The 57,671-nt window shown below is 35.1% G+C and carries 55 protein-coding genes (1 of these 55 running past the window's edge); 29 read left to right on the top strand and 26 right to left on the bottom strand.

Annotated elements, in window-relative coordinates; genetic code table 11:
* Positions 1-519, bottom strand: partial view of a LytR/AlgR family response regulator transcription factor gene (locus E0W73_RS20480; RefSeq protein ID WP_135223909.1) — the 5' portion only. Its footprint begins 231 nt before the window's first position; the window shows 519 of its 750 coding nt (coding positions 1-519); the start codon lies at positions 517-519; its stop codon lies off the left edge, out of view.
* Positions 516-2,339: a tetratricopeptide repeat-containing sensor histidine kinase gene (locus tag E0W73_RS20475; RefSeq protein ID WP_135223908.1), complete on the bottom strand. Its 1,824-nt coding sequence runs from the start codon at positions 2,337-2,339 to the stop codon at positions 516-518. Before E0W73_RS20475 ends, E0W73_RS20480 begins: the two co-directional genes overlap by 4 nt.
* 145 nt (positions 2,340-2,484) lie before the next feature.
* On the opposite strand from E0W73_RS20475, the gene E0W73_RS20470 reads away from it, so the two are divergent.
* The 3 genes from E0W73_RS20470 (at position 2,485) to E0W73_RS20460 (ending at position 5,623) form a co-directional block, all read left to right on the top strand.
* Complete coding sequence (locus tag E0W73_RS20470) at positions 2,485-3,444, top strand: SIMPL domain-containing protein (RefSeq protein ID WP_135223907.1); 960 nt, start codon at positions 2,485-2,487, stop codon at positions 3,442-3,444.
* A 284-nt stretch (positions 3,445-3,728) separates the two neighbouring features.
* On the top strand, positions 3,729-4,892 hold the full coding sequence (locus E0W73_RS20465) for a vWA domain-containing protein (RefSeq protein WP_135223906.1): 1,164 nt from the start codon (positions 3,729-3,731) through the stop codon (positions 4,890-4,892).
* 107 nt (positions 4,893-4,999) lie between these two features.
* Positions 5,000-5,623 carry a murein L,D-transpeptidase catalytic domain-containing protein gene (locus tag E0W73_RS20460; RefSeq protein WP_135223905.1) on the top strand — a complete coding sequence of 208 codons (624 nt, stop codon included), beginning with the start codon at positions 5,000-5,002 and terminating at the stop codon, positions 5,621-5,623.
* A gap of 318 nt (positions 5,624-5,941) precedes the next feature.
* Here the strand turns inward: E0W73_RS20460 and E0W73_RS20455 are convergent, their stop codons facing one another.
* The 3 genes from E0W73_RS20455 to E0W73_RS20445 all read right to left on the bottom strand — a co-directional run bounded on the left by E0W73_RS20455 (position 5,942) and on the right by E0W73_RS20445 (position 9,189).
* A complete protein-coding gene (locus E0W73_RS20455; protein ID WP_135223904.1) occupies positions 5,942-6,979 on the bottom strand; it encodes an aldo/keto reductase in 1,038 nt (345 codons plus the stop codon).
* A gap of 367 nt (positions 6,980-7,346) precedes the next feature.
* Complete coding sequence (locus E0W73_RS20450) at positions 7,347-8,291, bottom strand: OmpA/MotB family protein (RefSeq protein ID WP_135223903.1); 945 nt, start codon at positions 8,289-8,291, stop codon at positions 7,347-7,349.
* Positions 8,292-8,427: 136 nt separating this feature from the next.
* On the bottom strand, positions 8,428-9,189 hold the full coding sequence (locus tag E0W73_RS20445; protein WP_135223902.1) for an exodeoxyribonuclease III: 762 nt from the start codon (positions 9,187-9,189) through the stop codon (positions 8,428-8,430).
* A 119-nt stretch (positions 9,190-9,308) separates the two neighbouring features.
* On the opposite strand from E0W73_RS20445, the gene E0W73_RS20440 reads away from it, so the two are divergent.
* Positions 9,309-11,111: a GNAT family N-acyltransferase gene (locus E0W73_RS20440; RefSeq protein WP_135223901.1), complete on the top strand. Its 1,803-nt coding sequence runs from the start codon at positions 9,309-9,311 to the stop codon at positions 11,109-11,111.
* Positions 11,112-11,185: 74 nt separating this feature from the next.
* Here E0W73_RS20440 and E0W73_RS20435 read toward each other — a convergent pair whose 3' ends face one another.
* The 6 genes from E0W73_RS20435 to E0W73_RS20410 form a co-directional block, all read right to left on the bottom strand.
* Complete coding sequence (locus E0W73_RS20435; protein WP_135223900.1) at positions 11,186-11,524, bottom strand: DUF805 domain-containing protein; 339 nt, start codon at positions 11,522-11,524, stop codon at positions 11,186-11,188.
* Between the two features lie 218 nt (positions 11,525-11,742).
* A complete protein-coding gene (locus E0W73_RS20430; protein ID WP_135223899.1) occupies positions 11,743-12,207 on the bottom strand; it encodes a DUF2752 domain-containing protein in 465 nt (154 codons plus the stop codon).
* Positions 12,182-12,550 (bottom strand): DUF4234 domain-containing protein, encoded by a 369-nt coding sequence (locus E0W73_RS20425; protein WP_135223898.1) that lies wholly within the window; start codon positions 12,548-12,550, stop codon positions 12,182-12,184. Before E0W73_RS20425 ends, E0W73_RS20430 begins: the two co-directional genes overlap by 26 nt.
* An 83-nt stretch (positions 12,551-12,633) precedes the next feature.
* Positions 12,634-12,909, bottom strand: a complete 276-nt coding sequence (locus E0W73_RS20420) for a TM2 domain-containing protein (protein WP_135223897.1) — start codon at positions 12,907-12,909, stop codon at positions 12,634-12,636.
* A gap of 20 nt (positions 12,910-12,929) precedes the next feature.
* Positions 12,930-13,355, bottom strand: a complete 426-nt coding sequence (locus E0W73_RS20415; protein WP_135223896.1) for a DUF805 domain-containing protein — start codon at positions 13,353-13,355, stop codon at positions 12,930-12,932.
* 190 nt (positions 13,356-13,545) lie between these two features.
* Positions 13,546-14,508, bottom strand: coding sequence for a 2-hydroxyacid dehydrogenase (locus tag E0W73_RS20410; RefSeq protein ID WP_135223895.1), 963 nt, complete (start codon positions 14,506-14,508; stop codon positions 13,546-13,548).
* 190 nt (positions 14,509-14,698) lie between these two features.
* Between E0W73_RS20410 and nhaA the strand changes: the two genes are divergently transcribed.
* From nhaA to E0W73_RS21630, 3 genes are all read left to right on the top strand, one after another.
* Positions 14,699-15,841: a Na+/H+ antiporter NhaA gene (gene nhaA / locus E0W73_RS20405; protein WP_135223894.1), complete on the top strand. Its 1,143-nt coding sequence runs from the start codon at positions 14,699-14,701 to the stop codon at positions 15,839-15,841.
* Between the two features lies 1 nt (position 15,842).
* Positions 15,843-16,085 carry a hypothetical protein gene (locus E0W73_RS21635; RefSeq protein WP_244248530.1) on the top strand — a complete coding sequence of 81 codons (243 nt, stop codon included), beginning with the start codon at positions 15,843-15,845 and terminating at the stop codon, positions 16,083-16,085.
* A 61-nt stretch (positions 16,086-16,146) separates the two neighbouring features.
* Positions 16,147-16,377: a hypothetical protein gene (locus tag E0W73_RS21630; protein ID WP_244248529.1), complete on the top strand. Its 231-nt coding sequence runs from the start codon at positions 16,147-16,149 to the stop codon at positions 16,375-16,377.
* A gap of 163 nt (positions 16,378-16,540) precedes the next feature.
* On the opposite strand, the gene proC is transcribed toward E0W73_RS21630, so the two are convergent.
* From proC to E0W73_RS20350, 10 genes are all read right to left on the bottom strand, one after another.
* Complete coding sequence (proC, locus tag E0W73_RS20395) at positions 16,541-17,317, bottom strand: pyrroline-5-carboxylate reductase (protein ID WP_135223893.1); 777 nt, start codon at positions 17,315-17,317, stop codon at positions 16,541-16,543.
* 112 nt (positions 17,318-17,429) lie between these two features.
* Positions 17,430-18,779: a magnesium transporter gene (mgtE, locus tag E0W73_RS20390; protein ID WP_135223892.1), complete on the bottom strand. Its 1,350-nt coding sequence runs from the start codon at positions 18,777-18,779 to the stop codon at positions 17,430-17,432.
* Positions 18,763-19,548: a 16S rRNA (adenine(1518)-N(6)/adenine(1519)-N(6))-dimethyltransferase RsmA gene (gene rsmA / locus E0W73_RS20385; RefSeq protein ID WP_135223891.1), complete on the bottom strand. Its 786-nt coding sequence runs from the start codon at positions 19,546-19,548 to the stop codon at positions 18,763-18,765. Before rsmA ends, mgtE begins: the two co-directional genes overlap by 17 nt.
* A 103-nt stretch (positions 19,549-19,651) precedes the next feature.
* Positions 19,652-20,128 carry a nucleotidyl transferase AbiEii/AbiGii toxin family protein gene (locus tag E0W73_RS20380; RefSeq protein WP_135223890.1) on the bottom strand — a complete coding sequence of 159 codons (477 nt, stop codon included), beginning with the start codon at positions 20,126-20,128 and terminating at the stop codon, positions 19,652-19,654.
* Position 20,129: 1 nt separating this feature from the next.
* Positions 20,130-20,315 carry a hypothetical protein gene (locus tag E0W73_RS20375; protein WP_135223889.1) on the bottom strand — a complete coding sequence of 62 codons (186 nt, stop codon included), beginning with the start codon at positions 20,313-20,315 and terminating at the stop codon, positions 20,130-20,132.
* Positions 20,316-20,346: 31 nt separating this feature from the next.
* A complete protein-coding gene (locus tag E0W73_RS20370; RefSeq protein WP_135223888.1) occupies positions 20,347-20,658 on the bottom strand; it encodes a DUF4286 family protein in 312 nt (103 codons plus the stop codon).
* Positions 20,659-20,782: 124 nt separating this feature from the next.
* Entirely contained in the window at positions 20,783-22,564 is a 1,782-nt protein-coding gene (locus E0W73_RS20365; protein WP_135223887.1) for a tetratricopeptide repeat protein, read from the bottom strand.
* A 37-nt stretch (positions 22,565-22,601) separates the two neighbouring features.
* Positions 22,602-23,453 carry a prolipoprotein diacylglyceryl transferase gene (lgt, locus tag E0W73_RS20360; RefSeq protein ID WP_135223886.1) on the bottom strand — a complete coding sequence of 284 codons (852 nt, stop codon included), beginning with the start codon at positions 23,451-23,453 and terminating at the stop codon, positions 22,602-22,604.
* Positions 23,454-23,540: 87 nt separating this feature from the next.
* On the bottom strand, positions 23,541-24,812 hold the full coding sequence (serS, locus tag E0W73_RS20355) for a serine--tRNA ligase (RefSeq protein ID WP_135223885.1): 1,272 nt from the start codon (positions 24,810-24,812) through the stop codon (positions 23,541-23,543).
* Positions 24,813-24,972: 160 nt separating this feature from the next.
* The gene (locus E0W73_RS20350; protein WP_135223884.1) at positions 24,973-25,875 is read right to left on the bottom strand and encodes a hypothetical protein; all 903 of its coding nucleotides are present in this window, start codon (positions 25,873-25,875) and stop codon (positions 24,973-24,975) included.
* A gap of 375 nt (positions 25,876-26,250) precedes the next feature.
* Here E0W73_RS20350 and E0W73_RS20345 point away from each other — a divergent pair, with 375 nt between their 5' ends.
* A complete protein-coding gene (locus tag E0W73_RS20345; protein WP_135223883.1) occupies positions 26,251-26,727 on the top strand; it encodes a hypothetical protein in 477 nt (158 codons plus the stop codon).
* A 61-nt stretch (positions 26,728-26,788) separates the two neighbouring features.
* Here the strand turns inward: E0W73_RS20345 and E0W73_RS20340 are convergent, their stop codons facing one another.
* The gene (locus tag E0W73_RS20340) at positions 26,789-27,328 is read right to left on the bottom strand and encodes a DMP19 family protein (RefSeq protein WP_135223882.1); all 540 of its coding nucleotides are present in this window, start codon (positions 27,326-27,328) and stop codon (positions 26,789-26,791) included.
* A gap of 299 nt (positions 27,329-27,627) precedes the next feature.
* On the opposite strand from E0W73_RS20340, the gene E0W73_RS20335 reads away from it, so the two are divergent.
* Positions 27,628-28,071 carry a protease complex subunit PrcB family protein gene (locus E0W73_RS20335; RefSeq protein WP_135223881.1) on the top strand — a complete coding sequence of 148 codons (444 nt, stop codon included), beginning with the start codon at positions 27,628-27,630 and terminating at the stop codon, positions 28,069-28,071.
* A 32-nt stretch (positions 28,072-28,103) separates the two neighbouring features.
* On the opposite strand, the gene E0W73_RS20330 is transcribed toward E0W73_RS20335, so the two are convergent.
* The 3 genes from E0W73_RS20330 to E0W73_RS20320 all read right to left on the bottom strand — a co-directional run bounded on the left by E0W73_RS20330 (position 28,104) and on the right by E0W73_RS20320 (position 31,417).
* The gene (locus E0W73_RS20330) at positions 28,104-29,234 is read right to left on the bottom strand and encodes a DinB family protein (RefSeq protein ID WP_135223880.1); all 1,131 of its coding nucleotides are present in this window, start codon (positions 29,232-29,234) and stop codon (positions 28,104-28,106) included.
* Between the two features lie 135 nt (positions 29,235-29,369).
* On the bottom strand, positions 29,370-29,597 hold the full coding sequence (locus E0W73_RS20325) for a CDGSH iron-sulfur domain-containing protein (RefSeq protein ID WP_135223879.1): 228 nt from the start codon (positions 29,595-29,597) through the stop codon (positions 29,370-29,372).
* Positions 29,598-29,917: 320 nt separating this feature from the next.
* Positions 29,918-31,417, bottom strand: coding sequence for a family 43 glycosylhydrolase (locus tag E0W73_RS20320; RefSeq protein ID WP_135223878.1), 1,500 nt, complete (start codon positions 31,415-31,417; stop codon positions 29,918-29,920).
* 526 nt (positions 31,418-31,943) lie between these two features.
* Between E0W73_RS20320 and metG the strand changes: the two genes are divergently transcribed.
* From metG to E0W73_RS20255, 12 genes are all read left to right on the top strand, one after another.
* Positions 31,944-34,079 carry a methionine--tRNA ligase gene (gene metG, locus E0W73_RS20315; protein WP_135223877.1) on the top strand — a complete coding sequence of 712 codons (2,136 nt, stop codon included), beginning with the start codon at positions 31,944-31,946 and terminating at the stop codon, positions 34,077-34,079.
* A gap of 743 nt (positions 34,080-34,822) precedes the next feature.
* A complete protein-coding gene (locus tag E0W73_RS20305; RefSeq protein WP_162847738.1) occupies positions 34,823-36,187 on the top strand; it encodes a T9SS type A sorting domain-containing protein in 1,365 nt (454 codons plus the stop codon).
* Between the two features lie 168 nt (positions 36,188-36,355).
* A complete protein-coding gene (locus tag E0W73_RS20300) occupies positions 36,356-36,919 on the top strand; it encodes an NfeD family protein (RefSeq protein WP_208730554.1) in 564 nt (187 codons plus the stop codon).
* Between the two features lie 10 nt (positions 36,920-36,929).
* On the top strand, positions 36,930-38,450 hold the full coding sequence (locus tag E0W73_RS20295; RefSeq protein ID WP_135223874.1) for a flotillin family protein: 1,521 nt from the start codon (positions 36,930-36,932) through the stop codon (positions 38,448-38,450).
* Between the two features lie 129 nt (positions 38,451-38,579).
* Positions 38,580-39,467 carry a DMT family transporter gene (locus E0W73_RS20290; RefSeq protein ID WP_135223873.1) on the top strand — a complete coding sequence of 296 codons (888 nt, stop codon included), beginning with the start codon at positions 38,580-38,582 and terminating at the stop codon, positions 39,465-39,467.
* Positions 39,468-40,232: 765 nt separating this feature from the next.
* Positions 40,233-40,940: an HAD family hydrolase gene (locus E0W73_RS20285; protein ID WP_135223872.1), complete on the top strand. Its 708-nt coding sequence runs from the start codon at positions 40,233-40,235 to the stop codon at positions 40,938-40,940.
* On the top strand, positions 40,940-41,569 hold the full coding sequence (locus E0W73_RS20280; protein WP_135223871.1) for a chloramphenicol acetyltransferase: 630 nt from the start codon (positions 40,940-40,942) through the stop codon (positions 41,567-41,569). Before E0W73_RS20285 ends, E0W73_RS20280 begins: the two co-directional genes overlap by 1 nt.
* 94 nt (positions 41,570-41,663) lie before the next feature.
* Positions 41,664-42,800 carry an OmpA family protein gene (locus E0W73_RS20275; RefSeq protein WP_135223870.1) on the top strand — a complete coding sequence of 379 codons (1,137 nt, stop codon included), beginning with the start codon at positions 41,664-41,666 and terminating at the stop codon, positions 42,798-42,800.
* Positions 42,801-42,949: 149 nt separating this feature from the next.
* Positions 42,950-44,404 (top strand): hypothetical protein, encoded by a 1,455-nt coding sequence (locus tag E0W73_RS20270; RefSeq protein WP_135223869.1) that lies wholly within the window; start codon positions 42,950-42,952, stop codon positions 44,402-44,404.
* 97 nt (positions 44,405-44,501) lie between these two features.
* A complete protein-coding gene (locus tag E0W73_RS20265; RefSeq protein ID WP_135223868.1) occupies positions 44,502-45,020 on the top strand; it encodes a ferritin in 519 nt (172 codons plus the stop codon).
* A gap of 80 nt (positions 45,021-45,100) precedes the next feature.
* Positions 45,101-45,286 carry a hypothetical protein gene (locus E0W73_RS20260; protein WP_029271150.1) on the top strand — a complete coding sequence of 62 codons (186 nt, stop codon included), beginning with the start codon at positions 45,101-45,103 and terminating at the stop codon, positions 45,284-45,286.
* A gap of 372 nt (positions 45,287-45,658) precedes the next feature.
* Positions 45,659-46,351, top strand: a complete 693-nt coding sequence (locus tag E0W73_RS20255; RefSeq protein WP_135223867.1) for a DUF2461 domain-containing protein — start codon at positions 45,659-45,661, stop codon at positions 46,349-46,351.
* An 87-nt stretch (positions 46,352-46,438) separates the two neighbouring features.
* Here the strand turns inward: E0W73_RS20255 and E0W73_RS20250 are convergent, their stop codons facing one another.
* The gene (locus tag E0W73_RS20250; RefSeq protein ID WP_135223866.1) at positions 46,439-46,765 is read right to left on the bottom strand and encodes a single-stranded DNA-binding protein; all 327 of its coding nucleotides are present in this window, start codon (positions 46,763-46,765) and stop codon (positions 46,439-46,441) included.
* Positions 46,766-47,507: 742 nt separating this feature from the next.
* Here E0W73_RS20250 and E0W73_RS20245 point away from each other — a divergent pair.
* The 8 genes from E0W73_RS20245 (at position 47,508) to E0W73_RS20210 (ending at position 57,373) form a co-directional block, all read left to right on the top strand.
* Positions 47,508-49,037: a bifunctional GNAT family N-acetyltransferase/carbon-nitrogen hydrolase family protein gene (locus tag E0W73_RS20245; RefSeq protein WP_135223865.1), complete on the top strand. Its 1,530-nt coding sequence runs from the start codon at positions 47,508-47,510 to the stop codon at positions 49,035-49,037.
* Positions 49,034-49,381, top strand: coding sequence for a hypothetical protein (locus E0W73_RS20240; RefSeq protein ID WP_135223864.1), 348 nt, complete (start codon positions 49,034-49,036; stop codon positions 49,379-49,381). The genes E0W73_RS20245 and E0W73_RS20240 overlap by 4 nt, the downstream gene beginning before the upstream one ends.
* 13 nt (positions 49,382-49,394) lie before the next feature.
* Entirely contained in the window at positions 49,395-51,788 is a 2,394-nt protein-coding gene (locus tag E0W73_RS20235) for a M28 family peptidase (RefSeq protein ID WP_135223863.1), read from the top strand.
* A 219-nt stretch (positions 51,789-52,007) separates the two neighbouring features.
* Positions 52,008-52,820 carry an NAD(P)H-binding protein gene (locus E0W73_RS20230; protein WP_135223862.1) on the top strand — a complete coding sequence of 271 codons (813 nt, stop codon included), beginning with the start codon at positions 52,008-52,010 and terminating at the stop codon, positions 52,818-52,820.
* A 191-nt stretch (positions 52,821-53,011) separates the two neighbouring features.
* Complete coding sequence (locus E0W73_RS20225) at positions 53,012-53,488, top strand: methylated-DNA--[protein]-cysteine S-methyltransferase (RefSeq protein ID WP_135223861.1); 477 nt, start codon at positions 53,012-53,014, stop codon at positions 53,486-53,488.
* A 190-nt stretch (positions 53,489-53,678) separates the two neighbouring features.
* The gene (locus tag E0W73_RS20220; RefSeq protein ID WP_135223860.1) at positions 53,679-54,392 is read left to right on the top strand and encodes a 3'-5' exonuclease; all 714 of its coding nucleotides are present in this window, start codon (positions 53,679-53,681) and stop codon (positions 54,390-54,392) included.
* Between the two features lie 169 nt (positions 54,393-54,561).
* On the top strand, positions 54,562-55,632 hold the full coding sequence (locus E0W73_RS20215; protein ID WP_135223859.1) for a winged helix DNA-binding domain-containing protein: 1,071 nt from the start codon (positions 54,562-54,564) through the stop codon (positions 55,630-55,632).
* A 301-nt stretch (positions 55,633-55,933) separates the two neighbouring features.
* Positions 55,934-57,373: a nucleoside recognition domain-containing protein gene (locus tag E0W73_RS20210; RefSeq protein ID WP_135223858.1), complete on the top strand. Its 1,440-nt coding sequence runs from the start codon at positions 55,934-55,936 to the stop codon at positions 57,371-57,373.
* The last annotated feature ends 298 nt before the right edge of the window (positions 57,374-57,671 follow it).

Genomic DNA, 57,671 nt, shown 5'->3' with positions numbered 1-57,671 from the left:
GCCGTTACCGCGAAGACGTACAATTTCTTCCATTTTTACTACTTCAAAACCTTCGAGTGTTGGCAGAATGACTTGTTGTTTTTCGGGTTTCTGCTCGTGGAAATTTTCAACAATAATTTTATTTCTGTTGAAGATTTCATGATTCATAATCTGATGTTGAACCTTATTAACCGCAATAATCAATTCTTCAATACTAATTGGCTTTAAAAGATAATAAGCCGCACTCTGATTCAAAGCACGAAGCGAATATTCCGAAAAAGCCGTGACAAAAATGGTTTCAAAATGCAAATCTTTACAAGCTTCCAAAACATCAAAAGCATTTCCGAAAGGCATTTCGACATCTAGAAAAACCAATTGCGGTTTCAGTTCATGGAGCAACGGAACCGCTTCTTTGATGTTCTGTGCTTCTCCGATAACCTCAACCTGCGGACAGTATTTGCTCAAATAATTTTTGAGCACTTCACGCGCGGCGAGCTCATCTTCAACAATTACACTTTTTATTTTTTGGAGCGTCATCATATTTTATCAATTAATGGAAAAACGATTTGAACCATTGTGCCAGATTCCAGTCCTTCTTTTTCTACAATTCTAAATGTAATTTCCTTTTTATACAATTCATTCAAAAGTGCAATTCGTTCTTTGGTATTGTTCAAACCTCGAGATTCGTATATTTTTTGGTTTTTTGTTTTAAGTTCACCGCTTTTGGTTAAACCAATTCCGTTGTCTTCAATCGTTACGATGATTTTTCCATTTTTATAATCAAATCGTAAAGACAAAAAACCTTTCTTATCCAAATAGCGTAATCCGTGCCAGATGGCGTTTTCAAGATGAGGCTGTAAAATCATATTCGGAACAAAAACTCTTTCGGCATCGAGCGATTCATCCACATAAATTTCGAAATCAAACTTATCCTGAAAACGCATATGCTCCAATGCCAAATATTTCTGGAGCTGTTCGGCTTCTTTATCTAGGGTAATAAAATCTTTATTGGAGTTTTCCATCGTATCGCGCATAAGGTTTGAATACGACGTCAAATACTTATTGGCTTCCAATTCTTTATTTTCCGAAATAAACTGGTTGACGCTATTCAGACTGTTAAAAATAAAATGCGGATTCATCTCACGACGCAAAGATTGCAAAGCGATTTCTTTATTTTTAATTTTAATGGAATACAAAGCTTTCACAATAAATAAAAACAAAAGCAGCAACAAACCAACCGAACCAATCAGGAAATAATTGAAATTGTTTTTCTTCGAAATCAGTTCGTCTTTCAGAATTTTTTCTTTTTCCAGCTGACGGATTTTTTCTTCTGTAATCTGAAAAGTCTTCGCATCAATCAATGTAGTATCAGAATGAATGAGTTTGTCGAAATTTTCAAGAAACTGCTCATACAAAGCCATGCTTTCTTTATTCTGTCCTTTGGTTTTATAATATTTTACCAAAGAAGACAAACTATTTTTAGCTTCGGCCGAATTGCCTTTTTGAAAAGACAAATCATAGGCTTCTTTTAAGGATGAGATTGCCTTTTCGGGTTCTTGTTTTTCAAAATAAATAGACGAAAGCGATTGCAGCTGTTTTATTTCGGTAGAATAATCATTTTTCTTCCTGGCTTCTGCAAGTATCTTTTCATTAATAGCAAGCGCCTTATCAAACTGATTGTCCTCAGCATAAACCTTGGCAATTTCATTTTTAATTTTAATCACATCCTCAGGTTTATCTTTGGCGTAGACTAATGCTTTTTTATAGCTTTCAATCGCTACTTCTTTGTCTTTTAACTGCAGCGAATTCTGCGCTTTTTGCACATAAGCATCGGTCACCTCTGCGGCTTTGTTTTCCTTTTTCAGTAAATCAATATTAGAATCGACAAAATCTGTCTGACTTGCCGGATTGGACTGATTTTTCAGACGATTGGCATCATTCAAATTGATTTTTTCTTCAACCGCGTCTTTTGTTAAAGACCCAGCCCTTTCATAGTTTTTAATCGCCGAGCCAAAGTTTTTCTGATTTTCCTGTGTTTTGGCAAGACTTCTGGTAACACGGGTTTTGTCTTCTGTCAGTTTTAGTTTAGTATAACTGTTTAAAGCCCTTTTAAAATAATCTTCGGCCTTGGCATTATCGCCTTTATTCAGAAACTCGTTAGCCAGTTTCTCATAATTCTGTGCAATTTTAGATTCGTCATTTTCATCAATTGCATTGGATAAATCTTCAGCCGCTTTATTCATTTTGGCTTTTTTGCTGTTTTCAATCTTAGACGTAGGAGCAGATTGAGCTTTTATTCGTTGCGGAAAAAAAAGCATTACTAAAAACAGACTAAAAACGATTAAAATATTACGCTTCACAATAAGTAATTTAGAAAATGTAAAGTAACCCAATTTCAGATTCCTATCCTATATCTTTTACCAAGTCAAACGGCCTGTTGACCCATTCTGCCAAAAATACGTTTTTCCCTGCAATACATTTGCTTCCGAATCAAAAATCAAAATCATGAAAAAACTATTCTTATCTCTTTTAATCATTTTAGTTTCGCATTTTACAATTGCCCAAGTTTCGGGAAATGTGAATTATCAAAATCAGTATAATGCACAAAGCTCGATTAACATCAATTTTCCTTCTAGCGACGGAATAGTTGCAAGCGTAAAAGGGCTTGCCAATGTTAAAGCAGATTCTTATACCGCTATTTTCAGCATCACCCAAACGGGCAAAACCACCAAAGAAGTCAACGAATTATCGGACCAAAGAATCACTCAGGCGCTAAACGAAATCAAACTTAAAAAAGGCGTTGAAACGTTTGTCGATATGATTTCGTTTGTTCCGGTTTATGAATATGAAGTCGAAAAAAAAGTATTCAGCCGAAAAACCTATAATGAAGTTCCGATTGGATTTGAATTGAAGAAAAACATTCACATTAAATTTTCCGATCCGAATCAGTTAAATGAATTTATTTCCATTTTATCCAATAATGAAATTTACGATTTGGTGCGAGTGGATTACTTTTCAAATGCTTTGGAAACCATCAAAAAAGAAATGATGACCAAAGCCAAACTGCTGATTCAGGAAAAAATAAAAAACTACGAACTGCTACTTGGCGAAACCTTTACAAACGCAGAAAAAAGAATCGCTGATGATTTTGTTGTAAACTTGCCAGTAGAAATGTATAAATCTTACGAGGCTTACAACAGCTCTTCTTTAAACTTAAAAAGAAACTCAAATATTAACCAAGCCAACAAATCGACTACGCTTTATTATCAGCCGGTTTTTGGTAAAGAGTTTGATTTTATCCTTAATCCCTCGGTTTTAGAACCGGTTATTCAGGTACAATATGAAGTAAAAATTGTCATTAACAGAGAAAAGAAACAAACTGTAAAAGGAGACAAAGAGTTTATTCTGGTTACACCAAATGGCGATTTAAAAACTTTAAATATCAATGCACCAAAACAAAACTAACCTGTTAAGTCGCAATTTCCACAAAAATTAATTTAACATATGGAAACATAGATTTAAAAAAATCTTGATTTTCACCTAGCTATGTTTATCATTATGAAGTGAAACGCCTTTTTTAAGTTACAAAACCTATGTTTCTATGTGCTGAAAATAATTATACTCAACAGATAATTTAGTAAGCTGAGACCATTTCACCAAGTCAAAACACCGTTTCACCCTTTGTCTGAAAAATAGGCCTTTTTTGTTTCTAAGTTTGATCTGTAATCATCCAATTAAAAACTAATATTATGAAATCAAATCTTTTTATAACAGCATTTTTGGCAATGACCTTATCATTTGCGGCTTGTAACTCATCTGCTGCAAAACCAAAACCGAAAACAGAAATTGGAAAATCAGATGATGCATCGACAACCAAAATTCAGGTTGCGCTTCTACTGGACACTTCAAGCAGCATGGACGGATTAATTGATCAGGCGAAAGCCAGATTATGGGATATCGTAAACACACTGACCACTTTAAAATACGAAGGAAAAACGCCTGAAATTGAAATAGCATTATACGAGTATGGAAATAGCGGTTTGAGCGAAAAATCAAATTATATCCGACAAATCACGCCACTTTCTACTGATCTGGATTTGATTTCGGAACAATTATTTGCCCTGCGTACAAACGGTGGCGAAGAATATTGCGGTGCGGTAATTCAAGATGCAGTAAAAGATTTGAAATGGGCTGGAGAAAAAAACAGCATGAAATTGATTTACATAGCAGGAAACGAAGAATTTAATCAGGGAAAAATCAATTATAAAGAAGCCATCAGCAATGCTTTGAAAAATGATATCTATGTAAATACTATTTTCTGTGGCAACAAAACCGAAGGCATAAGAATACTTTGGAAAGACGGAGCTGATTACGGAAAAGGAAAATATTTCAATATTGATTCCGATAGAGCCGTAGAATACATTGCAACTCCTTATGATGAAGAAATTGCTAAATGCGATGAAAAAATGAACAAAACCTACATTAATTACGGTGCAAAGGGCGCTGAGAAAAAAATGAATCAGGTGATGCAGGATCAAAATGCCAAAAAAGTTTCGAACGCCAATTATACTGCCCGTGCAGTGAGCAAATCTAAAGCCGCTTATAAAAATGAAAGCTGGGACTTGGTTGATAAAACAAAAGATGACGCCAATGCGATTTCTAAAATAAGAAAAGACGAACTGCCAGCTGAGCTACAGAATAAATCGGAAGCCGAAATAAAAACAATTGTAGCGGCAAAATCAAAAGAAAGAGAAACCATTCAGAAAGAAATCAGCGTTTTGGCAAAGAAACGCCAAGAATATATTGACAATGAAGCCAAAAAAACCAAAAAACAAGATGATTTAGGCAACGCCATAAATACTTCTGTGGTAGCCTTTGCAAAGGTTAAAGGATATACTGTTGAGAATAATTAGCAATAATGCATTGGGGAGCATTATTCCTGCACATCGAAGCATAGTTTTACTTTCAAATCTATGTTTCTTTGTGTTTCTTTATCAAATCAAAATAATTGTTACAAAACATGAAAAACGCAATCTGTCTTTTGTTATTTGGCTTCATAATCTTTACGAGTTTTAATTGTACAGATAAGAAGGAAAAAAAGAAAATGCATGAAAATACAAAAGCGATTTATTCGTATGAAGAAAATTTAAAAAGCCACGTTGCAGAAATGAAAGGTTTCTTAAAAAAAACACCGAAGTACAATTCTGAAATTGCTTTTTTTCTTGACATGAAGGTTGAATCGGGAAAGAACCGCTTTTTTGTTTACAATCTTAAAAATGATACAATAATCGATAAAGGTTTGGTTGCGCATGGCATAGGTTCTAAAACGGATATTGAAGGGCAATTAAAATTCAGCAACGTAAAAGATTCTAAATCGAGTTCGCTCGGCAAATATGCCATTGGCAGTTCGTATTCAGGAAGTTTCGGAAAAGCCTATAAATTATACGGTCTTGATAAAACAAACAGCAATGCTTTTGACCGAAATATTGTACTGCACAAATATTCTAAAGTACCTTTTGAGGAACAGCCTTATCCTATTTGCTACAGTTACGGATGCCCAATGGTAAATGAAAAATTTTTTGGCGCGCTCGAAAAAACGATTGACAATTCTAAAAAGAAAATCCTTTTGGTGATGTATTATTGATTTTTGCCACAAAGGCACTAAGACACAATATTTTTTGTTTTTAATCTCGCAAAGACACAGAGTCGCAAAGTTTAAATTTTTAAATTCAATAACGTCCAGCTTTAGCTGGATGAAAATATAAATACAAAGAAAAGGGCTTCAGCCAAACTTTGCTAGTTTGGCTGAAGCCCTTTTCGATTTCGATCTTGTTCTCCTAGCTGAAGCTAGGGGCTATTTAAAAAACTTTGCGACTCTACTTCCGATAACTATCGGGATTGCGAGCAAATTCAACAAGCTTCAACAAAAACGTCGCGCCTTAGTGTCTTCGTGGCAAAAAAATCAAGGAGCCGGATCAGGAATAATAGCCTGAACCGCATCAATTTCGGCGAGAATTTGTTTCGAAAGCACCACATCAATGGTGTCGATGTTTTCTTTTAATTGTTCCAAAGTGGTTGCTCCGATAATGGCACTTGTCAAGAAAGGCTGTTGCAATACAAATCCCATTGCCAATTGAGTTAACGTTAAACCATGTTTTTTAGCGATTTCCTGATACAGTTTTGTTGCTTGTGTACATTGTTCGCTATTGTAACGTTTGTATTGCGGAAAAAGGTTAATTCTCGCTTTCGGGTGACTTTCTCCTGTCAGGAATTTTCCAGTCAAAACTCCAAAGGCTAAAGGTGAATATCCCAGCAAACCAACATTTTCGTATTTTGAAACTTCGGCAGAATTCACTTCAAACAAACGATTCAATAACGAATACGGATTTTGAACGGTTTTGATTCTTGGCAGATTGTTGTATTTGCTTTCTTCCAACAAACGCATCATACCCCAAGCATTTTCGTTTGAAACTCCAATATGTTTGATTTTCCCTTCTTTGATTAATCCGTCAAAAGTTTCCAATATTTCTCTGAAGTTATCTTCCCAAACATCATCATGTCCGTGAAAAGCACGCTGTCCGAAATTGTTCGTTTTTCTTTCCGGCCAGTGCATTTGGTACAAATCGATATAATCCGTCTGCAGTCTTTTTAAACTGTTTTCAACTGCATACTTAATGCTTGTTGGCGAAAAATCCAGTTTCTCGCGCATGTATCCAAAATTCGGATTTGGGCCAGCGATTTTAGAGGCCAAAATAACCTTATCTCTATTTCCTGATTTCTTAAACCAAGTCCCGATAATTTTTTCGGTGCTTCCGTAAGTTGCCTCATTTGCCGGAACCGAATACATTTCAGCCGTATCAAAAAAGTTTACTCCTCTTTCTAAAGCGTAGTCCATTTGCTCATGACCTTCAGCTTCGGTATTCTGTTGTCCGAAAGTCATTGTTCCGAGACAGATTTTACTAACTTTTATATCGGTGTTGGGTAATGTTGTGTATTTCATTTTTTCTTTAAGGTTCAAAGTTGCAAAGAGGCAAAGTTACAAAGGGATTTTTCAAATCTGGATTTGAAAAAGGTTAAAAAAAGTACAAGATTTTTTCGATCTCTCCTGCAAGGTTTCCAAAACCTAGTAGGTGTTTCTATTGTTACAAACGAACTTATACCTACAAGGTTTTGGAAACCTTGCAGGAAAGCAAAAAGGGTCCAAAGTAAAATTTGAACCCTTTTTTAAAATCTTAGTAGCTTAGTATCTTAGTCTCTTTAAAGAGTTTAAACCTACAAGGTTTTGAAAACCTTGCAGGAAAGCAAAAAGGCTCAAAAGTAAAAACCTTTGAGCCTTTGTCACTTTGTATCTTTGTATCTTTGAAACTTTAGTTAATGCTATTAAGCATCTCCGCAATTTCATCCAATCTTGGAGTAAGGATGATTTCGATTCTTCTGTTTTTCGCTTTTCCTTCTGGAGTTGCGTTGCTCGCTAAAGGAGAAAATTCGCTACGTCCCGCTGCAGTTAATTTTTGTTTGTTGATTTTTGGGTTCTCGCTCAAAATCGCTACGATTGCAGTTGCTCTTTTAGTCGATAAATCCCAGTTGTTTGCAATTGGTCCAGAACCAGCATACGGATCATCATCTGTATGTCCTTCAATCAAAACAGAAAGATCAGGATTGTCACCCAAAACTTTTCCAAGTTCTACGACTGCTTTTCTTCCTTCTGCTCCTACAGCCCAGCTTCCTGAATTAAAAAGTAATTTATTTTCCATAGAAACATATACTTTTCCGTTTTTATGTTCAACTGTTAAACCTTTACCTTCAAAACCTGTTAATGCTTTAGATAAAGTTTCTTTCAGTTTACGCATTGCTTCTTCTTTAGCCGCAATCATATCTTCTAATTCTTTCAGACGATTTGCCGTTTTGTCCAAACGAGCTTGTTCGTCTGCAAGCGCTTTACCTTTTGCTTCTAACTGTGCTAGCAATTCACGGTTTTTAGCCAAGTTTTTTTCTAATGCATCGTTGCTGTTTTTCTCTAATGCATTATAAGAATCTTGCAATACTTTGTATTTTTTCTGCTCAGCAGCAAGATCAGCCTTTTGTTTTGCCAAATCATCTTTTGTGCTGGCCAAATCTTTCGTCAATTTATCACGGTCTAATTCTAACTGATTTTTAGCTTTTTTCAAATCAGCATTTTCGTCAGCGATAGAACGGTTTTCTTTTTTTAGATCTGAATACTTGTTTTCAAGATCATTGTAAATCTTTTTGGATACGCAAGAAGTTGCAGACAAAGCTAAAACTACTAATCCGATGGAGGCTTTTTTAATCATTTTTACTTGGTTTATTTTTGGGGCGTTTATTAATTCTAGATCTTTTTTAAAAAATTCAAATTCCACATTTGGAAATTTTTATTCAAAACTTGACTTTTTTAAATCACATTTTACTTTACAAGAACAATACCAAAGTTTACTCTATTTCTACTAAAATCGGGCAATGATCAGAATGCATAGCGTCTGGAAGAATTACCGCACGTTTTAATCTGTTTTCTAAAGAATTACTCACCAGATTGTAATCGATTCTCCAACCTTTGTTATTTCCTCTTGCTCCTGCACGGTAACTCCACCACGAATAATGATGAGGCTCTTTGTTAAAATGACGGAAACTATCAATAAAACCAGATTTCATAAAAGCATCAAGCCAAGCACGTTCTGCCGGAAGAAATCCGGAAACCGTTTTATTGCGAACCGGATCGTGAATATCGATTGCTTCGTGGCAAATGTTGTAATCACCGCAGATAATCAAGTTCGGAATCGTAGTTTTTAATTCATCGATATAAGTTTGAAAATCATCCATAAACATAAACTTATGATCCAGTCTTTCAATGTTGGTTCCAGACGGGAGATACAAACTCATTACCGAGAAATCATCAAAATCGGCACGCAGGTTTCGCCCCTCAAAATCCATATGATGAATTCCAGTTCCGTAAACTATATTGTTTGGTTTTGTCTTAGATAGAATGGCTACGCCACTATATCCTTTTTTTGTTGCTGGATAATAATATTGAAACGGATAGCCCGCAGCCGTAATATCATCTACAGGAATTTGATCCTGAGTTGCTTTTATTTCCTGAAGACAGATTACATCAGGATTTGCTTGCTGCAACCATTCGATAAATCCTTTGTTTATGGCCGCACGAATTCCGTTAACATTATAAGAAATAATTTTCATTAGAGATTTTTTTTTAGGATTTCAAATGTAATAAAAAAGTGCAAAGTTTATCTTGGAAACAATGAAAAGTAGACTTTTTTGTTATCTTTGTTCGCTGTTCGAATAAATAAAAATAGTACATGGGTTTAGTTACCGCGAAAGAAGTTGCAAAGGCAATAAATGTTGAAAAGTACGGAGTTTTCGGTACCTTTTCTGGCTGGATTCTTATGAAGGTTCTTAAGATCTCTACCCTTAATAAAATTTACGATCGTAATAAACATCTAGAAGATCTTGCTTTTTTGAACGGAATTTTGGACGAAATGGAAATTAAGTTTGAAATCCCAGAAGAAGATTTGAAACGACTGCCAAAAGACGGTGCTTATATTACCATTTCCAATCATCCACTTGGAGGAATAGACGGAATTTTATTGTTGAAATTAATGCTTGAAAGAGAGCCGAATTTCAAAATCATTGCCAACTTCTTATTGCATAGAATTGTTCCAATGAAAAAATACATCATGCCAGTAAATCCTTTTGAAAATCATAAGGATGCAAAATCTAGCGTGATCGGCATCAAGGAAACCTTACGCCACTTAAGCGACGGGAAACCGCTTGGGATTTTTCCTGCTGGAGAAGTTTCAACCTATAAAGACGGAAAACTTGTAGTAGACAGACCTTGGGAAGAAGGAGCAATCAAACTGATTCGTAAAGCAAAAGTTCCCGTTGTACCGATTTACTTTCACGCCAAAAACAGTAAATTGTTCTATTGGCTTTCTAAAATTGACGATACTTTAAGAACTGCAAAACTTCCTTCAGAGCTTTTAACACAGAAAGACCGTGTAATCAAGGTTCGTATTGGAAAACCAATTTCTGTAAGCGAACAAGATGAAATAGAATCTTTTGAAGAATATTCAGAATTTTTAAGAAAGAAAACCTATATGCTTGCCAATCCGTTTGAAAAAGACACCAAACTGATTGACACTGCTAGTCTTAAAATACCAAAAGCGCCTAAAAAAATCGTAACGCCTGCCAACGAATCCAAAATGATCGATGAAGTTCAGGCACTAAGAGACAATGATTCTCGTTTTTTACAAAGCAAAAACTATGAGGTCTTTTTTGCCGACGCCAAATCGATTCCCAATATTCTGCACGAAATTGGTCGCCTACGCGAAATCACTTTCCGCGAGGTTGGTGAGGGAACTAATGAATCTATCGACTTAGACCAATACGATCAATATTATCACCATATGTTTTTATGGGATGATGAAACCAAAAAAATTGCGGGAGCCTACCGCATGGGATTAGGTTCTGAGATTTATCCGAAATACGGAATTGAAGGTTTTTATCTGACCGATCTTTTTAGATTTGAGCCAGAACTTCATGACATGATGCATAAATCAATCGAAATGGGACGTGCTTTTATTACTCGTGAATATCAGCAAAAACCAATGCCTTTGTTTTTGTTGTGGAAAGGAATTATTCATACCACCTTGCGTCATCCTGAACACAAATATTTGGTTGGAGGAGTAAGCATCAGTAATCAGTTTTCTGATTTCTCTAAATCGTTAATGATTGAGTTCATGAAATCAAACTATTACGATCCGTATATTGCACAATACATTCATCCGAAAAAAGCATATAAAGTCAAACTGAAAGACGCTGACAAGGATTTTATTTTTGATGAAGCCGAATCTGATTTGAATAAATTCGATAAAATTATTGACGAACTGGAACCTGGGAATTTACGTCTGCCAGTTTTAATCAAAAAATACATCAAACAAAATGCACGTGTAGTTGCTTTTAACGTTGATCCGCTTTTCAATAATGCTATCGACGGTTTAATGTACATTCGAATTGCAGATATCCCAGAAAGCACAATGAAACCTGTTATCGAAGAATTTCAGATTGAATTGGAAAAGAAATTATCTGAGAAAGAAGACTAATTAAAGTATCATAAATAACAAATCCCATTCATAAAATGTAAAATGAATGGGATTTTTGATTTATAAAGCATTAATTATGAATTAATTTTAGGATCTGCTCCATATTGGTTTGGTCCTTTATCTCCTTCAATCGTCAGCAAATAAATATTGTAAAGCGGAATCAAAATATACCACCATTCTTTATTTATATCGTGCATTCTTCTAACTGCAACACCAAGTCCCGGAAGCAGTGTAGCAAGAGAATAAATATTGCCAATTATGGCTAATTTTGGCGAAATCAATGCTGTTACAAAACCTAATACCACAGCAATAATAAGGTTAACTAAGAAAAACATCCAATACTCTTGTCTTCTAGCTCTTCCTTTAAAATTTAGATAGTTTTCAAAAACTACTTTTTTGTACATTTCAATCATAATAATTTAGTCTTTTAATTTTATTTCCTACTCTTAAGGATTTTCAGTTACTCCTTTTTTAAAATTTATCTTAAAAAAGGCAACATTACGACGTTTAAAAACCAAAAAAAATCCCTAAACGACGTTTTTATAACAGAAAAAGACATTTTAATACAATTGAAATCAAAAAAAAATGAGCCAAAAAAAAATCCTGTTCAGCCGAATAGGATTTTATTTATCTAGAACCAGATTGATTGGTGGAGTATGTCATCAAATGAATTATTCTTCACAAAAAGCACTAATCGGACCACGTGATAAAAAGCTAGAAAATAAGCTAGTTTGTAGGCTAGTTTTCTGTTAAACATGAGTTTGGTAAAATATTCTTTTTTGGTGATTAATTCAGTAATAAGCACAACAATTGTAGTTGCGCAGAATAGTATTACGAAAGGTCCCAAAATATGATAACTCAAAGATTTGTATAGGTCGCCTTCGTAAAAGTAGACCAGTGACTTGGTAATGCCACAACCCGGACACGGAAAACCGGTCACCATTTTGAAAGGACACAAAGACTGATCGGTTTCTAAATGATGGTCGTGATTGTCGAGCATTAAAAAAAACGGAACTATCAGTGTGATTAACGCACCGATAATTCCGTAAATTTTACGTGTTGTTCGTTTATTATTTGTAAAGTCTGTTGATATCACCCTGAACGATCATAGCGGCTGCCATTGGGAAAAAGAAACCTAAAACGATTAATAAAACTGACTGGTCTTTTTGAAGCTCTCCTGTTCTTCTGTACACTTCAGGCAAAGCTTCTTTTCCTGCCAAATAGTAAAAGTAAATATTTACAGGCATACAACATCCTGCAAAAATCGCAATTGGCTGCGAGATTACTTCTCTTCCTGCAACTGCGTTAAAAACTTCTGAAACTTTAATGTTCCAGTAAATCAGATACAATCCGCAGGTTAAAAAACTAAAAAGCAAAACCATTACTGGATCAACTTTAAATTCTGGTATCGGATTATTAGATGTTTCTTTTAATTCCATTTTATTATTTTGATGATTATGTTAATTACCTACTCTTTTCAGGATTTTCGGTCTCTCCTTAAATTTAAAGAATCAGAATGCTATTAAAACCAGCCTCTATGATTTCTCTGATATGTATTATAAAAATCTTCGTCTGATTTGGTTAAGTAAATTATGCCTTCTATGAGCCCGATAATCCCACCGATACCAAAAAGCAAACCCAAAACAAGCTGAATGACTCCTTCTTTGGTATAACCCAGATAAAATTTATGAATGCCAAGATATCCTAAAAGGATCGCTAAAATTCCAGCTACAACTTTCTTATTTTCCTCACGATAGTTCTGAGGACTGTTCCAGTTTTCTGTTTTAGTATTTTCCATGATTTTTATTTTTTTATAAATTAATGTAATTCGGCGTTTCCGATTTCCTTAATTTCATCAGCGATATTTTTTGGATCATGACCGTATTGATTCGATCCATAATCGCCGTCTGTAACCAGTAAAACCAAAAGCCAGATTCCGCCAATAAAAGGAATAAGCGATATGAAATAAAACCAGCCGCTTTTGCCCACATCATGCAACCTTCTGACCACAACACCCAATGCAGGTAAAATAGTTGCCAAACAATAAAGCATATATGCAAAATTACCTATCAATACCCCCGATAATACATCACCTAAAACAGCTCCAATTATTGCCGCAACAATAAAAATTGAAATCATTATCACAAACTGCGCAAGGATAAAATACCAGTATTCGCTTCGGCGTGCACGACCTTTAAAATTTGCATAGTTTTCAAAAACAACCTTTTTGTAATATTCGACCATAGTTTACATTAGTTAAATTATGCCTACTCTTTTGGGATTTTCAGCCTCTCCTTTTTTTAAAATTTTGTTAAAATTCGTGAACAATATTAAAAAAAAATTAGATCAAAAACTAGATGCCCAACTATTTTTTGAAGAAAAAGCTTGTTATTTCAAACTAAATTGTACTTCATCCAAAAAACAGAACCTAATTCTAAAAATTATTAATTAAATCTAAATAAACGTTTTTAATCTTATCCACTATAACCTGAGCAAGACGCTCGTGGCTTTCGAAAGTCCAGCCTGCGATGTGGGGAGTAAGTAAAACATTTTGAGCTTCTAGAAGATATTGAAAAGCTTCTGGCGTGTTTTTATCTTGAAAAAGCGTTTCAAACGAAAGTTTCTCATACTCCAAAACATCCAAACCTGCGCCTAGTACTTTTTTTTGTTTCATGGCTTCGACTAAATCAGCTGTAACTATGTTTTTGCCGCGAGAAGTATTGATAATCCAAATTGGCTTTTTAAACGCATTTATAAAATTGCTGTCGACCATTTTGTCTGTTTGCGGTGTCCAAGGAAGGTGAAGGCTTAAAACATCTGTTTTTTCACGTAATTCATCTATCGAAACTTGTCTAGCATTTTCATCTCCAACATGCTGCAAAATATCGTAACACAAAACCTCTGTATCAAAGCCTCTCAATTTTTTAGCGAAAGCTTTTCCCATATTTCCATACCCAATAATTCCGACCGTTTTACCATCGAGCTCATGCCCGCGATTGCTTTCGCGATTCCACTGACCAGACTTGACTTCGGCATCAGCCTTATTCAGGTTATTGAAAAGAGACAAAATAACGCCAAGCGAATGTTCTGCAACAGCGTTGCGATTACCTTCTGGAGCAGCAATAAGATGAATTCCTTTCGACTCTGCGTACTCACAATCAATACTTTCCAAACCCGCTCCAACTCTTGCAATAAATTGCAACTTTGTTGCCTTTTCTAGAAATCCCTTATCGATCTTGAAACGACTACGAATTACGATGCCATTATAGTCTTGGATTTTTGATTCTATCTCTTCCTTAGAAGATTTGAAATCGGCGTGATTCTCGAAACCCGCTTCCTCCAATTGATTCCATAAAATCGGATTATTACTGTCGATATGAAGAATTTTTATGCTCATTTTTATTGAATTTTAAATTACAAAAATACAGCAAATGTTTAAGCTTTTTTGATTTAATCTCGCCAACCATCATCATCAAAATAATAACCAGTAAACGGCGTCTTTTGCGCCTCTTCGGCAAATCCTTTTTTTATTTGTTAGTTTTTTCTAACTTTGAAAGAATGCTGTATTCTTTTTAAAATCTTCCAGAATGAAACTAACCAAGACTTTTAAAGCCTTTTTTGAAAACGAAAAATCGGGAGGACTTTTATTATTATTTGTAACAATAATATCTCTGTATGCCGCCAATTCAGCACACGCAGTACAATACATTTCATTTTGGGAAAAAGATTTAGGAGGTCATCCTATTACACACTGGATCAATGATGGCTTGATGACTATTTTCTTTTTGCTGATTGGCCTTGAGCTCGAGCGCGAAATCTATCATGGCGAATTATCTAGCATCAAAAATGCATCGTTACCCATAATGGCTGCTTTTGGCGGAATGCTGGTTCCTGCCGCTACTTATCTGGCTTTTAATTTTGGACTTCCCACTCAAAAAGGTGCCGGAATCCCGATGGCTACTGATATTGCTTTTGCAATTGGCATATTATCCTTGGTAGGAAATAAAGTTCCAGCCTCGCTCAAGGTTTTTCTGACTGCGCTTGCCGTAATAGACGATTTAGGTGCTATAATTGTAATTGCTGTTTTTTACACCAGTTCGATTTCATTTTTAAACCTTGCAATTGCTTTACTCATTTGGGGCTTTTTATTTGTCTTAAATCGAATTAAAATACACAACTTGATTCCGTATCTCATTGGAGGCGGCTTTATGTGGTATTTCATGTTGAATTCTGGAATTCACGCGACTATAACTGGGGTTATACTGGCATTTGTTATTCCGTTTGGAGATGGAAGCGAAAAGTCGGCCTCATATAAACTGCAGCATTTCTTGCATGCACCTGTTGCTTTTATAATTCTTCCCCTATTTGCTATTGCCAATACGTGTATTGCGATTGCACCAAACTGGCATGAAGGTTTGAATAATCCGAACGCGTTCGGAATTGTTTTGGGACTTACTATCGGGAAACCGCTTGGAATTTTATTATTCTCTTCTATTGGAGTCAGCGCAGGCTTGTGCGCTTTGCCCAAAAACCTGAAATGGGCTCATATTTTAGGCGCCGGAATGCTTGCTGGAATTGGTTTTACAATGTCTATCTTTATAACGCTTCTGGCTTTTAAAGACCCTCAAACGATTCTCTATTCAAAAATATCAATTCTGATAGCTTCTGTAATTTCAGGCATGCTCGGATTTGCTTATTTAAAGTTTATATTGTCAGAAAAAAAGGCTTAATATGAAAACGTATTTAATCTGTTGCGTATTATTCATTTACATCATTTCATCTTGCAACACTAAAAAACCAGAGCCGGTAACCGAACAAAACATACCGAAAGCTAAAGTTATTCTTGAGAAAAAAGGAAATGAATCTATAGAAGGCGTATACGAAACCAAAACAGATAATACTGATGGACAATGCAAAATCACTTTGCTCTTAAACCAAAACACAAAACGGCTATTCTTATATTCTAAAAACTGAAAAAAGAGAACTAAAAGGCATCGCTAATTTTACCATCGAAAAATCTGGAGAGCAGCTTCTAATGCTTGAAGGCATACAATGGGACGAATACGAAGGCGACATCAGTAATGAAGAAGAAAATGACACCATATCTCAGACCAAGGAAATAGAAATTCCAGTTGGTATTGGCGCGAGTTATGTCAGAGACACGCTCACAATTCAGAATTATGGCAATTCTATGAATTCTTACATGAAAATTTCAGAATGCGGATTGAAATATATACAGCTTATTAAAAAGGGAAATTCCAATTGAAAACCCACAATTGCTTGGGCAGTTGATTGTTGTTCCTCAATATGACAAAACATAGCTTATATTTCAAAAACAAAAAAAATCCCAAACCCCACTAAAATTGGACCCGAGCGTTAGCGAACAGGCGAAGCAATTTGGAATTTAGACTATTGGAATTTCTTAAAACTTATCCCTTGATTTGCTTCAAAGAAGTCTTGATTCCTTTTATTAATGAAGAACTAAAACCATTATGTTCCATTTCATTTAAACCTACAATTGTACAGCCCTGCGGTGTTGTGACACGGTCGATAAGCTGTTCTGGATGCACTTTCTCTTCCAACAACATTTGAGCTGCACCTTTTACCGTTTGGGCAGCAATAGCAAGAGCTGTCTGCGAATCAAAACCAATTTCGATTCCTGCCTGCATAGAAGCTCTTACATAACGCAACGCATATGCAGTACCACATGCGCCGAGAACCGTAGCCGCGTCCATGAGTTTTTCGTCTATAACCGGAGCCGTTCCTAAATCCTGAAACAAGTCGACAATTGGCGATGCGTTTTCTTTATATTTTTCTGGGAAAGAAATACAAGTTGCAGATTCACCAAACTGCGCAGCAATATTTGGCATAATGCGAACAACAGGATATCCAAAATTTGTCTTTTCCTGAAGCATCTCCAAAGACAATCCGCTTACTGCCGAGGCAATGGTTTTGTTTTGGATAACTGGCAGTATTTCGGACAAAACAGTATCTACTTGATACGGTTTTATTGTTAAAACAATTACGTCTGCCTCCTGAATATTGTGTTTGTTATCGTTAGAAACCGTGATTCCGTATTCCGATAAATATTGAATACTTGCGGTATTTCTTCTAGTAACGGTAACTTGATTGTTTTTCGAAAATTTAGCGATTCCCAAGGCAATAGAAACCCCAAGGTTTCCTCCTCCAATAATGTGTACTTTCATTCTCTCTTGGTTTGAATTTATGATGGCTGCTTAACAGTATATTTTCCGCCTGTAAATTACGGAGATTTTAGAAATTTAAAATCACTGCGATTCGCCAATTTGTGGCAAAAATCTAAAATCCGAGAATTAAATTCGCTACTGCAAAGTAAAGCATAATACCAAACACGTCATTGGTCGTTGTGATAAACGGGCCTGTAGCAATTGCGGGATCAATTTTGTTTTTATTGAGGAAAAGCGGCACCAAAGTTCCCAATGTTGCAGCAAAAAGAATGACTACAATCATTGAAATCGAAATGGCAAATCCGACCAAATATTGTTGATACATAATAGAATGATATCCCAATAAAAGCAACGAGATGATGCTTCCTGAAATCATAGAAACGGTGATTTCTTTAGTAAAATAACCTCTACTGAAATCTTTCAAAGTTCCGTTTGCCAAACCTTGTACAACGATAGCCGAAGCCTGAACCCCGATATTTCCAGCAGTTGCAGAAAGCAATGGTACGAAAATGATTAAAGTTGAATGTTTCTGAAAAGTGCCTTCGTTGCCTTTAAGCACAAAAGAAGCTACAATTTCGATTACCATTCCGATTAAAAGCCACGGCAGACGCGCTTTTGTCAGTTCGTAAACGCTGTCATTAGATTCAACGTCTTGCGTAATACCGGCCGCTAACTGGTAATCTTTATCTGCTTCTTCTTTGATTACATCAACGATATCATCGATGGTAATTCTTCCAACTAATCGACCTAACTCATCAACAACGGGAATAGCCTCTAAGTCATATTTCTGCATGATACGGGCTACTTCTACATCTTCCGTATCAACATTTACAAAATTTAATTTTCGGATATAAACTTCTCCAATCTGAGTTTTCGTAGAAGAAGTTAGCAAGTCTTTAAGAGAAAGTCTCCCTTTTAGTCGGTTTTCATCATCGACCACGTAAATAGAATGCACTCTAGACACATTTTCTGCCTGAATACGCATTTCTTTTACACAGGTCAATACATTCCAGTTTTCATTTACTTTTACAAGCTCCTTCCCCATCAAACCACCGGCGGTATTTTCGTCGTAACGCAAAAGATCAACGATGTCTTTGGCATGCTCAACATCGACAAGCTCAGAGATAACTTCTGCTTTTATTTCCTGCGAAAGTTCTGCGATAATGTCGGCAGCATCGTTGGTTTCAAGCTCATCAAGCTCTTCTGCAATTTCTTTTGGTGAAAGTCGGCTTAGGATATTCTCACGCAAATCTTCTTCCAGTTCCAGAAGAATCTCGGCGGTTTTATCACTATCTAAAACCTTGAAGATATAGGTTGCTTCGTCGAAATCCAGTTCTTCCAGGATTTCTGCAATATCAGCATGGTGAAGATCATTAAGCAAAACCTCAAGCTCGTTGTCGTTTTTCTTATTGATTAGCTCTTCTAGCTGGTGTATAAACTCTTTACTAACTTTGAACTCCATCGGTTTCTATTTTTTGAGTTAGTGCAATAAATTCATCAACGCTAAGCTGTTCCGGACGTTTATCAAAGATAGTGTCTTCTCGCAATTGATCTGATAAATTTAATGTTTTCAAACTGTTACGTAATGTTTTTCGTCTCTGCTGAAAAGCGGTTTTTACTACTGTAAAAAATAACTTTTCGCTGCAAGGAAGACTGTAATCTTCCTTTCGGGTCATTCTCATCACACCCGATTTCACCTTGGGCGGAGGAATAAAAACGTTTTCATCAACCGTAAACAGATACTCTGTATCATAGAAAGCCTGAGCTAAAACTGATAGTATTCCGTAGGTTTTCGAGCCTTTCTTTTCACAGATACGCTCGGCTACTTCTTTCTGAAACATTCCTGAAAATTCTGGAATCTGGTGTTTTAAATCTAATGTTCTAAAAACAATCTGAGAAGAAATATTATACGGAAAGTTGCCAATTATAGCAAACTGTTTGTCTTGGTAAACTTCATTTATATTATACTTCAGGAAATCCTGAGAAATAATTTTGTCTTTTAATTTTGGATAATGTGCATCCAGATACGCTACAGATTCTGTATCAATCTCAATAACGTGTGTATTGATTGGCTTTTCAAGTAAATATTTAGTAAGCACACCCATTCCTGGCCCTATTTCTAAAACCTCATCATATCCTTTAAGAGTCAAAGTATCTGCAATAGCTTTTGCGACGCTTTCGTCTTTAAGGAAGTGCTGTCCTAAATGTTTTTTTGCTTTTACTTTTTCCATTTCATTTCTTGTTTGCCACGAGGCTGCAAAAGTATTCTTTTTACTGTAAAGGCACTATGTTTCTTTATCTTTTTTTGCCACTAAGGCTCGAAGGCACAAAGTTTTATTTTTTATTTATTTCACGTAGTTGTTGAACGTCAAATAAATCTTTAGCTCGATTTGCTTTAATCTTACTTGTAATTAAATCTTCTAAAGACAAAACATTCCATTTTAAAAATGTTTTTCCATTTACAGTAACTTCCTCACTATCATTATAAGCTTCTTCAAAACTTTTATTCACTGAAAACTTTGTTATAAGCTCTAAGTCTAAATCAGCAGGAGAAAACTTTATTGATATATTTTGTTGTTGTTGCTTTACATTGTTAGGAAAATCATCAATTTCATACCCCATTTCATTAAAAACCAATACTAACTTTTTAAAATTTTCTTCTGTAGTTTCAATCCAAAAATCAACATCAGCCGAATGTCTTTGGTAACCATGGAAATTAACTGCTCCTCCACCAACCATAAGCATCCGAACATTATACTTTGCTGACAATGCAATAAATTCATCAATATTTTGGTCCCAAAGCTTTGACATACTATTTTGATTTTATAACAATAAGAAAATTATCTTTATTTTTATCAATTTTATTTTTTACGGGAAATGCACTTATACGCTCGCTTAAACGTAAAAAACTATAGAATCTTTCAACTTTAGGCAAGCTTAAAAAATCCTCCTGTTGTCGTTTATTACTTTCTTCTTTAGTTTGAAAACGTATTTCCATAATAATTTAAATTAAATTGAAAACTAAAAAATTAATGCTCTGAAATAACTTCCAATTCTGTTCTGAAAGAAAGCATTTTATCTGCAAATAATCCTAATGCTTCTCTGTGAAATTCCGGTTCATCTTCGATATAAAACTTCTCCAGCGTTTCTTTGCTGTCTGTTACATACTGAGTCGAATAGGTAATGCCACCCATTTCTTCTTCTACCAAAACTTTTACTATTCTCGCCGAAGAAAATTTGTTAGTTGCCAAAATTTCTGGTATGTGTTTTTCTTGCATCCATTTTAACCATTGGTCGTGAACGCTTTCGTGTATATTGGTGGTAACGTTGTAAATAATCATTTTTTTTCTAAGGTTCTGAGATGCTAAGATTCTAAGGTTCTGAGTTTTCTTTTCTGAAACTTAAAATTCAATTCTCCTATTACTAATTCTTTTTTTGGAATTTGGAATTTAAAATATTGGAATTTTATAAATTCTTATCCCCTCTTAACTCTCGGTATTTTTTTCTGGCATCGACGAAGTAAATACTGTCCTGATGGTTAAAAATTACCTTTTCATATAATGGTTTTGCCTTTTCGGTGTCTTTTAGTTCGTCGTTATAGATTTCTGCTGAGAAAAACAGTGCTTCGTCCACATAAATTCCGTCACTGTGATGGTCGATGATCTGTTGATATTGGCTTAAAGCCGAAGCAAAATCCTTCTGACTTTCGTAAACTTTTCCTAATCGCAATAACGTTACTGCTTCTATTTCTTGTCCTTTAAAGCTTTTGAGAATATTCTGAAACTGCTCAATTGCTTCTGATTTTTTATTTTGGTAAATGAGAAAATCTCCTTTTGCAAACTGTTTCAAAGCAGTTTGAGTTGAATCTGCTGCTGTATTATCATTAATTAAAAGAAAATATTCTAAGGCATCATTGGCTATCAATTGCGTGTTTGCTGCTTTTAACTCTTTAAACTGCTTATTTGCCCATTCAAAATCGCCTTTGTAGTAACTTGTTTTCGCCGCTTTCAAACTGGCTTCGTGCGACATGACATCATTTTTCAAGTCGAGTTGAATCTGAGAATAATAAATCAGTGCCTGGTTGAATTTTTCTTCTAAAAGCAGAATATCGGCCAATTCCATCTTAGCGTCGGCTTTTTGATATTCGTTTAGATTTAATTCTAAAGCTTTTTTGACTACAGCTTTTCCTTCTTCTGTTTTTTTCAAATTAAAAGCTAGAAAATGCGCCTGAATCAACTGCAAAGATAAGGTAAAGGGACTAATTTCGTAAGTAGCCAGCAATTGTTGCAATTCCTGACCGATTGCCGGATAGTCTTTTTCTGCCGCTTTATCAATTTTGATTTCCATCAAATAAGCATTCGACTGAATCAATAAATCTAAATCTTTAGTGTTTTGAAGTATAAAATTTAGAATCTCAGCAGCCGTTTCGTCGTCATCGTCATTCATCGCAAACTGACTTAGATTGACGATGCTCATTAATGATTCGGGTTCGCGTTTGTAAATGGCTTTTTCCTGAATAAATGCTTTTCCGAATTCTTTCTGCTGTACGTAAAACCAGCTTAGATAGTGATTCCAATATACATCTTGGTCTTTTTGAGTTTTTAGAATCAACGCTTTTCGCATTGCGTCTTTAAAAGCTGTATTATCGGTTTCTCCATTCATAAAACGCGAAAGCTGCGTCTGAATCAGATTAGTATTCTGTGGATTTTTAAACGATTCTGCCAGAAGCAAATCAATCATCAAATCGGTTTTGCCCAATTGCCCATAAAGCATTCCAATCTGGAAATTGAAATTATAGTTAGGCTGTATTTCCATTGCTGCCTGATATGCTTTTAACGCATATTCCAGCAATACTTTTTTCTCAAAAGAACTTGCAATTCCGTACACATCATTCGGATTCGTCTTAATTTTGGCAATTGCTTCTTCGTAGTATTTTTTGGCTTTTGATTCGTTTTTCTGAAGCTGGAAGTTATAGCCTAATTCTACCAGAAACACACCTTGTTTATAACGATTGTAACGGTCTTGGATTGCTTTTTCGGCATTTTCAAATTGTTGCAATTGCTGATAACAATCGACAGTTCTTAAAAAATACTGGGTATTGGAAGGAGCGCTTCTTAAAAGTCCTTCGTAACTGATTTTTGCTTTTTCAAAATCACCTTTATCATAATAATATTGCGCCAGTTGCTCGTTTTGTCCAAATGCAAAACCAGAACACATTAAAACGATACATATCAATATGTTTTTCATATTGCAGTTTTTAAAGTTGACATTTTCAATCGTAGTTTTAGAATAAAACTGTCTTATGAAAATTTAATACTCGTCGTTCTTTTGATTTCCAAATAATCAGAACCAAACCAATTACTATAAACGGAATACTTAAAATCTGTCCCATGTTAATCAGCATATTGTTCTCAAAGGCTTCTTGATTTTCTTTGAAAAATTCAATTATAAATCGGGCTGAGAATAATAAAGTTAAGAAACTTCCAAAAATTAAACCTTGTGCATTTCTAATTTTCTCTGATTTATACATATAAAACAGAACTATGAAAATCGCTACATAAGCAAAAGCTTCATACAATTGCGTAGGATGCCTCGGAATTAAATCGTCTCTTTCAAATACAACTCCCCAATTTCCGTTGGTTGGTTTTCCGTAGATTTCAGAATTCATAAAATTACCCATTCTGATAAATGCTCCAGTTACAGGAACTGCAACCGCCATTTTATCCAAAAGTCCCAGAAATTGTACTTTATATCTTCTGCAATATAAAATCATTGCAGCAATTACACCTATAGAACCTCCGTGGCTTGCCAATCCTTGATAACCCACAAATTGATAAACACCTTTTATTTTCTGAATAGGCAAAAGAATTTCTATTGGATGTTTGAAGAAATATTCAGGTTCGTAGAATAGGCAATGTCCAAGTCGCGCACCCAAAACGGTTCCGACAATAACATAAATCAGCAAAGTATCGAGATTGTCTAAGGAAAGATTCTCCTTTTTGTAAATATTTCTAACAATATAAAAGCCCAGAAGAAGTCCGCAGGCAAAAAGAGCTCCGTAATATTTTAAAGGAAAACTATCTGTGATCCAAAAAATAACGGGATCAACGTTCCAGTTTAAAATTCCATTTTTCATGCTCTGTATTTTTAATTTTTATTCCAATTAAGAAAACCTAACAGGTTTTAAAAACCTGTTAGGTTTGTAATATTTCAGAACTAAAAACTAGTTTATAATATCAAATCCGCAGTAAGGACGTAAAACTTCAGGAATTACGATTCCTTCTGGAGTTTGGTAATTTTCTATAATTCCGGCCAAAACTCTTGGAAGTGCTAATGAACTTCCGTTAAGTGTATGCGCCAATTGATTTTTTCCGTCTTTGTCTTTGAAACGTAATTTCAAGCGGTTTGCCTGGAAAGTTTCAAAGTTAGAAACAGAACTGATTTCTAACCAGCGGTCTTGTGCTGTAGAAAACACTTCGAAATCGTAAGTCAAAGCAGAGGTGAACCCCATATCGCCTCCGCAAAGACGTAAAACTCTGTAAGGTAATTTTAATTCTTTTAAAATATCTTTTACATGTTCTACCATTCCGTCTAATGCAGCATAAGAATTATCTGGATGCTCGATACGAACGATTTCTACTTTATCAAACTGGTGCAAACGGTTTAAGCCTCGTACGTGCGCTCCGTAAGAACCTGCTTCACGACGGAAACATGGCGTATAGGCAGTTTGTAAAACCGGCAATTCGCTTTCGCTTAAAATAACATCACGGAACAAATTGGTTACCGGAACCTCAGCCGTTGGAATCAAATATAAATCGTCAACTCCAGCGTGGTACATCTGCCCTTCCTTGTCTGGCAATTGTCCTGTTCCGTAACCAGAAGCTTCGTTTACCAAATGCGGCACCTGAACTTCGTTGTATCCTGCAGCTGTATTTTTGTCTAAAAAGTAATTGATTAAAGCACGCTGTAACTTTGCGCCTTTTCCTTTATAAACAGGAAAACCAGCTCCTGTGATTTTTACACCCAATTCAAAATCGATAATATCGTATTTTTTTACCAACTCCCAGTGTGGCTGTGCGCCTTCGTGTAAAACTGGAATATCTCCTTCCTGGAAAACATTCAAATTATCGTCTGGAGTTTTTCCTTCAGGAACAATGTCAGCCGGAAGGTTTGGTAAAGTGTATAATTTATTGGTTAACTCAACAGCCAAAGCTTCTGCTTTTTCGCCAAGTTCTTTGCTTTTTTCTTTTAGTGAAACGGTCTTTTCTTTTAAGATTGCTGCTTTAGCTTTCTCTCCTGCTTTCATCAATTCACCAATATCTTTGGACAATTTATTAGATTCTGATAAAGTATTGTCTAATTCCACCTGTGCGGCACGACGATTTTCGTCTAATTGAACCACCTCTTCCACAACGCTTTTAGCATCGATATTTCGTTTTGCTAAAGCTTTGATTACTTTCTCTTGATTTTCTCTAATAAATGCAATTTGTAACATAGCTTGGTTTTTATAACTATTGTATTTTTATAACGGAAGCAAATTTAAGGAAATGTTTGTTAACAATAGGTCAAAGTTTCTAATGAAAACCGAAATCTCTTCTAAACAGCAAAAGCACTCTAAAAGTGCTTTTTACTGATGTTTTAAAATTCATTTTATTTTAATCTAAAAAACGATGTCTGTCATCTCGGGCATACACATATTCTCTGCCATTAAAACGCAACTTTTCGAATTCTTTTTTGGTTTTGAGGTCGTTTTTTTCTTCTATACCGTTCTCCAGATCGGCTTCTATCGCTTCTTCATACGAAAACTGCTTGGTTACTAGCAAATCACAAAAGCCGTTTGTTTTTTGCTCAGAAAGACTAATTCCGGTTTCTAATGTTTCCAGCTGAAAAGTCCCGCTCCCGTTGGAGTCGCCGTTGGTAAGGCGAATTGGATATTCGTACAAAATTTTCTTTATTTCATTATCAGCCAACGCCAGAATGGTAAATTTTCGTTCAGAATACAAAACAATTCGACTGTTGGCACTGACCTCTGTGTAAAACGCTATGCCTTTCAGATTTTCATTGAGCGAAACCAGGTTTTTTAAAATATAAGTTTTAGAAACCCGAATGCCTTCGTTATCATAATATCCGAGATTATCGTCAAACTCTTCGGCGATTATGGTGCCGTCTTCTTTATCTACAAAAAGGTATTTACGCTGAAAATAATCTCCGAGTGCTTCCTCATTTTTAACACCGTGCTCCACAATGGTCACGACAAAAAAAGCAGTTTTTTCATTATAATCTATAGAACTCGATTCGTTTATTTTAATGTCGGAATATTTAACTTTAAGATTGTCGGCTACTTTTGAGAGCAGCTTTACATTCAATTCCTCAGAATAGTGAATTTCATCTGTATTTTTAAAAAGCAGTTTTTGTATGTTCTTATTACGGCCTGCATCCACTTCGTTTTGGGTCAGCAGCTCCCGATTAAGGTTTTGGGATTCGGTTAAGCTGTTTTCGATTTTGCCACAGGAAATTAAAAACATAAAAAATCCGCTCAGAAGAATTTGTTTTTTCATTAGCTTCAATTTGTTTTGGAAATTTACTCTTTCAAAATCCTAGTTAACTTATCCTGAAAGTTTTTCAAATATATAATTTTCTTACAAAAAAATACTAAAAATTCGATTTTTTTAAACTACTTTCTTAAATCAACATCTTTATTGGTATCGATTATCCTAAAAATCCTTTTTTAGTTCAAACAAACTTAAAATCTAGAATTATGAATTGTAGGTTGAAATTTGTTTTTACTAACTCAGTAAATCCAATAAAAATCAGCATTTTAAAAATATTTCTACTGAAAAAGTGTTTTTTCCGTTTTTAGTTTACTGCAAAGAAAAATGTTCAACTGGTTTCTCTATATTTGCCCATTAACATTTTTTATAAAGTTTAAACCTATGAAAAAAACTACTCTCTTAATTTTACTATTTGTTTCTGTGATTTTTTCAAGCTGTAATCAGCAGACTCTAGAAAGCTACAACAACACCATTGTTGCTTCTCATTCCACTTTGTTTGATGCCACCAATAACTTCTATGAAAAATGTGAGAGTTATATAGGAAAACCAGAATCTAAAAAAGACTTATTGAAACTGATCAAGGAAACCAAAGCAAAATTGATTGAAGGAAGAAAACCTGTTGAGGCTTTGACTCCGTTTAAAGACCATGGATTACGAGCTACAATGCTGGATATGTATACCAGCAGCGAGCAGTCAATGGATAGTTTTGCCGCCAACGCAGATGTGATTACAGGTTCTGACCTTGAAAAAGCAATGGTTTTATTTAAAGGAGAATATGATAGACTTAATGAACTTGATACGCTCATTAAAGAACTCCAAGTGCAATATGCGTATGACAACAAGGGTGAATTGAGATAATATCCAAAATATAAATGACTAGATTTATAGCGTAATGAGAATCGTATAGATTTTTATTACGCTATTCTCTTTTGATTTCGTGTCCTGTAAACTCTTCTAAAGCAGTAAACATCTCCTCAACCGAAAGCACTTCTGTATCGGGATGCGATTTTAGAAAAGCGGCATTTAAGGCGGTCAGGTTTTCATCTAAGTCAAAAAATGCATTATTATTTAAGCTATCTCGAAACGGATTTGGCCCATCAAATTTTGCCTTCAAGAATTTTGCTAGTTTGATATTGCTCTGCAGACGCACTTTTTTGCTCTGTTCCTGAAACAAAGCCAGATGTTTTTCGGCACCAATCAATGCCAATCCTTCTTCAATCAACTCGTTGAGTTCTTTATTCCAACCTGAATCATAAACAAATCTTGCAAAATTTCCTTCGGTATATTTAGAAGCGTAATAATCCAGATAATAACTCATCAGCGCATCTTCGTGAATTAAATCGTCATCAATTTTTTCTTCACGCATAAGATTGATTACCGAAATATTCGAATTTACAACATCTTGCGGATTTTCGCTATTTGCTGCCGTTTCTGAAATAATGATTCTGCCAAATTCCATTGAGTTCTTTTTAAAGGTTTTTTACATTGCAAATTTCGGAGAAATAATCGAGTATTATGCTAGGTTGCTCGAGTAAATGATACCTGATCTAAAGATGTTTTAGCAGTTTTAAAAAGCTTATACATTCTCAGCATTTCAAAACATAATTTTTTTTACAACTTCTTAAAATATTTTCTTAAAATCTGCGTTATGGTTGATTAAAGCCAATCGATCAGAATATCATTACCAACGCAACCATTTTGCAAAAACATATCTGTTTAAGTAAGAACTTGTATGTTCTAAAACCAAAACCAGCAACCATGAAACAGATTATTACTATTTTAAGCATATTGTTATTGCTCACAAGCTGCAGCAATGACGAACAAGAAGAGACTGCCGTAACATTTTCTGTTATAGCGCAGGATGACCAATTTAATGGCGATTATAAAAGTCCCAAAATAAATCTGTTAATCAATACTGAAGCTGAATGGAATACGCTGAAAGAAAAAATGAGCCATAACACTGTTTCCATCCTAAAAGAAACAGAAATTGATTTTACAAAATATCAGATTATAGCCGTTTTTGACGAAATCAGAATGAGCAGTGGTTATTCTATAGAAGTTACAAAAGTATACGAAAACGAAAATAGCCGATTTGTAAAGATTGAAAATTTTAATCCAGGCGGATTGAGTTCTGTAATTACGCAACCTTTTCAGATTATCAAAATTTCAAGGTCAGCCAAAACAGTTATTTTTGAGCAATAAAAAAAGTCGCATTGCGAATGCGACTTTTTTTACTATTTCTTAAACTCCTTATCTAATACTTGTTTTTGTTGTGGCGGAATACGTTTCTTTAAAAACAAAATCTGTCCCAGATGGCTCGATTGGTGTTCCATAACGTGAAACCAGCAATATTGATTGGTCATATCATATTTTAACTGAACTTCGGCAAACCATGCATCGTCTCTTTTCTTTAATTCTTCGATTGTTTTGGCTCTCACTTCGTTATAGATATCCAAATAATATTGAATATTGTGGCCTTTAAATTCGTCTCTTCCGCCTTGATCCAGATTTAAGGCTGTGTTCCATTTCTTTTTTTCTTCTTCATTAAATTCCCTGTTTTCAAAAGTAAAGACCTGGTAGTATTTTTCGGCTGCAGCCAAATGCATGACCAAAGCTCCAATTCGATTTGCCTCTTCGTCATGAAGATAATCGATTTCATATTGGCTCATATTTTTGACTGTTCTTTCTACTCGGGCTTTAAGATCTTCAAGCATCGAAATCATATCGCCAATTTTTGGAGAAGCTCCTTCGACACCTCCTATTTTTGCTTCTGGACGAGGCTTGATTCCATTTCCATCAAACAACAAACTGCTTTTTCCATCAACAGCCGATTTATCAGAAGAAATTTTATATTCTTTCACCTTAACAATAGCATCTTTTGAAGTTCCAAGGTTCCACTTCGGAATATCCCCATTTTGCACAGGAGTTTCAAAACTTGCATTTAAGATTGTTAAAGGTTCGAAAACACCCTTATCATTTTCAATCCATAACTGATATTTATCAAAATAGAATTTTCCGTTATTGATGCACAGACCTCCAAAACTTAACGATTTGGTGTTCTTGTCTATCGTCCCTTCAACAGTGTACGATTGCCATTCCTTAGATTTTATAGGCCTGTCCTGCATGTTATCAAAAAAACCTTCTTCTTCATTTTTTGTATCAACTCTTGCCCAGACGCCGGCCCAAGCTTTGGAATCAGAACTTTCTACTTTTACTGATGCAACGACTTTAAATTTTTTCTTGACCGAAGTCTGAATATCAATGGTTTGATTGAATGAAGTCCAATCACTGGAAATTATTTTCTGTGTTTGTGCGTAACTTACACCGAAAAACAAAAACAAAAGTGGTATTAGTATTTTTTTCATTTTTGGAAAATTAAAGTTGCAGTAAATGTAATTATTGTTTTTTAAGTAATAACCTACTTTTTGATAAAAAATTACACAAAAAAAACTGCATCCTTGTGAGATGCAGTTTTTTTTATTTTTCTCTTATACAGAAACTTAATTGGTTTTCATCGGAGGTAAATCAAACGCAACAGAATCGTGTTCGAAGTTATTTCTGTGACCTCCATCGCAGAACGGTTTGTTGTTAGATAATCCGCAGCGGCAAAGTCCAAGTGCTTGTCTTCCTTGTAAACCGTAAAGCGCTCCCTCTGGATCCATGATTTCAAAATCTCCTTCGATTTTAATAGATCCGTTTTTATTGATGATTAATTTCGTCTTGCTCATAATTTTGTTTTTTCGGCTGCAAAGATTGCGAAATATATTCTCATTTATAAGCGCGAAACGTAGTTTAAACTCGTTCTATTTTATATGGGATTTGCCGCTAAGGCGCTAAGACACAAAGTTTATTATTTCACGCAGATTTGGCAGATTTAATTTAAAAAATCCTAAAAATATCTGCTTAAATCTATTTAAATCTGCGTGAAAAACTTTTTTATCATACTATAATCTTTGTTGAGCTACTTGCGGAGATTTCTCCTTCGTCGAAATGACAATATTGCGAAAAAAAACTTTGCTTCTTAGCGCCTTCGTGGCAGGCAAAAAATTTACAGCGTCTTGTAAACAAAATTTCTAAACTTCACGCTACCTTTTCCAAAAGAACAAAGAGCAATTCTTAAACCCAAAAAACCGCTCAAGACATTATGATGGTATCCTGAAACTTCTAGAGAGTTTTCGATTTTCTTCCAGTCTTTTCCGTCAAGGCTGTAAAACATATCGACTGTGTTTTTGATGTTTTTTAGACGGAGAAAAACTTTTCTTTTATGTGTAGCTTTCTCTGTCACAAATTGCCAGCCTCTTAAATTTGCCAAAATGTTGCTTTGATCGGCTAAAATTCCCGAATAATATTTGTTATCATAAAATAGCACCAAACCTCCAGTCGCATCGCCTTCAATCTCCATTTCAACTTCAGCGGTGTAAGAATGTCCTCCCGGTACCACAACTAGCGGTGAACTGTTTCCAACTCCGTCTCCTTTTCCTTCCATAGTCAACGTATTATTGGCCACTTTAAATCTCGAATTTTCAACTCCACCATAAAACTTCCACTGCGGTTTTAAGGCTGAACCTTCAAAATTATCACTTAACGAAAATTCAGAAAGGGTCTTTCCTTGCGGTTTTGCAATCGGTTTATCTGTTTGAGTGTTATCAGAAATTTTATACCAGCCGTCTTTTGTCCATTCCACTGGTTGCAGCAAAGTCTGACGCCCTAAGTTGTAATAATCTTTTTCGTAACCGTGAAAAATCATCCACCATTTTCCGTTTGCATCTTCAAAAATAGTGCTGTGTCCTTTTGACCACCAGGTTTCAGAATTGCTTTTTGTTCTTAAAATTGGATTATAAGGCGAATTCTCCCAAGGTCCAAGTGGCGATTTAGATCTTGCCGAAATAACCATATGGCTTGTCGCCGGACCAGCAGTTCCGCCTTCGGCAACGGTTAAATAATAATATTCACCTCGTTTGAACAATTTTGGTCCTTCCATACAAAAACATTCAATGCTCCAATCACGCGGAATTTTCCATCCATCATAGACATGTTTCAATTCACTTGTTACCGAAAGTCCGTCTTTTGACAAAGCCACATAACCGCCGTTACTGAAATATAAGAATCGATTTCCTTTATCATCTGCAACATGTCCTGGATCGATATTACCGATTTTCAAATCTATTGGTTCACTCCAAGGTCCGTTAATAGAATCGGCAGTTACTACGAAATTGGTGTTATTCGCAGGAAAATAAATGTAGTATTTGTTGTTGTACTTAATTAAATCGGGCGCCCAAACCGCCCCAACATATTTATGAAGCGCATTCGTAACTGGTTCCCAATTCATCAAATCAGTAGAATGCCAGATTAAAAGTCCGGGATAATAATCAAAAGAAGAATGTACGACATAGTAATCTTTTCCGTCTCTCAACAAACTCGGATCGGGATAATCTCCCGCAAAAATCGGATTGGTATATTTTCCTTGTTGTAAAGTTTTTCCCGATTGTGATTGAGAGTAACCGCAATAAACAAACAATACTAAAATGGTGAGATAGATTTTATTCATGTTTTGATATTTTTTTCAAATATAGTCAAAAAGACCATAAGATAAATTAGCCACCGATTAAAAGGATTAAAAAAGATTTTTGTTTCACGCAGATTTTGCAGATTAAGGCAGATTCAATAAAATAAATCCATTAATATCTGCTTAAATCTATTTAAATCTGCGTGAAAAACATTTTGTCATAACATGTTTTGGCCAATCTTCGTTGAGCTACTTGCGAAGATTTGCTTCGCCTATTCGCTATCGCTCGAGTCTCCTTACGTCGAAATGACCAGCTAGACGAATAACTTTGTGTCTATTTGGCTAAAGCCCTACACGATTACATTATAGAACCAACAGCTAAAGCTGGAGGCAATTCATAATTAAAAATCTTTTTTAATCCTTTTAATCTGTGGCAAAAAAAAATTTTGTGTCTTAGTGACTTCGCGGCAAAAATCTTAACGAATCTCTAGTAAAAACTCAGCGAATCTCGGTGTAACATTAAAATCTCAATTCTATTGCTTATTTTTGCACTCAATAAAATTGAATTATGATACAAGATCCGAAGAGATATACAATCACAGCGGCATTACCTTACACCAATGGACCAATACATATTGGGCATTTGGCAGGGGTTTACGTGCCTGCAGATATATATTCTCGATATTTAAGATTGCAGGGAAAAGACGTTGCATTTATTTGCGGAAGCGATGAACATGGTGTTGCAATTTCTATGAAAGCCAAAAAAGAAGGAATTACACCGCAGGAAGTTATTGATAAATATGATGGAATCATTCGTAAATCGTTTGCTGATTTCGGAATTTCATTCAACAATTATTCTAGAACTTCGGCTAAAATTCATCATGAAACGGCTTCTGAATTCTTTAGGACTTTGTATGATAAAGGCGATTTTATTGAAGAAGTTACAGAACAATTGTACGATGCAAAAGCCAATCAGTTTTTAGCAGATCGTTTTGTAGTTGGAACTTGCCCAAGATGCGGGAATGACGGAGCATACGGCGATCAATGTGAAAATTGCGGCTCTACTTTGAACGCAACTGATTTGATCAATCCGAAATCGACCATTACTGGCGAAACTCCGGTTTTAAAATCAACGAAACACTGGTTTTTACCTTTGGATCGTTACGATGCATTTTTACGCGAATGGATTTTAGAAGGTCATAAAAACGACTGGAAAACCAACGTTTACGGACAAGTAAAATCTTGGATTGATGCAGGTTTAGAACCTCGTGCGGTAACACGTGATTTGGACTGGGGAATTGATGTTCCAGTTGAAGGTGCTGAAGGCAAAAAACTTTACGTTTGGTTTGATGCGCCTATCGGATATATTTCTTCTACGAAAGAATGGGCGGCACGCGAAGGAAAAGACTGGGAACCGTACTGGAAAGATCAAGACACCAAATTAGTTCACTTTATCGGAAAAGACAATATTGTTTTCCACTGTATCATTTTCCCGGCGATGCTAAAAGCTGAAGGAAGCTACATTTTACCAGATAACGTTCCGGCAAATGAGTTCTTGAATTTGGAAGGCAACAAACTTTCTACTTCTAAAAACTGGGCGGTTTGGTTGCACGAATATTTAGAAGAATTTCCAGACAAGCAAGATGTTTTACGTTATGCATTGACATCTAACGCTCCTGAAACAAAAGATAACGATTTTACTTGGAAAGATTTTCAAGCGAGAAATAATAACGAATTGGTTGCCGTTTTCGGAAACTTTGTGAATCGTGTGGTGGTTTTAACCAACAAATATTACGATGGCGTTATTCCAGCTCCAAACGAATTTACAGAAGTTGACGAACAAACTTTAGCAGAATTAAAAGCCTATCCAGCGGTAATTTCAAGTTCTGTGGAGCGCTACAGATTCCGTGAAGCTTTGGGCGAATTAATGAATGTGGCTCGTTTAGGAAATAAATACCTGGCAGACGAAGAGCCTTGGAAAGTGATGAAAGACAATCCGGAGCGTGTAAAAACGCAGATGTATGTAGCACTGCAAATTGCTGCTGCGTTGAGCGTTTTGGCTGAACCATTTTTACCTTTCACTGCTGCGAAACTTTCTAAAATATTGAAGTTAGGAAATCTTAAAGAACATTTTGCAGGTTTCAGCAAATTCCTGAAAGAGAAAAATCGCGATGCAAAAGATATTTTCCTTGATAAAACTTTAGATTGGAATGATATTTCTGAAACTTCAGATTTACTTCCGGCAGGACATAAAATTGGCGAAGCAGAATTGCTTTTCGCTAAAATTGAAGACGAAGAAATACAAAAACAAATAGATAAATTGGAAGCAACAAAAACAGCTAATCTTGCCGAAAACAAACAAGCAGAACCTCAAAAAGATTTAATTCAGTTTGAAGATTTTGCTAAAATGGATATTCGTATCGGAACTATTTTGGAAGCTGAAAAAATGCCAAAAGCAAACAAACTTTTAGTTCTTAAAGTAGATACCGGAATTGATGTTCGTACGATTGTTTCGGGAATTGCTGAAAGTTTTTCGCCAGAAGAAATCATCGGAAAACGTGTTTCTGTATTAGCAAATCTTGCTCCAAGAGCTTTACGCGGTGTTGAAAGTCAAGGAATGATCTTGATGACAACAAACGCAGAAGGAAAACTAGTTTTTGTAAATCCAGATGCTGATGCGCCGAATGGGGCTACGGTGAACTAAAGATTTTAAAAGATGTGTTATTGCACATCTTTTTTTTTTATCTCTTTTAAGTTTATTTTGGTTGTCCTGCAAGGTTTTCAAAACCTTGTAGGTTTGAATAAATCGCCATACCTACAAGGTTTTGAAAACCTTGCAGGAATAAAAAAACAAAATAAAATTCTTACTTTTTGTTGTTTCTTTCAAAATCATTTTTATAAGTTTGTTCTGCAAAAAATACCCTTAAGGATTTTTAATTAAAACTTTAAGAGAATGATTAAAGAAAATCAAAAACCGACAAACCACTATGTAATGCCATCAATGGAAAAATTTCTAACACTTATGGTTTGAGGGAGATTTTAGAGAACAGCCCAATTATCTGTCTGAAATTTTCAAGCGAATTGTTGAAACAGAATTGGGAGATGATAAAGAGCTAAGATCAAAAATGATGGAATGCATCAAAATCAGTGAAATGCTCGCCAAAGCACTCGAACCGTTTTCGGATAAACAAATTCGGAAAGCCTGCCTGCAGTAATTTTTTTTTATTTAATGAACTAAAAGCGTGAATTCATATTTGATTTCACGCTTTTTTATTTAACTCTCTTATTTTTTAAAAAAAAGAAGAATTAAAGTTTGTAATTCATTGTTAAACAAGTATATTCGCACAAATTTAAATTTAATAATTTATGAAGAAAAATTACTTTTTTACAATTTTACTATTTATAATATTCCTTAATAATCTAGATGCTCAAAATCACAATTATCTAATGAGTACTTCTTTTGGAAATAAAGGGTATCTTTTTATTCCAACAACAATGCCTAAAGTTCTGTCGATTGATATTTTTTCGCAATCAAAAATTAGAATTACGGGCAATAATTTGAACTTGACTAACAATGATGGTTATAAAACTGTACAATTATTAAGCAACGGGCTTTTAGACACCAGTTTTTCAGGTGATGGAATAGAGAGTGGTACTCCCACTTTTTATAGTAAAAACAGCGCAACAGCCATAAACAATAATACAGAAATGTTGATTATTGGAAGGGAATATACTGGTGATTTTGAATACAAAATCATAAAAGTAAAGAACAATGGACTAGCAGATTTAAATTTTGGCGACTCTGGAATAGTTGTATCACCAAAAGATGGTGTAAGCGATAATCCGGGCTTTATTGATCAGATTTCAGACGGAAGTTTTATTTTCTCAACAAAATCTGGCAACAAAGTTTCTATCAAAAGCCTAACATCAAATGGATCTAAAACTGCTACATTACATAATAATTATCTTGGCTTATCAAGTGACTTCCAGAGTTACTGTAAAACTCAATCAGGGAATTTTTTATTTGGCGGAACATATTCTGATAATACTACCACAAGAAATTTATACCACTTTCTTAATGCAGACGGATCAAGCCTGAAACTTGTTTATCAAGATGATAACCAAAAAATAGGCAGTCAAGAAATGATATCTATTGTATACGACGAGATGAATCAGATTTTTATTGTTCTTGAAAATTACTACTCTTCAACATCCGATGCTAGATATCATATAAAAAAGTTTGATGCTAGTGGTACATCTCTTGCAAAATATACTTACAGAGAAGCTGATTTTGGTTTCCCTCCTACAAAAACAGTTTCATTAGGGGGGTTTACATATGTACTGGGTGTTGATCTTTCTTTTAATCTCAGAATAGCTAAACTAGATCAAAATGGACAATTTGATTCCTCTTTTGGAAATAATGGAATTGCTACCATTGATATTGCAGAGGATATAACTAAAATCGAAAGGGTTACAAGTGATAATTCTAACAGTATTTTTATTTCTTCTGGAAATATGTCTTCAACGAATACTGTGTTTGTAATGAAATTAAATATGAGCTATACTTTAGGAACAGATGATTTTACAGCAATCAATTCTAATTTATTTATTTATCCAAATCCGTCAAAAGGTATAATTAACTTTGAGGAAAAAGTTGATAAAGCCGTACTGTTTGATATAAATGGAAAAATGCTAAAAAACTTTAAGGAAGTTAATAACGCAGATATTTCTGAGTTTCAAAATGGCGTCTATTTGTTAACCTTCACATTAAACGGAAAATCAACGACAAAAAAGATTATTCTAAAAAAATAAACTTTCAAAAAGACATAATTCAAAATTAAAAACAAAAGCGCAAAATCAAGTATGAATTTGCGCTTTTGTTTTTTACAAATACTATAAAGTACATTTTCCTTTAAAACTAGTTTTCTTACAAAAAAAATGAGATATTAGCGCCAAAAGTTATTAGAAAAACTGAAAATCATGGAGCTATTAGACAGTCTACCTACGTTGCTTAAATCTTTTTGGTACATCGCGATTCCAACAAGTTTAATTTTTCTTATTCAAACCGTTATTACCTTTTCGGGTCTGGATGTCGCAGACGGCTTCGATACCGATTTTAATGCAGATGTTCACGACGGCGATTTTCAGCTTTTTTCTTTAAGAAACTTAATCAACTTTTTGCTGGGTTTCAGCTGGACCGGAATTTCTTTTTATGCTACTTTCGGCGAAAAACCTGTGTTTCTTATCATTACTTCGTTTGTTGTTGGAGTTTTGTTTGTGCTTTTGTTTTTCTTCGTAATCAAACAAGTACAAAAACTAGCCGAAGACAATTCTTTTAAAATAACCAATACGCTAAATAAAACTGCCGAAGTTTATCTGACTATTCCCGAAAAGAAAACTGGAAAAGGCAAAATCATGATAAGCGTAAACGGTGCATTTCATGAACTGGAAGCCATGACCGAACAGGACAGAATTCCGTCAGGAAGTTCAGTGAAAGTTGTTAGAATAGAAAACAACAACCTTTTAATCGTCGAAACCCTATAATACAACTATAATGATCAACCCAATTATTTTGATTGCAGTTGCGGCAATCGTTCTATTCGTAACCATTTCAGCATTAATCTCGAGGTACAAGCGCTGTCCTTCAGATAAAATTTTAGTAATCTACGGGCGCACTGGAGGAACCTCAGCACGTTGTGTACACGGTGGAGGTGCTTTTATCTGGCCGGTAATTCAGGATTACTCTTTTCTAGATTTAAAACCGCTTTCTATCGAAGCCAATCTGACCAATGCATTAAGCCGTCAGAACATTAGAGTCGATGTTCCTTGCCGATTCACCATAGCCATTTCTACAGAATCGGACAGTATGAATACAGCTGCTGAAAGATTATTAGGTTTATCATCAGAACAAGTTCAAGAGCTTGCAAAAGATATTTTGTTTGGTCAGTTGCGTTTGGTTATCGCAACCATGACTATTGAAGAAATTAACTCTGACCGTGATAAATTCCTGGACAACATTTCTAAAAACGTGGACAGTGAATTGAAGAAAATCGGTTTAAAATTAATCAACGTAAACGTTACCGATATTCGTGATGAATCTGGTTATATCGAAGCTTTAGGAAAAGAAGCTGCTGCAAAAGCCATCAACGAAGCTAAAATCAGCGTTGCAGAACAAGAAAAAATCGGGGAAACTGGTAAAGCTCTTGCTGATAGAGAAAAAGACACTCAAATCGCAGAAACACATAGAGATCGTGACGTAAAAATTGCGATTACTCAAAAAGACCGTGAAATTAGTATTGCAACAGCCGCCAAAGACGAAACGATTGGTAAAGCTGAAGCTGAAAGAGATACAAGGGTAAAAACTTCTGAAGCTAACGCGATTGCGATTCAGGGAGAAAACGAGGCTAAAATTGCCATTGCGAATTCTGAAGCGATTCGAAGAGAAAAAGAAGCAGAATCGTTACGTATCGCAATTGCTGCCGAAAAAGTACAACAGGCAAAAGCATTGGAAGAATCTTATCTTGCAGAGCAAAAAGCCGAGTTGGCTCGTTCTGAAAGAGAACGTTCTACACAAATTGCCAACATTGTAGTTCCTGCGGAAATTGCCAAACAAAGAGCCATTATCGAAGCACAGGCTGCTGCAGAAACTATTAGAGAAAATGCAAAAGGAGAAGCTGATGCTATTTTCGCTAAGATGGAAGCAGAAGCAAAAGGTTTATTTGAAATCTTAACCAAACAAGCAGAAGGTTACAAAGATGTAGTAGCGGCTGCAGGCGGAGATCCAAGCAAAGCATTCCAGCTTTTATTATTGGAAAAACTTCCAGAATTGGTTAAAACTCAAGTTGAAGCTGTTAAAAATATCAAGATTGACAAAATTACCGTTTGGGATTCTGGAAATGGTCAGGGCGAAAATGGTTCTACAGCCAATTTTGTTTCTGGAATGATGAAAACGGTTCCGCCATTAAATGATTTATTCAATATGGCCGGATTAAATCTGCCGAGTTATCTAAAAGGTGAAGATTCAAGTACACCAGAAGTTCCACCAACGATTCAGGTTGAAGAAACTAAAGAATAAAGAAGCTCTTCTTTTTAAAATAAAAAAGCATGAACCGATTAAATTTTTAATCGATTCGTGCTTTTTCCTTTCATGATACTTACTTTCTAAACTATCTTTGAAAAAAATATCTAAGAATAAATACATCTAATGAAACTCACTAAACCAAGATTAGCCCTAATCTGCGGTATCCTTTGCATCTCGATTTTTCCGATATTAGTTAAATTACGTTTGACTCCGGGCTTAATTTCGGCTTTTTATCGAATGTTTTTTGCGGTGACTTTACTTTTGCCTTATGTACTATTGACCAAAAACTTTAAACTGCCAACATTAAAATTTATTTTTCTAGCAATACTTTGCGGTATTCTATTTTCATCTGATGTTGCGGTTTGGAATATTGCCATTCAGGAATCAAGTGCGACTCAGGCTTCTTTGCTAACCAATTTATCTCCAGTTTGGGTTGGCGTTGGTTCTTTCTTTTTTCTGAAAGCAAAGCCCGCTACAAATTTCTGGATTGGAACCATCGTTGCTTTATTCGGAATGGTAACTTTAGTCGGTTTTGAATTTTTTATTGATTTGAATTTTGACCAAGCATTTTTGTTCGCCGTTTTATCCGGAATCTTATATTCGATTTATCTTTTGGTCAGCAAAAATGTACTTTCAGAAGTTGATGTTTTATCATTTATGACCATTAGTTTAACGGCTTCAAGCATTTACTTAGGAATTTTATGCTATTCGTTAAACGAACCTTTTACCGGTTTTTCAAATGCAGGCTGGTTTGTTTTGGTTTTACAAGCTGTAATCTGTCAATTGTGTGCGTGGCTATCGATTAGTTATGCAACGCAACACATGCGCGCAACAAGAGTTTCATTGAGTTTGTTAAGTCAGGCGGTAATTACTTCCATTTTGGCTTGGTTGTTTTTGGAAGAAAAAATAACTTTACAGATGGTTTTCGGCGGAATCATATTGCTTTTCGGAATCCGAATTACTTTTTACGATAAAACGATTTCTTTGAAAAGGCTTTTTTCTAAGGATTAAGATTAAAAAGGTTTCACGCAGATTCAGCAGATTTGGCAAAAAAATTAGTGTAATCCGTGAAATTAGTGGCAAAAAAGTCTCTCGCAGATTTGGCAGATTAAACAGATATTTTTTTTAATCTTAATAATCTCTGACAAAAAAATTCGTGTAATTCGTGGCAAAATATTTTCACGCAGATTCAGCAGATTTAAGCAGATTTATTAAAAAAAACATTTTAATATCCATAATCTGTGGCAAAAAAATTAGTGTAATCCGTGAAATTGGTGGCAAAAAAATATCTCTCGCAGATTTGGCAGATTAAGCAGATATTCTTTTAAATCTTAATAATTTGTGACAAAAAAATTCGTGTAATTCGAGGCAAAATATTTTCACGCAGATTAGACAGATTTAAGCAGATTTATTAAAAAAAATCATTTTAATTTTCATAATCTGTGGCAAAAACTATCCCGCAGATTTGAAAGATTGTTTTTTATTTTAAAAGAAAGCTGTCAAAATAAAATTAGCGAGAATTCGTGAAATTTGTGGTGAAAAAATATCTCCCGCAGATTTAGCAGATTCGGCAGCTCTATTTTTAACTTAACAGAAAGCTATCAAAGAAAAATTTGTGTTAATTTGTGAAATTTGTGGCTAAAAAAGTCTCGCCTAGATTTGGCAGATTAAACAAATTAAAAATCATTTTAATAGTATAGGGATTGCCAAAAATTAATTCTAATTCGTGGCTGAAACTTGAAACCTGAAACAAAAAACACTTGAAACAAAAAACTTATGTTACATAAAACTAAAATTCCAAATCTAAAAGTAATCGCATTTGATGCCGATGACACTTTGTTTGTAAACGAACCTTATTTTCAGGAAACCGAACATAAATTCTGTGCCTTGATGGAAGATTATCTTTCGCATCAAGGCATTTCGCAGGAATTATTCAAGATTGAAATTGCCAATCTGCCTTTGTACGGCTACGGAATCAAAGGTTACATCCTTTCGATGATTGAAGCTGCCATGAACATTTCAAACAATACTATTCCAGTTGAAGTCATTGAAAAAATCATTCAATACGGAAAAGAACTTTTGGAAAAGCCCATCGAACTTTTGGACGGAATCGAAGAAACATTACAAGCCCTTCACGGAAAATACAAATTAGTCGTAGCAACAAAAGGCGATTTAAAGGATCAACACAGCAAACTGCATCGTTCTGGTTTAGGACATTATTTTCATCACATCGAAGTAATGTCAGACAAACAGGAAATTGATTATGAAAAACTATTAGGGCGTCTGGAAATAAAGCCAAGCGAATTCCTAATGATTGGAAATTCATTAAAATCGGATGTGCTTCCTGTTTTAGGAATCGGCGGTTATGCCGTTCATATTCCGTTTCACACAACTTGGGAACACGAAAAAATAAATCATAAAGTCGAGCACGAACATTTTAGCTCATTTGAAAAGATTACAGAAGTAGTCCACAATTTAGTATAATGAAAACACTTTTAGACTTAGAAAACTGGAATAGAAAAGAACATTTTGCACATTTCAGCAAAATGGAAGAACCATTTTTTGGCGCTACTGTAGAAATCGATTGCACAAAAGCTTACCAAACTGCCAAAGAACTAAACACATCTTTCTTCATTTTCTATTTACATAAAACACTTGCTGCTGTAAATGCAGTTGAAAATTTTAAATATCGAATTTCTGAAGACAAGATTTTCATAAACGAACGCGTTGATGCATCGGCTACTATTGGCCGTGAAGACGGCACTTTCGGATTTTCATTAATCGAATACAATCCAGATTATAACCTCTTCGAAAAAAATGCATTAGCAGAAATCGAACGAATTCAAAACACAACCGGGCTTTTTACTAGAGAATTTAATGATGATAATTTGATTCATTTCTCGGCAATTCCGTGGTTGAATTTTACATCGCTTACCCATGCACGAAGTTTTACATATCCAGACAGCTGTCCTAAAGTTTCTTTCGGCAAAATGATGGTTTCTGAAACCGGAAAAAGGACAATTTCAATGACGGTCTACGTTCATCATGGATTGATGGATGGTTTGCATCTGGGGCAGTTTGTTGACTATTTTCAGGAATTGATGAATGCTTAAACTTACCTTATTCTATCATATTTAAAACTTTTAAAGAAAGTATATTCCTCTAAAAACATCTTAGTTTGGGCAAAATTTAAAAATCTCAACTAAAATGAAAAAAAATGTCGTTATTCTAGCGTCTCTGCTTGCTTTAACAAATTTACATGCCCAAGAAAAAAATGAGAACAACCATTCAGATCATTATAATAAATGGTCTGTAGAATTCGCTGGAGGAGTAAATAAACCGCAACGTCCGATGACGGGAGGTTATTACACTGCAACACCAAGTCCTATTACTGCAGATTTAGGCGTACGTTACATGCTCAACAATAAATTTGGTGTAAAAGCTGACTTTGGATACAACAGCATCACAAACGAAGGAAACTCTAATGATTTTGACTCTAAATACTACCGAGCAGATTTTCAGGGAGTGGCCAATTTAGGACGAATCATGAATTTTGAAACCTGGACAAATACTTTTGGTTTATTAACACACGCAGGATTTGGAGTTGGAAGACTTGACAATAAAGATCTAAAAGTAAAAGACTATGTTGGCAATTTAATAGCTGGTGTTACTGGCCAAATTAGATTATCGAACCGTGTTGCGTTGACTGCTGATGTCTCTACAATAGTAAATGCTTATCAAGATCATACTTTTGATGGTTTCAGCAAAACAAATTCTAGAGGTTTTAGCGGACTTTTGTTTAACGGAACTGTTGGTTTGAATGTTTACCTAGGCAAAAACGAGAAACACGCCGACTGGACTGTGGTTTCTGACGATGCGGCTGTAGCAGCATTAGAAAATAAAGTTGCAGCACTTGAAGAGCAAATCAAAAAAGTTCCAGAGAAACAGGTGGTCATAGAAAAACCAATCAATAACACCGTAGTAAACGACAAAGATCTTGTGAAAGAAATGATCGACTCTAACTATTACAGTGTTTATTTCAATTTCAACAAATCGACTCCTATCGAAAATTCGACTGCAGCCATCGATGTGATTTTAACCTATTTGAGAAAAAACCCATCAGCATCAATAGACATTATCGGTTATGCGGATCAGGTAGGAAGCTCAGATTACAATACTAAATTGTCTAAGGCAAGAGCAAATTCTGTAAAAACGATTCTTGAGAAAGCAGGAATTGCATCTTCAAGATTAAATGTAATTGCTGGCGGTGCAGATACGACAATTCAAAAAGACCCTGAAGAAGCTAGAAGATTAGCTAGAAGAGTTACTTTTAAAGTTAGATAAGCTTTCTATTCTCATAAATAAGTAAGTTTTGGCCCGAAAGAAAATTTCTTTCGGGCTTTTTTATTGAGTTTGCAAGGCTTTTCCATATCCACCTTTTCAAGAGCAGTAAAATTTACTAAATTTGGAATGGTTCTTGACCGTAAAAACTTATGAAAAAACTACTCCTACTCTGTCTATTAGCCTCAAGGCCACTATTGTTCAGTCAGACAATATTAAATTCATTGCCCCTAGATTTCCAAGCACGGACAGAAAAAGGGCAAGTTTTAAGCATTAAGGATGCCAAAAGCGACGACATTTATGTTTTTGCATCAGACAATAAAGATTTAAGTATTCTTAAATACAATAAGTCACTGTTTCTTAAAAGTCAGTTTAAGGATTCTATAAAAACCGCCGCCAACAGGGTCTTGCTTGGCTATAGTCTTGGAGAAGACAAAAACCCAATACTATATTGGTTTTCAAGTACATTTCGCAATGTGCAATTAATCAAATACAATCTTACTAGCCAAACATCAAAATCGCTGTATTTCAATTTTCCCGAAAATCTTGGGTATGTCATAACGACTTTTCAAAAAGATAATGTTTTTTATGTTTTGGGAAAGGAAGACAAAGAGCAGCATCTTCTTCTTTACAAATTCGAAAATGGAACCTGTGAAATAAAAATGTTAGATTTTTCTTCTTTCCTATTTCAAAATGCATCCGGCAGAAGCTTTACCTTCAATTATATGTTACGCAATTTTGTTAAGAAAATGGAAAAATATACATTTAATCCGATTGATAATGCGGCATCACCCAACAAAATTTATATTGAAGACGACCATATAATTTTGACATTTGACTATAATCTGAAAAAGACTCAAGTTTTCGATATTAATATTGAAACATTACTAATCAAAGAAAAATTCTTTAATCAGCCAGTGCCAAAAAACGCTGCACAGTCTGCCAATTCATTTTACACCGATAAACAGTTGTTTCAAATTGTGGCAAATAAAGACGAACTTTTACTAGATGTAAAAGATTTTGATTCGGGAGCTAGCCTAAAAAGCTTTGCTTATTCAAAAAATGACAGCATACCGAAAACATCGCCTTTCTTGGTTCAAACCAGCATCAGCAAACCACAGAAGTTAAAAACCACTTCAAAGTTTCTTAGAAATTTATCTGGCTTAAATACCGGAGTTTCTGTTCTAAAAAACAAGGAGACCAGTTTTATCACTATTGGAGGTCTTGGCGAATATGCCGAGTATGACTTTTATGGAAATCCGGCAGATTTTGATAATTTTTACGAACCTACATCTTACCTATTGAGCAAAGTGGTTTATTTTGATGCAGCGCTCGATAAAAATTTAGATTTTGTAAAAGATAAAAATATCGAACCGATGGCAATAGATAATTTGTTCTATTTTTTAAGCCTCAACAAAAACATCGTTTGGTATGATGCCTTAAAATTGGATGACTTTCAGGTTTTATTTTATTATGATCCGGCTTTAAAACAGCTTGTTATACGAAAATTCACAGATGGTTTTATAAACGAAAATATGGGCAACCCTATTATGAATAAGTCGATATTCTCGAAACCATTCTCTTTTGGAAACATTAAATCCAATTAATTTTTTTGATAATCCATTCAAAAGTGTACTGTTTGGGCGGTTTCCCAAAAACGAAATGAATTATTTTTAGTAATTTTACAAAAAAAAGAATCCTATTATGCTATCAAAAAATATTGAATCGGCTTTAAACAAGCAAATCCGCATAGAGGCAGAATCTTCACAAACCTATCTTTCTATGGCTTGTTGGGCAGAAGTACACGGGCTTGAAGGCATCGCTCAATTTATGTACACACAGTCTGATGAAGAGCGTGCCCACATGCTTAAATTGGTTAAATATGTAAACGAACGTGGCGGACACGCTCAGATAACAGATTTGAAAGCACCAAAAACAAGCTATTCTACTTTTAAGGAAATGTTTGAGGAGCTGTACAATCACGAACTTTTTGTTTCAAAATCCATCAACGAATTGGTGCATATCACTTTTGAAGAGAAGGATTATGCTACACACAATTTCTTACAATGGTACGTTTCTGAACAAATCGAAGAAGAAGCTACTGCAAAATCTATTTTAGATAAAATCAACTTGATCGGAGATGATAAAGGCGGACTTTATTTGTTTGACCGTGATATACAGCAATTAACAGTTACGAGCTCAATCGCTATCAATCCAAAATAAAAAAGTTAAAGTTTATTTAGAATATTTAAAAATTACTTTTTTCGCTTATATTTGTCTCTGTTTTTATAATTCAGAGGAAAGTGAGCAAGAAAGAAAAAGACAAGGACAAAAAAAAGGATAAAAAGAAAAAGAAGAATAAAGATATCCTTGATAAGATTAAGAAGATAGAAAATTGTAAATCTTCTTGTTGCGAGAAATACAAGAAAAGCGAAAAAAAGCGTTGTTCTCGCTGTCCTATGTTTGATTTATTCAAAAAAACTGCTTAACAATATATACAAAAACCCATCGGAATATCTGATGGGTTTTTATTTTTTTGGTAAACCACTTATGTGCTAAAAGTCGAAGTTTTGTTCGCAGACTAAAATTCAGCAAGGTTGCTAAACTTAATTATAACCACAAATTGCACACCCGAGCGACAGCGAACTGACAAAGTAAATTTTCGCAAATTAATTCTACCCAACTTTTTTGCTTTAGCAAATCTTTGTCAAAGTCTAACCAATTTCTTGAAATTTGTGGTAATTTGCGTAATTTGTGGTTAGAAAACTTTGTTAGAACCTGAAAGCAAAATGTATTGAAGTCTATCGTTTTAAACTATTTTTGATACCAATAAATTTCATTTTTCTGATTTCAACTTAACTATGGAAAATCACATTACTATACCAAAATCAAGCCTTGATTTTCTGGTCCAGCTTAAAGAAAACAATAACAAACCTTGGTTTGATGAACATAAATCTGAATATTTAACCGAGTTAGAGCATATTCAGAACTTTGCGGATGCTTTACTAAAAGAACTTTCTAAAACCGATGTTTTAGAAAACACTTCAGGCAAAAAGAGCGTTTACAGAATTTACCGTGATATTCGTTTTTCTAAAGACGAAACTCCTTTTAAGCATTATTGGGGAGGAAGTTATACTCGTGCGACAGCTGCGAGACGAGGCGGTTACTATTTTCATCTCGAAAAAGGAAACAGCTTTTTTGCTGGAGGTTTCTGGGGGCCAAATGCCACAGATTTAAAACGAATTCGATCAGAATTTGCCCAAGATCCAGAGACTTTTCAGGAAATACTGAATTCAGAATCTTTTATCAGCAACTTTGGAACGCTACAAGGTGAACAGCTCAAAACAAAACCAAAAGGCTTTGATGCAGATCATCCTGCCATTGATTTACTTCGTTTCAAACAATTTTTGGTGATAAAGCGTTTTACTGATCAAGAAGTATTAAGTCCACAATTTTTGGAACTGGCTTTAGATGCTTTCAAAAACATGAGGCCTTTTTTTGATTATATGAGCGAAGTATTGACAACAGATAGTAATGGAGTTTCAATTCTTTAAATCTATTTTCTCATAAAAAATAAACCCGAGAGGTTTTGAAGCCTCTCGGGTTTATTTTGTTTTTCGTGGCGTTTAATCATTAATTATTTACAGCAATAAAATCTCATTTACAACGACTTCTGTAATATATTTTTTCTCACCGTTTTTGTCATCATAAGTTCTATGAGTTAACTTCCCGTCAATGACAACTTCTTTTCCTTTTGTGACAAACTTTTCGATAATTTCGGCTGTTTTTCCCCAAGCCGTTACACGATGCCATTCGGTTTGTTCTACCTTATCTCCTTTTTCATTTTTGTAAACATCGTGTGTGGCGATTGTTAAATGTGCTAGTTTTTTACCGCTTTCTAATGTTTTAATTTCAGGATCATTACCTACATTCCCAATTAACTGTACTCTGTTTTTCATTGCATTCATGGCGTATATTGATTTAATGTTTATAATAATGAATTCGTCTTTCAAATTCAACATTGCAAAGATGCGGCGCTTTCCCAGATATAGTCGGTTAGTAACTGTTTACTTTCGACTGTAACTGTTTGTAAGCGTTTGTAAATGGATATTTTTTTATTATATTTGAGAGTAATCTGTCTTGAACACTAATGAAATTAAGAATTAAGAGAAAATCAATCATTCGATTTCTAGCAACTATGAGTCTGCTGATTTTCTTTATGCCTTTTTTTCAAATGTGTTCAGATGAAAATATAAAAAGGGGATCAGGATTTATAAAAACCTACTCAAAAGCTAAAACAGAAAAAGAAAAAGAGATTGTTTTTCAGAAAACAAAGAAGGATTTTTCGATCAGCGGTTATGAGCTCGCAATGTCTTTTGAACCAGCATTTTCAGGATTTACTGTCGTTATGTTTCTAAATATTACAATTGCAGTCTGTGTTTTTCGCAGGCATTACAAACTGTTATTTTTTAGTTTCATAAATTTATTCGTCATCATAATCTCTTTTCTTGCTCTTTGGTTATCGTTGCCAGGCTTAACACAAATAAGGTACGGCATGGTTCTTTGCTTACTCAATGCCATACTGCTTTTCTATTTTATTTATAGAGAAGGGGAAATAAAATACCACAACTAATTCCCATAAATTAATAATCAATTCGTTTTTGCGGTTCGGATTCAGTTCGAACTCAAATTCATAAGAGCTTAAATTATATGCAGAAGAAAATCAATAAAGTAGAACTACGAAATTTAGAAATAGAAGACTACAAACAATTAAAAAAATCAATGATTCAGTCGTATCCCGAAATGGCAGATTCGTATTGGCAGTCGGAAGATATTGAAAGACTGTTGTCTATTTTTCCAGAAGGACAGCTTGTTATTTTAGTTGACGGGAAAGTGGTCGGGTCGGCGCTTTCGCTGATTGTAGATGAAAAATTAGTAGACAAAAAACACAATTACCAGCAAATTAGCGGCAACTACACCTTTTCTACCCATAATAAAAATGCTGAAATTTTATACGGAATCGATGTCTTTATTCACCCAAATTATAGGGGACTTCGTCTAGGAAGGCGTTTGTATGATGCCAGAAAAGAACTTTGCGAAAGACTGAACCTAAAAGCCATCGTTTTTGCAGGAAGAATTCCGAGTTACAGACAATATTCGTCTAAAATGTCTCCAAAAGCTTATATCGAAAAAGTAAAAAGCAAAGAATTGTACGATCCAGTACTTTCGTTTCAGCTCAGTAATGATTTTCACGTTTTGAAGATCATGAAAAACTATCTTGAAGGAGACGAAGAGTCTAAAGAATTTGCGGTTTTATTGGAATGGAATAATATTTATTATGATGAAAGTCCGAAACTCATTAATACCCAGAAAAATATTATTCGCTTAGGATTAATCCAATGGCAGATGCGCCAGCTTAACAATGTTGAAGCCTTATTCGAACAAGCCGAGTTTTTTATTGATGTCGTTTCGGGCTACGGAAGCGATTTTGCTCTTTTCCCAGAACTTTTCATTGCACCTCTTATGGCAGATTACAATCATCTTTCGGAGGCAGAAGCTATTCGCGAACTGGCTCGCCATTCTGAACCCATTCGAAAACGCTTTCAGGAATTTGCCATTTCATACAATATCAACATCATTACCGGAAGCATGCCTTATCTCGAAGGCGGTAATCTCTACAATGTAGGCTTTTTGTGCAAACGTGACGGAACCTCAGAAATGTACACCAAAATCCATATTACGCCAAACGAAGTAGTGCATTGGGGAATGAAAGGCGGTTCGCAGTTTAAAACTTTTGATACCGACTGTGGCAAAATCGGAATTTTGATTTGTTATGATGTCGAGTTCCCGGAACTTTCCAGATTATTAGCCGATGAAGGGATGAATATCTTATTTGTGCCTTTTTTAACCGATACTCAAAACGGTTATACACGAGTAAAACACTGCTCACAGGCACGCGCCATAGAAAACGAATGTTATGTTGCAATTGCTGGCTGTGTTGGAAATCTTCCGAAAGTAAATAACATGGATATACAGTACGCACAGGCATCTGTTTTTACGCCCTCTGATTTTGCTTTTCCGAGTAATGGAATTAAGGCAGAGGCCACACCAAATACTGAAATGACACTCATTGTAGACGTAGACCTAAACCTGCTCAAACAACTTCATGAGCATGGAAGCGTACGAATCTTAAAAGACCGAAGAACCGATTTATATCAAATTCAAAAAATGAATACATGAAAACATGCCTTGAATGTTCTGAAAAAATCGTAGGCCGAGAAGACAAGAAATTCTGCTCCGATAATTGCCGTAATGCTTACAACAATAAAATAAATAAAGATAGTACCAATTTCATGCGTAATGTAAACAACAAGTTACGCAAAAATTATCGTATTTTGGCTGAGTTAAATACAGATGGTAAATCAAAGACTACTCGTGACAAATTGCTGTCAAAAGGTTTTGATTTTGAATATTTTACCAACATTTTGCAAACCAAAACAGGAAATACATATTATTTTTTGTACGACCAGGGCTATCGTTCTCTGGACAATGATTATTTTATGCTCGTTAAAAAAGAAATTTAGTAACTAATTCATCATGAGAAAAAACCAGACCTCAATTCTAGCCCTAATTGGTATTTTAATTATTCTCGCTGTTATCTACGCAACAATGATGCCGCAAGGAATTTCAAAAGATGATGAAGCTCTAGCGGAATTCTCGACCGAACGAGCGATGAACCAAGTAGAAATTATTGCACAGAAACCGCATTACGTGGGGTCGACAAATCATGAATTGGTTGCAAATTACCTAAAACTCGAACTCAACAGAATTGGCTTAGAAACGAGTGTTCAAGAAGGGTTTACACTCAACGACAAAGGTCTTTTGGTAAAATCTAAAAACATTCTGGCCAGAATAAAAGGAACCAATAATTCAAAAGCCTTGTTGCTTCTTTCTCATTATGACAGTGCGCCGCATTCTTTTTCTAAAGGAGCAAGCGACGACGCTTCGGGTGTAGCAACCATATTAGAAGGAATTCGAGCTTTTTTATATTCCAAACATCCACAGAAAAATGATATTATCATTCTTTTTTCGGATGCCGAAGAGTTGGGACTTAATGGAGCTGCATTATTTGTAAATCAGCACCCATGGGCAAAAGACGTTGGTTTGGTTTTAAACTTTGAAGCAAGAGGAAGCTCTGGACCAAGTTATATGCTGATGGAAACCAATGATGGCAATCAAGCATTAATTAAGGAATTTAAAAATGCGAAAGCTTCTCACCCGGTTTCCAATTCATTAATGTACAGCATTTACAAAATGCTTCCCAACGATACCGATTTGACTGTTTTTAGAGAGCAAGGCAATATTCAGGGCTTTAATTTTGCTTTCATAGACGGTCATTATAATTATCATACGCAACAAGACGATGCCAGTCATTTAAATCTGACCACTTTGGCGCATCAGGGCACTTACTTAATGCCTTTGTTAAAATATTTCTCTAATGTAGATTTAACCAAAACGGTTTCTACAGAAGATAATGTCTATTTCAATGCACCGTTTGTTTTCATTACCTACCCTTTTTCGTGGGTAATGCCCATGACTTTAATTGCATTTGTCGTTCTGATTCTTTTGCTTTTTATCGGAAAAGCGAAAAGAATCATCTCAATTCGCGAAATCTTCAGAGGATTTGTACCGCTTCTAGGTTCGTTAATCATCTCTGGTTTGGTAACATTTTTAGGATGGAAGATAATGCTTGAGATATATCCGCAATATTCCGATTTCTTAAACGGATTTACCTACAATGGTCATGCCTACATTGGTGCATTTGTGACTTTAAGCATCGCAATCTGTTTTGCTTTTTACCATCATTTTTCTGAAGCCAAAATTACCATGAATCATTTTGTGGCGCCTTTGCTTCTCTGGATTATCATCAATGGATTTTTGGCAAACAGCTTGACTGGAGCAGGATTTTTAATAATTCCTGTATATTTCGGAATCCTTCTTTTCGCCATATTTGTATTTACGCAGCATTATAGTCTAGGATTAAATTTACTCTTCAGTATTCCAGCTCTAGCCATTATCGCTCCGTTTATTGTGATGTTTCCAATCGGACTTGGCCTTAAGATTCTTTTTGGAAGTGCGATATTGACCGTTTTACTTTTCGGGTTATTACTGCCTATATTTGGCGCTTTCGCGAAAAAAGGAGCTTGGATAATTGTTTTTTTCCTGAGTTCAATCGGTTTTTTCATTTATGCGGGCTACCACTCAGGTTATGAGTTTGGAAAAGCGAAATCGAACAGCCTTTTATATGTTTACAACGCCAATACCAATTCGGCTGTCTGGACAACATACGACACCAATTTAGACGAATGGACAAAAGCTTATTTAGGAGAAAAGAACCAAAAAGCAGTTGGTTTGAACGGATTGCCGATTGCCAGTAAGTATAATTCCAAATTTACTTACAGCTCGATTGCGCCTACTGTTGATGTTCCAAAACCTACCATTACATTTATAAAAGACAGTGTGATTGGTAACAACAGATACTTGAAAATTAAAATCAGTCCGAACAGAAAGGTAAATCGATATGATATTTATGCCAATCCAAAAATGACCTTTTACAATTTCAAGGCAAACGGAGTTTCAACTTTTGGTCAAAAAGGGAATCGCCTAGAACGCGAAGACAGCAAAATCCTTTGCTACTATGTAACGGCAAACGAACCTCTTGAGATGGAATTTTACATCAACAAATCATCTATTTTTGATATGGATCTCATCGAAAGTTCATTTGATTTAATGACCAATCCGTTGCTTAATGTAAAACCAAGACTCGACTGGATGATGCCTACGCCTTTTGTACTTAATGATGCGGTACTTGTACAGCAGAAAATAAAAAGATATGTCGCACCAGTAAAAACTATTGAGCCTGTCACGGCAAAAGATAGTACTATAATTGCTAAAGACAGTTTAATACAACCCGTTGTAAAACCTGAATAAAAAATAAATTTTAGAAATAATAAAAGCAGGCTTTAAATCTTTAAAGGTTGCTTTTATTTTTTTAGCAAGCATTTAATGCAATATCATAAAATTTTCAGAAGATGCTGCAGACTATATTTAATTATGCATGTCGGACCCAATCTGCTAAAATCATTTAAATCTGCGTGAAACAAAAACCTCTGGAACTTTGCATCTTTTAATCTTTATACCTCACAAAAAATGACCAAAATAAGCCTGTTAGGATGTGGCTGGCTCGGATTACCGCTGGCAAAAAGTTTAATCGCTCGTGGAAATTCGGTTAAAGGATCCACAACTTCTGAAAACAAACTTTTAATATTAGAAAAAGCAGGAATAAATCCGTTTTTGATTAATGTTGAGAGTGATGGTATTGCTGGTAATATCGATGATTTTTTGGCCGAAAGCAAAATAGTAATTATTGACATTCCCCCTAAATTGCGAACTGAAAATTCTGATAGCGAAAAGAAAATTTTTGTGGAGAAAATCAAAAATCTGATTCCGTTTATAGAAAAATCAGCTGTTGAAGAAGTTCTTTTTATCAGTTCTACTTCTGTTTACGGTGATGACAATAAATTGGTTACAGAAGAAACTGTCCCAAATCCCGAAACAGAAAGTGGCAGACAATTGCTTTTAGCAGAAGCTTTACTTCAAAACAAAAACTTCAAAACCACAATTCTACGTTTCGGCGGATTAATAGGTGAAGACCGTCATCCTGTAAAATTTTTAGCTGGAAAAGAAAACTTGGAAAATCCAGATGCTCCGGTGAATTTAATTCATCAAAAAGATTGCATCAACATAATTGAAGAAATCATTAATCAGTCCAAATGGAATGAAGTTTTTAATGCTGTCGCACCTTTTCATCCAACAAGGGAAGAATATTACACGCAAAAAGCAACAGAAAGAAACTTGGTTTTACCAAAATTCAGTACTCAAAAATCAAATATCAAAAAAACTATTTCAAGTGAAAAAATTGAGAATGTTTTAGATTATACGTTTAACTTAGAAAATTATTAGAGAGTCAGGCTGAGCGAAGTCGAAGCCCCGTTTCGTTTTCACAAGCCTTCTACTCCGCTCGGGATTACAATCATGTAAACTTTGTGGCAGTAAAACAATAAAACTTAAATTACTTATATAACTTACATGGTGTAAAAAAAACTTTGCGAACTTTGCACTAAACTTTGCGTCTCTGCGGTAAAAAAAGAATTATGGAAACAGTTTACATCAACTCTCCTTTAGGAATCACCAAAATTATGGGAGATGAAAATGGTATAGCCGTAATTTCTGTTTCAGATGTTGGTACAAATGAAGTTTCTCCAGATATTCCACAAGTTTTACAAAATGCCGTTCAACAATTAACCGAATATTTTGACGGTAAAAGAACCGATTTCGATTTAAAACTAAATCCGCAAGGCACCGAATTCCAACAAAAAGTCTGGAAATCTTTATTGGAAATCCCATACGGAAAAACTGTAAGTTATATGGAGCAGACCAAAAAGCTCGGAGATGTAAAAGCCATTCGGGCAGTTGCTTCGGCAAATGGCAAAAATCCGCTCTGGATTGTGGTTCCATGCCATCGTGTTATTGGCACAAACGGATCTCTAACAGGATACGCCGGTGGCTTGTCTCGCAAGAAATGGCTGTTGGAACACGAAAGCCCATCAGCTCAGCAAAGTTTGTTTTAATTTTTCGGCCAAGAATTACACAAATTATCCCTAATTTTCTTTTATCGAATCCTATCAATAAAAAAATGATATGTTTTTAATCACAGTAATTCGTTCATTTTTTTGTTATGATAGATATAAGAATTGAAATTAGTGTAATTTTATATGGAATAAAAATTCGTGTAATTCGTGGCAAACCCAAGTAAAAATTATGATTGAAAAGATAAACCTCAACAACATTTTATTTCTAGATATTGAAACTGTTCCAGAAGAAGAAAACTTCAATATGCTTGATGCGGAAATGCAGTCGCTTTGGGATCTTAAAACACAATACCAGCGAAAAGACGAATTCTCTCCCGAAGAGTTTTACGAACGGGCAGGGATTTGGGCCGAATTCGGGAAAATAATCTGTATTTCTGTAGGATACTTTACAATCAAAGGAGATGTTCGAAATTTTAGGGTAACTTCATTTTTTGGTGAAGAAAAGAAAATCTTAAAAGACTTTTCTAATTTGATCAATAACCATTTTAATCAGCCGCAGCATTTGTTATGCGGACACAATTCAAAAGAGTTCGATATTCCGTTTATAGCCAGACGAATGATTATCAACCAAATGCCAATTCCTGACAAACTGAACTTATTCGGCAAAAAACCTTGGGAAATTCCACATTTGGATACTTTAGAATTATGGAAGTTTGGTGATTACAAACATTTCACTTCTTTAAAACTATTGACCAAGATTCTTGGGATTCCATCGCCAAAAGGCGATATCGACGGCAGTCAGGTAGCTCATGTTTTTTATGTCGAAAAAGATATTGACCGAATCATCACGTATTGCGAAAAAGATACCATTGCCGTAGCACAGATTTTTTTACGATTACGCCGAGAAGAATTGCTGATCGAGGATGAGATTATTCATGTATAGCTTTTTTTTTAAGTTGCTAAGATGCTAAGGTACTAAGGTGCTGAGCTTTTTAAATTCATGATTGAAGATTTATTGACTTATATGAGCTCAATTTTCTCGAAGCAAAGTAATAGAGCTACAACGTAAAATGAACTTATATTAACTTATATGGTTCGAAAAAATAGCAAAGATGACACATCAAGAAATTGCACATCGCCGTTTAGTTTCTCAAAAGCTTTATAAAACAAGCCAATGCCCACCAGAGGAAATTGTAAAGCATTTTGGTGCAATGCAGGCTCAAGATTATGCAATGTCAAAATGGGCGGTTGGCTCGCGTTGCGAAGCATCAGAAAGAGAAATTGAAGAAGCTATAAATTCTGCAAAAATTATCCGAACCCATATTTTGCGTCCGACTTGGCATTTGGTAGCGGCCGAAGATATTTACTGGATGCTTGATCTCTCGGGACCTCAGGTAAAACGTCTTTTTGCTTCTCTTGCCACGCAACACGGTTATGATGACAAAAAACTAGATCAAATCAATTCGGCTATTGAAAAACTTCTAAGCGGCAACCAGCATCTAACTCGAGAAGAAATCATGCAGGAACTTAATATCCAAAAAAGTGCAGGCGATTTATCTCCGGTTATCGTTATGATGAATGCAGAATTAGAAGGCCTGGTCTGTAACGGAAAAATGAAGGGCAAACAAATCACCTATGCCTTGCTCGAGGAACGGGTTTCAAAACCAAAAAATAAATTCACCAAAGAAGAAGCTCTCGCCAATCTTGCACAGCGTTATTTTGAAAGTCACGGCCCAGCAACTGTAGCCGATTTTTCGCACTGGTCTGGATTTTCTGTTACAAATTGCAAATCGGCTATAAACGCAATTAAGTTGCAATTAAACAATATAACCGTTGATAATCAGGAATATTGGTTCGGAAAAAATCATTCTGGTTTGAATAATTTCGCCGAAAGCGTACATTTTCTTCCCGCTTTTGATGAATTTCTGATTTCGTATAAAAATCGTGAATCTTCCATTTCATTAGAACATCAATCCAAAGTTTTTACCAAAAACGGTATTTTTAAACCCGTAATTTTAGAAAACGGGAAAGTGATTGGAACATGGAAAAGAACTCCGAAAAAGGACTATGTTAAAATCGAAACGGAGTTTTTAAATCCCAAAGATGTAGACAAAAAAGAGAATCTGTTTAGCGGAATCAAATCGTTTGAGAATTATCTAGAAACCAAAATTGTGATTGACTGATTTATTTCGCTCCGCTGGAGCTTAGTTTTTTTTGCATCTCCGTAAGTCTATAAATATATCGCTCTTCCAGAGCTATTATAAATTTTGTATTTATTGCAATCTACAACGTAAAACAGCTCTGGAAGAGCGATATAATTTGTAGAGAATTAACGGCTATCTTAAAAAAGCTCCAGCAGAGCGAAATACGTACAAAATTCACTCAATTAGTTATTCAAACCCAAACAATCAAATTTGCAGCTCATTAAATAATTTGTTTATGCATATTATTAGTAAATAATTACATTTACAAAAAATTACAGTTATGGTGTTAAGCAGATTTTGGCTAGCGATTTTTATTTCTTCAATTGTTTTTGTGGTAATAAGCCTTTTTACAGGAAATAGTTATACAATTGATCATGTCTTGAACGGAAAAAAAGATGATCCGATATTAATTGCTGAAAGATATGCCGAAGAGCTTCCTGCTTTTATCAGAGATAGTATAAAAAAAGCGCCAAAACAGGTTATGATTGTTGACCGTGATACGCTTAATCCTGATACAACTTATGTTTATAGCAATAAAACGGTAAAAATTTTCAGCGGTGTTCAGAAATCTGATGGTTTGTTGCCGACATGCAAGACCACTCTAATAGACTTGATTCTGCCTCTTATTGCCTATTTAGCCTTTTTCTGTGGATTAATGGAGCTATTGATTATTTCTGGAGCTTCTGGAAAATTGGCTAAAGTTTTGAGTCCGGTTTTTGTGAAAGTTTTTCCGAGTATTCCCAAAAACCACCCTTCGATTTCGTATATGACGCTTAATTTTGCCGCCAATTTCTTGGGACTTGATTCAGCTGCAACTCCATTTGGATTAAAAGCGATGGAAAGCCTTCAGGAAATCAATCCTGACAAAGACAAAGCCAGCGACGCTCAGATTATGTTTATGTGTCTTCATGCCTCAGGTTTAACGTTGATTGCTACTTCAATTATCGGTTATCGCGCTGCTGCAGGCGCCAGCAATCCTGCTGATGTAATGCTTCCTTGCATTATTACCTCGTTTATCGGAACGATTGCTGCGTTTTTGATTGTAGGGATTAGACAAAAAATCAATTTCAAAAGCGCCTCATTGGTCATCGCCTTAATGATGCTTATTGCCGCCATCATTGCCTTATTGATGTATGTAAACCATTTGGATTTGATTGGAAAAAACCTTTTTACTTCTAATTTATCTGCTTTAATCCTGATTGCTATTATTGCTTTTACGTTGATTTTCTCTTTCATTCATGAAAAAAAATTCAGCGAAGCCAATACGACTGTTTATGAAACTTTTGTTGTTGGAGCCAATAACGGCGTAAAAACCGGAGTTACCATTTTTCCATATGTATTGGGAATGTTGGTTGCCATTTCACTCTTTAGAAACAGTGGACTTTTCGAAATCATCAGCGACGGAATCGGATTCTTATTTTTAAATATAGGCGTTAGCCAAGAAATTACAAATGCGCTTCCGGTAGCCATGCTGCGTCCTTTTAGTTCTGCAGGTTCTAGAGGTTTTCTAATAGACTCGATGAGTACTTTTGGTGCTGATTCCCTAACAGCACGATTGAGCAGCATTTTCCAATGCAGTGCCGAAAGCACTTTTTATGTAATTGCAGTTTATTTCGGTTCGGTTAATATTAAAAATACCCGTTATGCTTTAGGCACAATGCTTTTGGTAGATGTTATTTGTGTGATTACGGCAATTTTTGTGGCAACGTGGTTTTTTTAAATAGAAACGAATTAAAATCAGCCGTACAATAAATCAAATAAAAGTTCCGGAGGAACGAACAAATATTGTAGCAATGGATTTTAATCCGTTGATAATAACGACATTTATAGAAAGTTCCGTAGGAACGAACAAATATTGTAGCAACGGATTTTAATCCGTTGATGATAAATACATGCATATAAAGTTCCGTAGGAACGAATCATCTTTTAAATTCAAAAAAAATATGAGCCGATCCTACGGATCTCTTGTCTGTGCGGATATTTATTTAACCGGATTAAAATCCGGCCCTACAATATCT

The organism is Flavobacterium foetidum, from assembly GCF_004634245.1.
GTDB lineage: Bacteria > Bacteroidota > Bacteroidia > Flavobacteriales > Flavobacteriaceae > Flavobacterium > Flavobacterium foetidum.
Note: the sequence above shows the minus strand (reverse complement) of the source record. Positions and strands in the feature narration are given on the sequence as shown.

Excerpts from the sequence above, each read along its gene's own strand:
- E0W73_RS20275 (WP_135223870.1), top strand. The coding sequence starts at position 41,664 with ATGAAAAAAAATGTCGTTATTCTAGCGTCTCTGCTTGCTTTAACAAAT.
- E0W73_RS20240 (WP_135223864.1), top strand. The coding sequence starts at position 49,034 with ATGAAAACATGCCTTGAATGTTCTGAAAAAATCGTAGGCCGAGAAGAC.
- nhaA (WP_135223894.1), top strand. The coding sequence starts at position 14,699 with ATGAAACTAACCAAGACTTTTAAAGCCTTTTTTGAAAACGAAAAATCG.
- E0W73_RS20415 (WP_135223896.1), bottom strand. The coding sequence starts at position 13,355 with ATGGTCGAATATTACAAAAAGGTTGTTTTTGAAAACTATGCAAATTTT.
- E0W73_RS20270 (WP_135223869.1), top strand. The coding sequence starts at position 42,950 with ATGAAAAAACTACTCCTACTCTGTCTATTAGCCTCAAGGCCACTATTG.
- E0W73_RS20365 (WP_135223887.1), bottom strand. The coding sequence starts at position 22,564 with ATGAAAAACATATTGATATGTATCGTTTTAATGTGTTCTGGTTTTGCA.
- E0W73_RS20215 (WP_135223859.1), top strand. The coding sequence starts at position 54,562 with ATGACACATCAAGAAATTGCACATCGCCGTTTAGTTTCTCAAAAGCTT.
- proC (WP_135223893.1), bottom strand. The coding sequence starts at position 17,317 with ATGAAAGTACACATTATTGGAGGAGGAAACCTTGGGGTTTCTATTGCC.
- E0W73_RS20320 (WP_135223878.1), bottom strand. The coding sequence starts at position 31,417 with ATGAATAAAATCTATCTCACCATTTTAGTATTGTTTGTTTATTGCGGT.
- E0W73_RS20255 (WP_135223867.1), top strand. The coding sequence starts at position 45,659 with ATGGAAAATCACATTACTATACCAAAATCAAGCCTTGATTTTCTGGTC.
- mgtE (WP_135223892.1), bottom strand. The coding sequence starts at position 18,779 with ATGGAGTTCAAAGTTAGTAAAGAGTTTATACACCAGCTAGAAGAGCTA.
- E0W73_RS20290 (WP_135223873.1), top strand. The coding sequence starts at position 38,580 with ATGAAACTCACTAAACCAAGATTAGCCCTAATCTGCGGTATCCTTTGC.
- E0W73_RS20295 (WP_135223874.1), top strand. The coding sequence starts at position 36,930 with ATGATCAACCCAATTATTTTGATTGCAGTTGCGGCAATCGTTCTATTC.
- E0W73_RS20470 (WP_135223907.1), top strand. The coding sequence starts at position 2,485 with ATGAAAAAACTATTCTTATCTCTTTTAATCATTTTAGTTTCGCATTTT.
- metG (WP_135223877.1), top strand. The coding sequence starts at position 31,944 with ATGATACAAGATCCGAAGAGATATACAATCACAGCGGCATTACCTTAC.
- E0W73_RS20265 (WP_135223868.1), top strand. The coding sequence starts at position 44,502 with ATGCTATCAAAAAATATTGAATCGGCTTTAAACAAGCAAATCCGCATA.
- E0W73_RS20235 (WP_135223863.1), top strand. The coding sequence starts at position 49,395 with ATGAGAAAAAACCAGACCTCAATTCTAGCCCTAATTGGTATTTTAATT.
- E0W73_RS20460 (WP_135223905.1), top strand. The coding sequence starts at position 5,000 with ATGAAAAACGCAATCTGTCTTTTGTTATTTGGCTTCATAATCTTTACG.
- E0W73_RS20370 (WP_135223888.1), bottom strand. The coding sequence starts at position 20,658 with ATGATTATTTACAACGTTACCACCAATATACACGAAAGCGTTCACGAC.
- E0W73_RS20225 (WP_135223861.1), top strand. The coding sequence starts at position 53,012 with ATGGAAACAGTTTACATCAACTCTCCTTTAGGAATCACCAAAATTATG.
- E0W73_RS20250 (WP_135223866.1), bottom strand. The coding sequence starts at position 46,765 with ATGAATGCAATGAAAAACAGAGTACAGTTAATTGGGAATGTAGGTAAT.
- E0W73_RS20425 (WP_135223898.1), bottom strand. The coding sequence starts at position 12,550 with ATGGAATTAAAAGAAACATCTAATAATCCGATACCAGAATTTAAAGTT.
- E0W73_RS20220 (WP_135223860.1), top strand. The coding sequence starts at position 53,679 with ATGATTGAAAAGATAAACCTCAACAACATTTTATTTCTAGATATTGAA.
- E0W73_RS20210 (WP_135223858.1), top strand. The coding sequence starts at position 55,934 with ATGGTGTTAAGCAGATTTTGGCTAGCGATTTTTATTTCTTCAATTGTT.
- E0W73_RS20305 (WP_162847738.1), top strand. The coding sequence starts at position 34,823 with ATGAGTACTTCTTTTGGAAATAAAGGGTATCTTTTTATTCCAACAACA.
- serS (WP_135223885.1), bottom strand. The coding sequence starts at position 24,812 with ATGTTACAAATTGCATTTATTAGAGAAAATCAAGAGAAAGTAATCAAA.
- E0W73_RS20330 (WP_135223880.1), bottom strand. The coding sequence starts at position 29,234 with ATGAAAAAAATACTAATACCACTTTTGTTTTTGTTTTTCGGTGTAAGT.
- E0W73_RS21630 (WP_244248529.1), top strand. The coding sequence starts at position 16,147 with ATGCTTGAAGGCATACAATGGGACGAATACGAAGGCGACATCAGTAAT.
- rsmA (WP_135223891.1), bottom strand. The coding sequence starts at position 19,548 with ATGGAAAAAGTAAAAGCAAAAAAACATTTAGGACAGCACTTCCTTAAA.
- E0W73_RS20285 (WP_135223872.1), top strand. The coding sequence starts at position 40,233 with ATGTTACATAAAACTAAAATTCCAAATCTAAAAGTAATCGCATTTGAT.
- E0W73_RS20435 (WP_135223900.1), bottom strand. The coding sequence starts at position 11,524 with ATGATTGAAATGTACAAAAAAGTAGTTTTTGAAAACTATCTAAATTTT.
- E0W73_RS20440 (WP_135223901.1), top strand. The coding sequence starts at position 9,309 with ATGGGTTTAGTTACCGCGAAAGAAGTTGCAAAGGCAATAAATGTTGAA.
- E0W73_RS20325 (WP_135223879.1), bottom strand. The coding sequence starts at position 29,597 with ATGAGCAAGACGAAATTAATCATCAATAAAAACGGATCTATTAAAATC.
- E0W73_RS20450 (WP_135223903.1), bottom strand. The coding sequence starts at position 8,291 with ATGATTAAAAAAGCCTCCATCGGATTAGTAGTTTTAGCTTTGTCTGCA.
- E0W73_RS20445 (WP_135223902.1), bottom strand. The coding sequence starts at position 9,189 with ATGAAAATTATTTCTTATAATGTTAACGGAATTCGTGCGGCCATAAAC.
- E0W73_RS21635 (WP_244248530.1), top strand. The coding sequence starts at position 15,843 with ATGAAAACGTATTTAATCTGTTGCGTATTATTCATTTACATCATTTCA.
- E0W73_RS20350 (WP_135223884.1), bottom strand. The coding sequence starts at position 25,875 with ATGAAAAAACAAATTCTTCTGAGCGGATTTTTTATGTTTTTAATTTCC.
- E0W73_RS20455 (WP_135223904.1), bottom strand. The coding sequence starts at position 6,979 with ATGAAATACACAACATTACCCAACACCGATATAAAAGTTAGTAAAATC.
- E0W73_RS20345 (WP_135223883.1), top strand. The coding sequence starts at position 26,251 with ATGAAAAAAACTACTCTCTTAATTTTACTATTTGTTTCTGTGATTTTT.
- E0W73_RS20340 (WP_135223882.1), bottom strand. The coding sequence starts at position 27,328 with ATGGAATTTGGCAGAATCATTATTTCAGAAACGGCAGCAAATAGCGAA.
- E0W73_RS20300 (WP_208730554.1), top strand. The coding sequence starts at position 36,356 with ATGGAGCTATTAGACAGTCTACCTACGTTGCTTAAATCTTTTTGGTAC.
- E0W73_RS20420 (WP_135223897.1), bottom strand. The coding sequence starts at position 12,909 with ATGGAAAATACTAAAACAGAAAACTGGAACAGTCCTCAGAACTATCGT.
- E0W73_RS20280 (WP_135223871.1), top strand. The coding sequence starts at position 40,940 with ATGAAAACACTTTTAGACTTAGAAAACTGGAATAGAAAAGAACATTTT.
- E0W73_RS20465 (WP_135223906.1), top strand. The coding sequence starts at position 3,729 with ATGAAATCAAATCTTTTTATAACAGCATTTTTGGCAATGACCTTATCA.
- E0W73_RS20230 (WP_135223862.1), top strand. The coding sequence starts at position 52,008 with ATGACCAAAATAAGCCTGTTAGGATGTGGCTGGCTCGGATTACCGCTG.
- E0W73_RS20335 (WP_135223881.1), top strand. The coding sequence starts at position 27,628 with ATGAAACAGATTATTACTATTTTAAGCATATTGTTATTGCTCACAAGC.
- E0W73_RS20410 (WP_135223895.1), bottom strand. The coding sequence starts at position 14,508 with ATGAGCATAAAAATTCTTCATATCGACAGTAATAATCCGATTTTATGG.
- E0W73_RS20245 (WP_135223865.1), top strand. The coding sequence starts at position 47,508 with ATGCAGAAGAAAATCAATAAAGTAGAACTACGAAATTTAGAAATAGAA.
- E0W73_RS20375 (WP_135223889.1), bottom strand. The coding sequence starts at position 20,315 with ATGGAAATACGTTTTCAAACTAAAGAAGAAAGTAATAAACGACAACAG.
- E0W73_RS20380 (WP_135223890.1), bottom strand. The coding sequence starts at position 20,128 with ATGTCAAAGCTTTGGGACCAAAATATTGATGAATTTATTGCATTGTCA.
- lgt (WP_135223886.1), bottom strand. The coding sequence starts at position 23,453 with ATGAAAAATGGAATTTTAAACTGGAACGTTGATCCCGTTATTTTTTGG.